At 47.6% G+C, this 57,005-nt stretch carries 44 protein-coding genes, 11 tRNA genes, 2 rRNA genes and 2 pseudogenes (2 of these 59 cut by a window edge); 8 read left to right on the forward strand and 51 right to left on the reverse strand.

The annotated features are described in order from the left end of the window. A protein-coding gene (gene alaS / locus QMK20_RS19540; protein WP_283652953.1) for an alanine--tRNA ligase crosses the window boundary here: on the reverse strand, positions 1–1,712 show its 5' portion. The gene continues 922 nt to the left of window position 1, outside the view; 1,712 of the gene's 2,634 nt are visible here — the first part of the coding sequence; the start codon lies at positions 1,710–1,712; the stop codon falls past the left edge of the window. Positions 1,713–2,055: 343 nt separating this feature from the next. Next, positions 2,056–3,123, reverse strand: a complete 1,068-nt coding sequence (locus QMK20_RS19545) for an AI-2E family transporter (RefSeq protein ID WP_044648689.1) — start codon at positions 3,121–3,123, stop codon at positions 2,056–2,058. Positions 3,124–3,332: 209 nt separating this feature from the next. Between QMK20_RS19545 and QMK20_RS19550 the strand changes: the two genes are divergently transcribed. Beyond that, the gene (locus QMK20_RS19550; RefSeq protein WP_283652954.1) at positions 3,333–5,306 is read left to right on the forward strand and encodes a methyl-accepting chemotaxis protein; all 1,974 of its coding nucleotides are present in this window, start codon (positions 3,333–3,335) and stop codon (positions 5,304–5,306) included. A gap of 215 nt (positions 5,307–5,521) precedes the next feature. Here QMK20_RS19550 and QMK20_RS19555 read toward each other — a convergent pair whose 3' ends face one another. From QMK20_RS19555 to cymR, 4 genes are all read right to left on the reverse strand, one after another. Continuing rightward, positions 5,522–5,734, reverse strand: coding sequence for a hypothetical protein (locus tag QMK20_RS19555; protein WP_013311529.1), 213 nt, complete (start codon positions 5,732–5,734; stop codon positions 5,522–5,524). A 10-nt stretch (positions 5,735–5,744) separates the two neighbouring features. Beyond that, positions 5,745–6,266, reverse strand: a complete 522-nt coding sequence (locus tag QMK20_RS19560) for a PRC-barrel domain-containing protein (protein ID WP_283652955.1) — start codon at positions 6,264–6,266, stop codon at positions 5,745–5,747. Between the two features lie 133 nt (positions 6,267–6,399). Continuing rightward, positions 6,400–7,551 (reverse strand): cysteine desulfurase family protein, encoded by a 1,152-nt coding sequence (locus QMK20_RS19565; RefSeq protein ID WP_283652956.1) that lies wholly within the window; start codon positions 7,549–7,551, stop codon positions 6,400–6,402. Positions 7,552–7,562: 11 nt separating this feature from the next. After that, positions 7,563–7,982, reverse strand: a complete 420-nt coding sequence (gene cymR, locus QMK20_RS19570; protein WP_014282941.1) for a cysteine metabolism transcriptional regulator CymR — start codon at positions 7,980–7,982, stop codon at positions 7,563–7,565. A 298-nt stretch (positions 7,983–8,280) separates the two neighbouring features. On the opposite strand from cymR, the gene mnmA reads away from it, so the two are divergent. Then, entirely contained in the window at positions 8,281–9,408 is a 1,128-nt protein-coding gene (gene mnmA / locus QMK20_RS19575) for a tRNA 2-thiouridine(34) synthase MnmA (RefSeq protein WP_283652957.1), read from the forward strand. Between the two features lie 751 nt (positions 9,409–10,159). Here mnmA and QMK20_RS19580 read toward each other — a convergent pair. Next, a pseudogene (locus QMK20_RS19580) lies at positions 10,160–10,354 on the reverse strand (recombinase family protein); the annotation flags it as partial. Positions 10,355–10,467: 113 nt separating this feature from the next. Here QMK20_RS19580 and QMK20_RS19585 point away from each other — a divergent pair. Beyond that, positions 10,468–10,914: a YhfM domain-containing protein gene (locus QMK20_RS19585; protein WP_283652958.1), complete on the forward strand. Its 447-nt coding sequence runs from the start codon at positions 10,468–10,470 to the stop codon at positions 10,912–10,914. A 61-nt stretch (positions 10,915–10,975) separates the two neighbouring features. On the opposite strand, the gene QMK20_RS19590 is transcribed toward QMK20_RS19585, so the two are convergent. Continuing rightward, the gene (locus QMK20_RS19590) at positions 10,976–11,587 is read right to left on the reverse strand and encodes a hypothetical protein (RefSeq protein ID WP_283652959.1); all 612 of its coding nucleotides are present in this window, start codon (positions 11,585–11,587) and stop codon (positions 10,976–10,978) included. A gap of 36 nt (positions 11,588–11,623) precedes the next feature. Next, on the reverse strand, positions 11,624–12,193 hold the full coding sequence (locus QMK20_RS19595) for a hypothetical protein (protein WP_044648697.1): 570 nt from the start codon (positions 12,191–12,193) through the stop codon (positions 11,624–11,626). Positions 12,194–12,637: 444 nt separating this feature from the next. Here QMK20_RS19595 and QMK20_RS19600 point away from each other — a divergent pair, with 444 nt between their 5' ends. Both QMK20_RS19600 and QMK20_RS19605 read left to right on the forward strand, forming a co-directional pair. Next, positions 12,638–12,889 (forward strand): hypothetical protein, encoded by a 252-nt coding sequence (locus QMK20_RS19600; RefSeq protein WP_283652960.1) that lies wholly within the window; start codon positions 12,638–12,640, stop codon positions 12,887–12,889. A 192-nt stretch (positions 12,890–13,081) separates the two neighbouring features. After that, positions 13,082–13,912 (forward strand): PPK2 family polyphosphate kinase, encoded by an 831-nt coding sequence (locus QMK20_RS19605; protein WP_283652961.1) that lies wholly within the window; start codon positions 13,082–13,084, stop codon positions 13,910–13,912. A gap of 147 nt (positions 13,913–14,059) precedes the next feature. Here QMK20_RS19605 and crcB (QMK20_RS19610) read toward each other — a convergent pair whose 3' ends face one another. The 13 genes and pseudogenes from crcB (QMK20_RS19610) to QMK20_RS19675 all read right to left on the reverse strand — a co-directional run bounded on the left by crcB (QMK20_RS19610) (position 14,060) and on the right by QMK20_RS19675 (position 31,251). Further along, positions 14,060–14,416, reverse strand: a complete 357-nt coding sequence (gene crcB, locus QMK20_RS19610) for a fluoride efflux transporter CrcB (protein WP_283652962.1) — start codon at positions 14,414–14,416, stop codon at positions 14,060–14,062. After that, a pseudogene (crcB, locus tag QMK20_RS19620) lies at positions 14,413–14,815 on the reverse strand (fluoride efflux transporter CrcB). Before crcB (QMK20_RS19620) ends, crcB (QMK20_RS19610) begins: the two are co-directional and overlap by 4 nt. A gap of 101 nt (positions 14,816–14,916) precedes the next feature. Next, complete coding sequence (locus QMK20_RS19625) at positions 14,917–16,227, reverse strand: replication-associated recombination protein A (RefSeq protein WP_283652965.1); 1,311 nt, start codon at positions 16,225–16,227, stop codon at positions 14,917–14,919. A 362-nt stretch (positions 16,228–16,589) separates the two neighbouring features. Further along, a complete protein-coding gene (locus QMK20_RS19630) occupies positions 16,590–18,731 on the reverse strand; it encodes a HelD family protein (RefSeq protein ID WP_283652966.1) in 2,142 nt (713 codons plus the stop codon). A 401-nt stretch (positions 18,732–19,132) separates the two neighbouring features. After that, positions 19,133–20,929: an ABC transporter ATP-binding protein gene (locus tag QMK20_RS19635; protein WP_283652967.1), complete on the reverse strand. Its 1,797-nt coding sequence runs from the start codon at positions 20,927–20,929 to the stop codon at positions 19,133–19,135. A gap of 97 nt (positions 20,930–21,026) precedes the next feature. Beyond that, complete coding sequence (locus tag QMK20_RS19640) at positions 21,027–22,325, reverse strand: NCS2 family permease (protein WP_283652968.1); 1,299 nt, start codon at positions 22,323–22,325, stop codon at positions 21,027–21,029. A 49-nt stretch (positions 22,326–22,374) separates the two neighbouring features. Next, positions 22,375–23,124 carry a tRNA threonylcarbamoyladenosine dehydratase gene (locus QMK20_RS19645; protein ID WP_014282962.1) on the reverse strand — a complete coding sequence of 250 codons (750 nt, stop codon included), beginning with the start codon at positions 23,122–23,124 and terminating at the stop codon, positions 22,375–22,377. A gap of 156 nt (positions 23,125–23,280) precedes the next feature. Beyond that, a complete protein-coding gene (gene aspS / locus QMK20_RS19650; protein WP_283652969.1) occupies positions 23,281–25,059 on the reverse strand; it encodes an aspartate--tRNA ligase in 1,779 nt (592 codons plus the stop codon). 86 nt (positions 25,060–25,145) lie between these two features. After that, positions 25,146–26,390 carry a histidine--tRNA ligase gene (hisS, locus tag QMK20_RS19655; protein WP_283652970.1) on the reverse strand — a complete coding sequence of 415 codons (1,245 nt, stop codon included), beginning with the start codon at positions 26,388–26,390 and terminating at the stop codon, positions 25,146–25,148. A gap of 666 nt (positions 26,391–27,056) precedes the next feature. Further along, the gene (locus tag QMK20_RS19660; RefSeq protein WP_283652971.1) at positions 27,057–27,509 is read right to left on the reverse strand and encodes a hypothetical protein; all 453 of its coding nucleotides are present in this window, start codon (positions 27,507–27,509) and stop codon (positions 27,057–27,059) included. A gap of 50 nt (positions 27,510–27,559) precedes the next feature. Then, positions 27,560–28,066, reverse strand: a complete 507-nt coding sequence (locus QMK20_RS19665; protein ID WP_283652972.1) for a type 1 glutamine amidotransferase domain-containing protein — start codon at positions 28,064–28,066, stop codon at positions 27,560–27,562. 423 nt (positions 28,067–28,489) lie between these two features. Continuing rightward, complete coding sequence (gene dtd / locus QMK20_RS19670; RefSeq protein ID WP_137064039.1) at positions 28,490–28,936, reverse strand: D-aminoacyl-tRNA deacylase; 447 nt, start codon at positions 28,934–28,936, stop codon at positions 28,490–28,492. Between the two features lie 137 nt (positions 28,937–29,073). Next, complete coding sequence (locus QMK20_RS19675; protein WP_283652973.1) at positions 29,074–31,251, reverse strand: RelA/SpoT family protein; 2,178 nt, start codon at positions 31,249–31,251, stop codon at positions 29,074–29,076. Between the two features lie 268 nt (positions 31,252–31,519). Here QMK20_RS19675 and uraA point away from each other — a divergent pair, with 268 nt between their 5' ends. Beyond that, positions 31,520–32,830, forward strand: a complete 1,311-nt coding sequence (gene uraA / locus QMK20_RS19680) for a uracil permease (protein ID WP_044648345.1) — start codon at positions 31,520–31,522, stop codon at positions 32,828–32,830. 140 nt (positions 32,831–32,970) lie between these two features. On the opposite strand, the gene QMK20_RS19685 is transcribed toward uraA, so the two are convergent. From QMK20_RS19685 to QMK20_RS19715, 7 genes are all read right to left on the reverse strand, one after another. Further along, complete coding sequence (locus tag QMK20_RS19685; RefSeq protein ID WP_283652974.1) at positions 32,971–35,028, reverse strand: methyl-accepting chemotaxis protein; 2,058 nt, start codon at positions 35,026–35,028, stop codon at positions 32,971–32,973. A 222-nt stretch (positions 35,029–35,250) separates the two neighbouring features. Beyond that, positions 35,251–35,763 carry an adenine phosphoribosyltransferase gene (locus tag QMK20_RS19690; RefSeq protein ID WP_283652975.1) on the reverse strand — a complete coding sequence of 171 codons (513 nt, stop codon included), beginning with the start codon at positions 35,761–35,763 and terminating at the stop codon, positions 35,251–35,253. Positions 35,764–35,832: 69 nt separating this feature from the next. Then, complete coding sequence (recJ, locus tag QMK20_RS19695; protein WP_283652976.1) at positions 35,833–38,229, reverse strand: single-stranded-DNA-specific exonuclease RecJ; 2,397 nt, start codon at positions 38,227–38,229, stop codon at positions 35,833–35,835. 34 nt (positions 38,230–38,263) lie between these two features. Next, positions 38,264–39,220 (reverse strand): cation diffusion facilitator family transporter, encoded by a 957-nt coding sequence (locus QMK20_RS19700; RefSeq protein WP_283652977.1) that lies wholly within the window; start codon positions 39,218–39,220, stop codon positions 38,264–38,266. A gap of 132 nt (positions 39,221–39,352) precedes the next feature. After that, a complete protein-coding gene (gene secF, locus QMK20_RS19705) occupies positions 39,353–40,270 on the reverse strand; it encodes a protein translocase subunit SecF (protein ID WP_283652978.1) in 918 nt (305 codons plus the stop codon). Beyond that, positions 40,260–41,516 (reverse strand): protein translocase subunit SecD, encoded by a 1,257-nt coding sequence (gene secD, locus QMK20_RS19710; RefSeq protein ID WP_283652979.1) that lies wholly within the window; start codon positions 41,514–41,516, stop codon positions 40,260–40,262. Before secD ends, secF begins: the two co-directional genes overlap by 11 nt. Before the next feature lie 90 nt (positions 41,517–41,606). Beyond that, complete coding sequence (locus tag QMK20_RS19715; RefSeq protein ID WP_013311570.1) at positions 41,607–41,864, reverse strand: post-transcriptional regulator; 258 nt, start codon at positions 41,862–41,864, stop codon at positions 41,607–41,609. Between the two features lie 306 nt (positions 41,865–42,170). Between QMK20_RS19715 and spoVB the strand changes: the two genes are divergently transcribed. Next, positions 42,171–43,745, forward strand: coding sequence for a stage V sporulation protein B (gene spoVB, locus QMK20_RS19720; protein WP_283652980.1), 1,575 nt, complete (start codon positions 42,171–42,173; stop codon positions 43,743–43,745). Positions 43,746–43,750: 5 nt separating this feature from the next. On the opposite strand, the gene QMK20_RS19725 is transcribed toward spoVB, so the two are convergent. Further along, on the reverse strand, positions 43,751–44,530 hold the full coding sequence (locus QMK20_RS19725) for a YetF domain-containing protein (RefSeq protein ID WP_283656314.1): 780 nt from the start codon (positions 44,528–44,530) through the stop codon (positions 43,751–43,753). Between the two features lie 205 nt (positions 44,531–44,735). Here QMK20_RS19725 and QMK20_RS19730 point away from each other — a divergent pair, with 205 nt between their 5' ends. Continuing rightward, positions 44,736–45,125 carry a TIGR04086 family membrane protein gene (locus tag QMK20_RS19730; RefSeq protein WP_283652981.1) on the forward strand — a complete coding sequence of 130 codons (390 nt, stop codon included), beginning with the start codon at positions 44,736–44,738 and terminating at the stop codon, positions 45,123–45,125. A gap of 79 nt (positions 45,126–45,204) precedes the next feature. On the opposite strand, the gene yajC is transcribed toward QMK20_RS19730, so the two are convergent. The 21 genes from yajC to QMK20_RS19835 form a co-directional block, all read right to left on the reverse strand. Next, the gene (gene yajC / locus QMK20_RS19735) at positions 45,205–45,540 is read right to left on the reverse strand and encodes a preprotein translocase subunit YajC (protein WP_137064049.1); all 336 of its coding nucleotides are present in this window, start codon (positions 45,538–45,540) and stop codon (positions 45,205–45,207) included. 35 nt (positions 45,541–45,575) lie between these two features. After that, complete coding sequence (gene tgt / locus QMK20_RS19740; RefSeq protein ID WP_014282980.1) at positions 45,576–46,715, reverse strand: tRNA guanosine(34) transglycosylase Tgt; 1,140 nt, start codon at positions 46,713–46,715, stop codon at positions 45,576–45,578. A 20-nt stretch (positions 46,716–46,735) separates the two neighbouring features. Further along, positions 46,736–47,764 carry a tRNA preQ1(34) S-adenosylmethionine ribosyltransferase-isomerase QueA gene (gene queA, locus QMK20_RS19745; protein WP_283652982.1) on the reverse strand — a complete coding sequence of 343 codons (1,029 nt, stop codon included), beginning with the start codon at positions 47,762–47,764 and terminating at the stop codon, positions 46,736–46,738. A gap of 7 nt (positions 47,765–47,771) precedes the next feature. Beyond that, positions 47,772–49,865, reverse strand: a complete 2,094-nt coding sequence (locus QMK20_RS19750; RefSeq protein WP_283652983.1) for a SpoIID/LytB domain-containing protein — start codon at positions 49,863–49,865, stop codon at positions 47,772–47,774. A 292-nt stretch (positions 49,866–50,157) separates the two neighbouring features. Then, positions 50,158–51,165, reverse strand: a complete 1,008-nt coding sequence (gene ruvB / locus QMK20_RS19755; RefSeq protein ID WP_283652984.1) for a Holliday junction branch migration DNA helicase RuvB — start codon at positions 51,163–51,165, stop codon at positions 50,158–50,160. A gap of 50 nt (positions 51,166–51,215) precedes the next feature. Further along, positions 51,216–51,830 carry a Holliday junction branch migration protein RuvA gene (gene ruvA, locus QMK20_RS19760; protein WP_283652985.1) on the reverse strand — a complete coding sequence of 205 codons (615 nt, stop codon included), beginning with the start codon at positions 51,828–51,830 and terminating at the stop codon, positions 51,216–51,218. Next, positions 51,827–52,330, reverse strand: a complete 504-nt coding sequence (ruvC, locus tag QMK20_RS19765; RefSeq protein ID WP_014282985.1) for a crossover junction endodeoxyribonuclease RuvC — start codon at positions 52,328–52,330, stop codon at positions 51,827–51,829. Before ruvC ends, ruvA begins: the two co-directional genes overlap by 4 nt. Before the next feature lie 234 nt (positions 52,331–52,564). Next, positions 52,565–53,269: a BofC C-terminal domain-containing protein gene (locus QMK20_RS19770; protein ID WP_283652986.1), complete on the reverse strand. Its 705-nt coding sequence runs from the start codon at positions 53,267–53,269 to the stop codon at positions 52,565–52,567. Between the two features lie 118 nt (positions 53,270–53,387). Beyond that, a tRNA-Pro gene (locus QMK20_RS19775) sits at positions 53,388–53,461 on the reverse strand. A gap of 7 nt (positions 53,462–53,468) precedes the next feature. Continuing rightward, positions 53,469–53,548: transfer RNA gene (locus QMK20_RS19780), tRNA-Leu, on the reverse strand. 13 nt (positions 53,549–53,561) lie between these two features. Next, positions 53,562–53,638 (reverse strand) — tRNA-Arg (locus QMK20_RS19785). A 5-nt stretch (positions 53,639–53,643) separates the two neighbouring features. Continuing rightward, positions 53,644–53,718, reverse strand: a tRNA-Gly gene (locus QMK20_RS19790). 35 nt (positions 53,719–53,753) lie between these two features. Continuing rightward, positions 53,754–53,829, reverse strand: a tRNA-Lys gene (locus tag QMK20_RS19795). A 28-nt stretch (positions 53,830–53,857) separates the two neighbouring features. Then, positions 53,858–53,934 (reverse strand) — tRNA-Asp (locus QMK20_RS19800). A 25-nt stretch (positions 53,935–53,959) separates the two neighbouring features. Continuing rightward, positions 53,960–54,033 (reverse strand) — tRNA-Met (locus QMK20_RS19805). Between the two features lie 30 nt (positions 54,034–54,063). Then, positions 54,064–54,139, reverse strand: a tRNA-Val gene (locus tag QMK20_RS19810). Between the two features lie 6 nt (positions 54,140–54,145). Next, a tRNA-Glu gene (locus QMK20_RS19815) sits at positions 54,146–54,217 on the reverse strand. 18 nt (positions 54,218–54,235) lie between these two features. Beyond that, positions 54,236–54,327, reverse strand: a tRNA-Ser gene (locus QMK20_RS19820). A gap of 3 nt (positions 54,328–54,330) precedes the next feature. After that, positions 54,331–54,406: transfer RNA gene (locus QMK20_RS19825), tRNA-Asn, on the reverse strand. A gap of 19 nt (positions 54,407–54,425) precedes the next feature. Continuing rightward, a 5S ribosomal RNA gene (rrf, locus tag QMK20_RS19830) occupies positions 54,426–54,542 on the reverse strand. 154 nt (positions 54,543–54,696) lie between these two features. Next, positions 54,697–57,005, reverse strand: a 23S ribosomal RNA gene (locus QMK20_RS19835); it runs 619 nt beyond the window's last position.

Raw genomic sequence — 57,005 nt, forward strand, 5'->3', positions numbered from 1 at the left:
TTGTGAAGCAAATGCGTAGCCGTATGATTTTTTTCGATTTCACCACGGGATGCTTGTTCCACTTCCGCTTTCACCGTATCGCCAACGTTCAGCTCACCGGCTTCCACGACGACCTGATGTACATGCTGGCCTTGAGGCGCCTTGAACAGTCCTTCGACCTTCGCCGTTACCGTACCTCCGCGCAGCAAGCCATGGTCACTTACCTGTCCGCCGCTTTCAGCATAAAAAGGAGTCACGTCCAGCACAACCTGACAAGTCTGTCCTTCACTAACACTATCCACTAGCACATCTTCATATACAATAGCCACAATTTTGGATTCGGTTACGAGGTCATTATATCCAACAAAATCGCTTTTAACCGCCAAGTCAGACAGGGGTCCACCCTGAATCTTCATGCTGGCATTGTCCTGATGAGCGTCACGCGCACGTTGCCGTTGCTCCTGCATCGCTTCATCAAAACCCTCACGGTCTACTTTCAAACCCTGCTCATCCGCATAATCCTCTGTGAGGTCAAATGGGAAGCCGTACGTGTCATACAGTTTGAAGGCGTCTGCTCCACTGATGACATTGCGACCTTCCGCTTTCGCCTGAGCACTGATATCAGCCAAAATAGCCAATCCGTCTGTCAGTGTCTCGTGGAAGCGTTCCTCTTCTGTTTTGATCACCTTGATGATGAAATCACGCTTGTCCACCACCTCAGGGTAGTACACGCCCATGACATCCCCCACCGTTTCCACAAGTTCAAACATAAATGGACGGTTCATGCCCAGCATTTTTCCGTAACGTACAGCACGGCGCAGCAAACGACGGATAACATAACCACGGCCTTCGTTGGAAGGCAGCACACCGTCACCAATCGCAAAAGCTACGGTGCGGACATGGTCAGCAATCACTTTGAGAGCCACATCGCTGTCCACATTTTCGTTATATTTGACTCCTGCCATAGCGGCTGTTTTCTGAATAATAGGTTGGAAAATATCCGTATCGAAGTTGGAATCCACATTTTGCAAAATGGATGCAAAACGCTCCAATCCCGCGCCTGTATCAATATTCTTGTTCGGAAGCGGCGTATAGCTACCATCCTTGTTATGGTTGAATTGTGAGAATACGAGGTTCCATACTTCCAGATAACGCTCGTTTTCCCCGCCCGGATACATTTCAGGGTCCGTCATGTCGCTGCCATAAGCTTCGCCGCGATCATAAAAAATTTCCGTACAAGGCCCGCAAGGACCTTCGCCGATATCCCAGAAGTTATCTTCCAGTTTGATAATACGTTCAGCAGGAAGCCCTACCTTTTCGTTCCACAGCTTGTACGCCTCTTCATCCTCAGGATATACGGTTACAGCCAGACGCTCCGGGTCAAAGCCGATCCACTTCGGATCAGTCAGAAATTCCCACGCCCATACAATGACTTCTTCCTTAAAATAGTCGCCAATCGAAAAATTACCGAGCATTTCGAAAAAAGTGTGGTGACGGCGCGTTTTGCCGACATTTTCAATGTCATTCGTGCGAATACATTTTTGCGAATTGGCGATACGCGGATTCTCAGGCTTCACACGTCCATCAAAATAAGGCTTAAGCGGTGCCATCCCTGCATTAATCCACAGCAGGGAAGGATCTTTATGCGGAACAAGCGGTGCGCTTGGTTCAATCACATGTCCCTTGCTTTCAAAAAACTCCAGCCATTTGGAGCGGATTTCACTAGCTTTCATATAAGTAGCCTCCTAATTATGGTGTCACTTGTACTTGGCACAGGCCATAAAAAAACAGAAAAACGCCCCTGAACGGATCAGGGACGATTGTATCGCGGTACCACCCTGGTTATCGTCGTCCCCTCTGTACGAAATGCTACATGCGCAAGCTGCGCACCCAACATCTGATTAACGGACGAGCGATCGCCTTGTTTTCACTGGTAACGGGAGCATCCCGGCGGGTTCAGCCCGCACTCCGAAATGAGCTTTCCCTACTGGATAAACACATTTAAACATACTCAATTCAGTATATCCGTGTCATTTAGCCGTGTCAACGCGATTTCAGACGGGGATATGAACGAAATCAGATCGTTTTGCGCTTCACGTAATAAGCAAAAAAATGCTGAAGCGCCACCTTCAAGACCGCCATCACCGGAACCGCTAAAATTAACCCGGTTATTCCCGCTATTTCCCCGCCCACCAGCAGTGCGAAAATGATGGCAATCGGATGCAAATGCAAGGTTCGTCCAACCACCTGGGGAGAAATGACGTTACTTTCCAACACTTGAATACAGGTGTTGACGACTACGACCAGCAGCACCATTTTAAAAGAAACCGTAGAAGCCATTACGACCGCCGGAGCAGCCCCCAAAAACGGGCCTAAATACGGCACGATATTGAATACAGCCACCACTCCTGCCAGCAGCAGCGCATAAGGCATCCCAATCAGCATATATCCGATATAGGCCATCACCCCGATAATGACGCACACCAGCAGTTGTCCGCGCACATAGTTACCGAGCGCCTGATCAATTTCCTTGAGCACCGTTACAATAGCCTTGCGGCGGGATCGCGGGAGATAAGACACAATAGCCCGTTCAAACACATCGAAATCCTTTAAAATATAAAAAATGAGAAACGGCACAATGAACACATTGAACAACATATTGATCATCCCGCCGATGTTGTCCATAAAAGCAGCAATCCCTGTAGCCATCCGATTTTCGAGTTGAAAAAACCACTGATTCATACCTGAGCGTACCCCTTGGGGTAAAATACTTCCATCCATATTCGTCATTAATCCCTGTGCATGCATGGTCAGCTCAGGCAGATGCTCATTCAGTTCATCCAGTTGATCAATAAACATCGGAATCAGGTGCATCAGAATAACGACGAGGCTGCCCAAAAATACAGCATAAATGAGCAGGACGGCTACGCTTCGAGGTACCTTGCGTCCGCCCAGCATATTGACCACAGGATTAAGCACATAGGAAATAATCATCGCCACCGCAAATGGCGCAATAATTGTTTTTAGAAAATCATACAGATGCAAAAACAAAGGCCGAAGCAGCCAGATAAAATATAGAATGACAAGTCCCAGCAGTGTCCATATTCCGTATCGGAACAGCCTGCTTTTCGTTAATTGCTCCATATCGTGCCCCCTTACCGGACTAGCCTCTTCTAAGTATATGCCTGTACCTTTACTTTAATCCTTCCCATAACTGTAGAGGCGCCTTAAATAATGATTATGAAGAAAGAATGAAAACAATTGAAAATGATTAACAAAGTCATTCTATCTGACGATATAAGTACAAAGAACTATTTGAGCTTTCACATTTCTGAATCATCGGGGGTCGTTACATGAACTTAAAAATGAAGCTTATTCTCCTTTTCACCTGTATTGTTATCGTTGCAGCTGGGCCTTTGTCCGTCATTAGCATGACAAGCATTAAAAATCAGGCCAACCGTGACATACAAGAGCTTATGAACAGTAAAGCCACCGAAACCGTCAATCAGCTCGACGGATGGACAAGCGGCAATGCCAAAATTATCGAGACATTAGCTGCAGGTCTGGAATCCGGCAATATTCCACCAGATGCCAAAATAGCTTCTCTAAAGGCGGCCTTTCAAAACTATAAGGATCAAAGTATCGCTAACATTTATGCAGGATTTGAGGATGGAACCTACTGGGATGGCTCCGGCTGGTCTGATGCGGGCTACGATCCTCGCACACGTCCGTGGTACAAGGATGCCAAAACCAAGGGGGAATTGTATTATTCCTCACCGTACATTGATGCAGGAAGCCAGGACTTCACCATTTCCATTGCAAAGCCTCTCAAGGACTCCAATGGCTCTATCACTGGGGTGATCAGTGAAGATATTATGTTAAACGACATGACAAAAATCATTAAGAACATAAACCTGAACGGATTAGGCTACGCATTTCTGATTGACCAGAATGGAGTTGTCGTCGCGCATCCGGACAGCAAGCTGGCTGGTAAAAATCTCAAGGATACGCCCGAGTTGGGTTCATCAACGGCCACTCTGCTCAGTGCCCCTTCGGGAAAATCCGACTACAACTACAATGGTAGTGATCGCCAGCTTTATTTTAAGAAAATGCCCAGCACAGGCTGGATTGTAGGTTTGTCTATCTCAAAAGATATTGCTTTTCAGGAGTACTACTCCACTCGTAACCAACTGTTGATTACTGTAGCTATTATTTTCGTTGTTGCCATGCTTTTGGCGGTCTGGGCGGCGAACAGCTTTATCAAGCCGATTCGGAGGCTTCAAGCGAACGTCAAGCGGATTGCTGAAGGGGATATGACAGCACGTGTGGATATTAAGGGCAAAGATGAAATTGCCAGCTTGGGTACGGATTTTAATATCATGTCGGATAATCTTTCTCACTTACTGCGCAAAGTGGCAGATACGGCTGGCGAGGTCAGCTCAGCTTCTCATGACATGCACCAGCACGCCAAGGATACCGGGACCATTGCATCACAAATCTCCAGTGCCGTTCAGGAGCTTGCCCAAGGAGCAAGTGATCAGGCCGAGGCTGTATATTCCGGCTCTGAAAAGCTATCGCATATGACGGGCTCCATCGACCAAATCGGCCAAAGTGTCAAGCGAACCCAAACCGCCGTGCTGGAAACAGACTCTGCCGTGCTGGCTGGGTACGAAACAGCGGAGCGTCAAGCGAAGCTTGCAGCCGAGTCCAGACAAACAACAACCGCTGTAGGTGAAGCTGTAGACTCGCTCACGTTGAAAACACAGGATATTGAACGGCTGGCTGGGGCCATTCATAATATCGCAGCCCAAACCAATCTGCTGGCGCTAAATGCTTCCATTGAAGCAGCCCGTGCCGGGGAACACGGACGCGGCTTTGCCGTCGTTGCCGGGGAAGTACGCAAGCTGGCTGAACAAGCAGGAAGCTCCAGTGACAGCATTATGCACAAGCTGGAGGAAATCAAGGTTGCGGGACTGCGGAGCGCAGAGGAAATGAAGAAGGCTCTCGCTGTAACAGTAGAACAGGAGCATGCGGCTACCGCTACGAGACAGGCGTTCGAGTCCATACGGGGAGCTTCTCAGCATATGCTTACCCAGATTGAGGACGTATCCGCTGCGGCTGACCATCTCCGTACAAACGCTGGACATATTTCCGATGTCATTTCCAGCGTGGTCGCCGTTTCTGAGCAAAGCGCAGCTTCCACCGAGGAAGTGGCTTCCTCCGTGCAGGAGCAAGGGCATTCCATGAACAATATTGCCCAGCTTTCCGCCAAACTTGACTCGCACGCAGACCTGCTGCTGGAAGAGGTTAAACGCTTTAAGCTGTAAAACACTTCTGCCCAAAAAAACAGATAAACAGCATGCTATACATCCAGACAGGAATCTACATGAAAAAGAGGGTGACCCCCAGGCTATTACAGCCATCGGGAGTCACCCTCCTCGTTATTCATCAAGCATGGTCCAAACTATGATCCGTTCATCTGCTGAACAGTATAGTCACATCTCATATAGATGGACAGCCTGTCCCCGCTTCAGTTTTAAACTTAGGAAGAAGCGTGGATCTGGGGCAGATCCTGTTGTGCCATTTCATCTCCAAAGAACAGGTCGTCCAGCGAACTGAGCGTTCCATCCTCTTCCACTTGGTAGACGGACATTTTTTCACCATTCACTTGAAGTTCGATGAAGCATCCCCAGCAATAAAATTGATGGGAGCCGATTTTGCCGATATCTTTGGAATTACAATTCGGACATCTCAATAAACTCACCCTATCCATTAACAGAATATATGGCTTTTTCCAAACGCTGCTCGCTTAACGGGGGCACCATAACGGCATTCTCCCCGATGGACATTTCTTCGGTGCAGGGCAGCCATTTCCGCCCTTCTATAATATCCGATACAAAACCATCGCTGATTTCCAAGCCTATTATGTTATTGCCCATTCCCTGGTCAAAATAAACATCCGAAATGTGTCCGAGCATAAGTCCTTCCTCTGTAAGCACGGATAAATCCTTCAATTTACCGGGTCCAAGCAAATACGTAAGTTGAATATCGTTGGCTTCCGTTTTACGGACAGCTTGCTGATTGCGAATCATAATCGCATCTTCGCCATAAGCAACGATGTCATCCCAAGCCACCATTTTCACTTGAGATGAAAAAAGGCCTTTGCCCTCCAACTCGATCCCTGTAATTTTCCAATCAGCCGTCACCATAAAATCTTGTATTTTACCGATCTGCTTCCCGTCCTCTACGTCGAAAACGGCAAGTCCGATCATATCCTGAAGCTTCATAATAGGGTACCTCCTCATTCTGCAATCCGAACGGAGGTGCGGTCCTTTCCTTCATGCGTGTCAGACCTTGGTTCCGTTCATGCCATGAAATGGAAAACCGCCCCTCCCTTCTTATTAAAGTGCGGAGAAATCCCTAGTACCTAGTACGTAGCCGCTTCCATATGGTTTCAATTTTCTTGGCCGTGTATTCCATTTCCTCCGTAGTATTACCCAAACCGAAGCTAAAGCGAATCGCTGAATTCAAAACATCTTCAGGAAGATCCATCGCCTGCAACACATGCGACAATTCCAAAGACCCGGAAGTACAAGCTGAACCGCTGGCCGCTGCAATTCCTTCCATATCCAGATTCATCAGCATGGTCTCCGTACCGATATCCGGGAAGCTTAGATTCAGAACATTCGGTAAAGAATGCTCAGGATCGCCGTTGATCACAAAAGCGTCTTTGCCCAAAGTGTCTTCCAGCGCTTTCAGCAGAGTTTGACGAAGAGTCATATCGTGCGCCCAGCGTTCCTCTATAGAGGTGTTGGCAAGAGTTGCTGCTTTAGCCAAACCTGCAATCCCGGCAACGTTTTCCGTACCAGCACGGCGTTTCTTCTCCTGAAGTCCCCCGTGCATCAAAGGTTGGATACGTGTACCCTGACGGATATACAAAGCTCCAACGCCTTGCGGGCCGTTAATCTTATGACCGGATACGCTAAACAAATCAACCGGAAGGCTCTGGCAGTCTATCTGTATATGACCGTAAGCTTGAACCGCATCTACATGGAATACAATGCCATGTTCTCCCGCAATCTGTCCCACTTCATGGATCGGCTGAATTACGCCTACCTCATTGTTGGCATACATCATGCTGATCAAAAAAGTATTCGGCCGGATCGCAGCCTCTATATCGGCTGGATTGACGCGCCCAAAGCTGTTGACTGGCACATAGGTCACTTCATATCCCGCTTTTTTGAGTTCAGCGCAAGCATGAAGCACCGCATGATGCTCAATGGTTGTCGTAATGATATGGCCGGAAGTGCGGCCATCTGCCGTAGCCGTCCCGAACAGGGCCAGATTATCGCTTTCTGTCCCTCCGCTTGTAAATATGATTTCTTCGGGCTTGCAGCCCAAAGAGGCCGCAACGGCATCCCGTGCAGCGCTGACGGTGCGCTTGGCATCCCGGCCAAAGGCATGAACGCTTGAAGCGTTACCGAATTGGCCGGTCATGATGTCCATCATAGTCTGCGCAACCTCAGGATGCATAGGAGTCGATGCGGCATGATCCAGATAAATTCTGTTCATGTCGATTCACCTCAAATGTAAAACATGTAGTTATCCAATTCATCATGTTCCTGGTATGTGATCAAGTCCTTGAGCGTAGTGGAATCCAGTACTTCTGCAATACTGTCACGAATCCGTAGCCATAGCTGACGCTTCGCCGGATCATCCTCTTCAGTGAAATCTACTGGAGAAATCGGACCCTCCAATACACGAATAATGTCTCCTGCCGTTACCCCTGCCGGTTCACCCGCCAGAATATAACCGCCGTAAGCACCACGGATACTTTTTACCAAACCTGCATTGCGCAAAGGCGCAATAAGCTGCTCCAGATAATGCTCGGAGAGCTGATTTTTCTCGGCTATACTTTTCAAAGACGTCGGGCCTTCGCCAAACCTGGCTGCAAGTTCCATCATAATCGTCAGGCCGTAGCGGCCTTTTGTTGATATTTTCAATTGTGCCACCTCACTTATAGTAACAATTCCGTTAAACACGCGGAATAACTGGTGTTATAAACCTCTCTATTCCGATCTTAACCCTCAGCTTATGTTAACATATTAGGGCAGGTAAAGGGAAATATTACGGTAACAATCTTAAAAAAAGTTGTTTTCGGGCCATTTGAAACGGCTTTGGCCCATTTTATAGAACTTTCTCCCATCGTTCTCTGTGTCGTTGGATCGTCCATCCATCGTAACTTATTATCGTTTATGTTATAATAGGAGGGTTCTACAACAATATTGAGAGAATTGGGTGATGACCATGGCTAAAGCCAATCATGAAACCCGTGTCGTCGTCGGCATGTCCGGGGGCGTCGACTCATCCGTTACCGCGCTGCTACTGAAGGAGCAGCGCTATGACGTAATCGGCATCTTCATGAAAAACTGGGATGACACGGATGAATTTGGCCGTTGTACGGCTGAGGAGGATGCGGAGGATGTACGCCGTGTCTGTGAGCAGATCGACATTCCTTACTATACCGTCAATTTTGAAAAAGAATACTTCGATAAGGTATTCTCGTATTTTCTTGATGAATATAAGGCTGGACGTACTCCAAACCCGGATGTCATGTGCAACCGTGAAATTAAATTCGGCGAATTTCTCAATAAAGCGCTGGATTTGGGCGCGGATTATGTCGCTACAGGACATTACGCTCGGGTTGTGGAAGAAGACGGCCGTTTCACCTTGCTGCGGGGCGTGGACAGCAACAAGGATCAGACCTACTTCCTAAATGCATTGAGCCAAAAACAATTGTCTCGGACTATGTTCCCCATTGGTCATTTGCCGAAACCGGAGGTCCGCAAAATTGCGGAAGCCGCAGGATTGTATACGGCCAAGAAGAAGGACAGCACTGGCGTATGCTTCATCGGCGAGCGTAATTTCAAGGAGTTTTTGAGCGGGTATCTGCCTGCTAAAGGCGGAGACATGGTGGATATCGCTACAGGTGAAGTCAAAGGACGCCATGATGGTCTGATGTACTATACACTCGGCCAACGGCAAGGCTTGGGCATAGGCGGCTCCGGTTCAGGCGAACCGTGGTTCGTAGCCGACAAGGATCTGGAGCGGAACATTTTGTATGTGGTACAGGGCGACCGTCACCACAGCTTGTATTCCACCAGTCTAATTGCAACCGACGTGAACTGGATTGAAGGCGCGGATACGCGTCCGTCCGGCGAATTCCGTTGCGCAGCCAAGTTCCGTTATCGCCAGCCTGACCAGCAAGTGACTTTACAATGGCTTGAGGATGGAACCGTACACGTCGCATTCGACGTACATCAAAAAGCCATTACCCCTGGACAAGCCGTCGTATTTTACGATGGTGAACGGTGTCTGGGCGGCGGAACCATTGACAAGGTTGAAAAGCTCCAGCCTGAAACGGTTTAAAGTAATCCCCGTTTGATGTTGGCATAAATGCTTAAACAGGAGGCGTCTCTTCTATCTATGGGGGGGACGCTTTTTTTATGAAAAGATGCTCTTTTCTCCATTTGGGTATATTATGTAGACAAGATATCAATAAGCTTCTCATCTAGTCTCATTAAACCTCAAAAAACCTTATTGTATCAATGCTTTTCGTTCACTACTTTTCATTCTAGTCATATCGAATTACCATTAGCTGAAGAGTATCCATAATAAGGTGTATGCAAATTAAATCCCCCTTTATTCAGATAGGCCAACTATGTAAAAAAGCTCGCCCCTTTTTATTGTTAAGGGGCAAGCTGAAATTGTACTTTTTTCAAATCACTATGTTATCCCACAATTCTAAAATAGTCTTGTCGGCAATCTTCCCATTAGCAAACAACTCTCTTGCTGATTCAAACGACTGCGAAAAACTGTCTCTTTCACGAGTAAGAAAGTACTCTTCTTCATTCTGGCTAATCCAATAGCTATCATTCTTATAGTAACTTGTTCATGAGGCCACTCTGGATGCTGCTTTGAATTTCCATGATTCGTATAGTCTACATCGTGTACAGCTCTTCCATTCTCATCATAATATCTTCTTGTTTTTATCTCACCTGTATTTTTATCCAGAATATCAATAGATGAGTTAGGTTCACCTTTAGCCGGATGTGGATTCGTTGTCGTACTTGTATGATTAGATGAAGGAGTACCCTAACAAATCAGGCGTGATCTCCTGCTTAGGACGACCAAATTTCACCCCTGCTGCTTTGGCTACCTCTATTCCTTCACTTTGTCGTTGTTTATTTTTCAACCTTTCCTGTGCAGCTACGTAAGCAAGCATACTTAGGAATTGATCCTCAAGAAGCCTTCCAAAATCACCCTCACGAATCATTAACCGCATTGCCTGATAGCGAGGTCGGTCAAAATTCTTCCCACACTATTATCTATTTTTATACATTACAACAAAATTATTCTTTAAACTGAAACATTTCACCAATTCGGATCGTCTATAGAGTAAAATTCAGAAAGGGGATTTGTTCTATTATGCGGAAGAATGGAATATTGTTTTTGATTATCGTGTTGTTGTTAATAACAGCTTGTAGCTCTAACGCTGAAAAAATAGTTATTTCTCAAAGCGGGAAGGGGCAGGAGAAAATAATAGTCTACAAACTACAGAAGGACGCAACACTGCAACAACAAACAAAAAAAGATGTAATTGCTACATTTAATGATACTTCGGACACTATGATATTTATCAATGCAATTAAGGAATCAGAAAAGTTATCAGGTATAGTTAATACGGATTCTCCAAATTACGAAGTTACATTCCAAAAAGATGGAACAAAAGATTCTTATTATTTATGGATTAACAATAACGATCCAACCAACAATGCTATGTATGTGAATAAGGACGATACTCATACTGCGTACAAGATATCAGTCAACTCCACAAATTCGATAAATAAATTACTTGAGAGAATTAAAGATTAGCTAAAAAGGTCTGTTCTTTTGTTTAAATAAAGAACAGACCTTTTTTTGAATTTATTTCAAATCATATTTTTCCAATACTGATTTTCGGAATTGTTCTTTTGAATCTTGTTTTTCCCCCCGAAATACTAGGGGATTGAGAAGAAGGTTCAATAGCAAACTTTCCGAGATCCATATTGATTACGCTATACTGTCCTTGTGTATTTTTCTTGAGAAAAATAATACTTTTTTCATTTTGCTTCAATTCAGTATAATCCTCATAAGCTATTTTTTTCTTGCCCCCAGCATCTTTAATATAAGAAATCGGTTCGACTATAGACAAAGGTTCTTCTGCGTTCAGTGCTACACCTTCGGGTGACTTAATTACCTTGTCAATTTTTACATTAGTAAGTGTGTAAAAGTCTTGAATAGTGCCATCATCAAAGCTCGTAACGATATGTTGACGATCGTCAAAACCCTGTAAAGGAGTCCCTATCACAATAAGTTCTGCATTGGAGTCCAACTCGTCTGCCGTTCCGTATTCAATATAAGAAGCTTCTAACGAGATTTTTGGAGTATTTAATTCTGAAAATTTTGGAGAAGCATTCGTGGATGTAAAAAAAAGACTCCCTGAAGCAATCAGTCCCCCTACCGCTAATACAGAAATACCCAACTTTATTTTTTTATTAAAAGTCATAATAGTGCCCCTTCCTTAAATTAGTTATTACGATAATTAGTTTCCCCACTTGGCAATTAAGGATTGCTTGTCATATGCTTGAACACCGATAGACTGAATACCTTGTTTCATAACAGAGCTACTAGAAGTTGATGGATGCGCTTGAGATAACGTATGGCCAATCTCATGGGTTGCGTTGGAGGTTTTTTGTGCGGAATTCATACCGAAAGCCTCCATCTGATTATGATAAATTGCCACAGTAGCAAATGCCCATCTATCGCTTACACCTGCTACACCACCAGATGTGTTATAAGGAGTCGTTACTCCCAATAAACCAGAAGTAGCTGTAGAACCAACATAATATTTGTCTGGAGTTCCACTCGTCGATGTCGTTTTACCGATGTTTACTGATCCAGACGCAGCGCTCCAATCAGAACGTGCGGTATCATAGGCACTGGTATAGCCATTCGTAGAAACAGAGGAATCATAATATGCATTAAAATTGGCTGAGCTTCTCCCTCCGGTAAAGCTAGTTGCAAAAGAAGTGGAACTAATAGAAATCACGGCAATAGATAATATTCCGACCATGGAAAATAGCTTTTTCTTGGAAGCTAATAGTTTTTTCAAGGTTAGCACCCCTTTTAGGAAATTTGGAAATCTTATTATCATTCCTGACGTAACAGAAAACCACTAAATCATTGGCAGCACTTGCTACACTACTAAGTCCAAACGCATCCACCAGTATTAAAGACACTACAACTAGAGTCATTGAGATTTTATTTTATTTTGTTTTCAACTCAATCCTCCCTTTTATTTGGACATTTCCACTATTAATATACAGTCTACCGTTACAACAATCTACCATTTAAACAAAATATTTCATAATTCGACATCAATTTGATTCTTTATTCCTACTTGAAATGTAAGTTTATAGCTCTGCTTCAGGCTCAATATACGCTTTTTGAAGCTCAAGGCTTCATAAAAATTTCGGGTTTAGATCGCTTACTTCTAATTAATGATATGGAAAAGAGTACTCAAGTCTACCTATCTCAGCAAGAGTAAGTCTTTACCATGTCAAATCGTTCATCAAAATACTTCAATCGTAAAAATCAGGCCATATTTAGAAATCTCAATGTTCGATTGATATCAGACGAAGTAATTGAAATATTGCAGAAGCAACATGAAAGAGTCTTTATGGAAAAAGAATTAGCTGGAGAAATGTATGTAGATATTGAATTAGTCTGTTGCACAAATATTTGGAAAGCAAGTTTTCCCAAACACAATTACAAGGCTGATGAAAAGAAAGATAGAATAATTTACTGAGTAAAAAGAAGTATCTGATCCACTAGAAATTGAAGAAAAACTCTGTGACCAAAAGACTGACCAGAAAGTCGAAAATGTAGCCGTTTAGACCAAGAAAAGCAAAGATACATAAGGAATTTTTGATAACACCCCCATTTGGGTATATGATGTAGACAAGATATCATACTTCAATTGAAAAGGAGCGTGCCTTTTATGTCTGATTCATTAGGAATGCTGACACCGGGTAAAAAAGTTTCTTTAAAAGAATGGAACCCCAAGGATACGAAGGATATCAAAAATAAAGAAGAAATTCAGCAGGAAACAGATCAATTGAAGGAACGCTTCGCGGAACTACAAAGCAAATTATTTACGGAGAAAAAACATGCTGTTTTGTTTGTATTTCAGGGTATGGATTGCAGCGGAAAAGATGGCGTCATCAAGCAGGTATTTTCCAACCTCAATCCGGCGGGGGTGACTGTCCACAGTTTTAAATCACCTACAGCCGAAGAATTAAGTCACGACTTCCTGTGGCGTGCCCACAGCGTAACCCCGGGACGTGGATATATCGCGGCATTCAACCGCTCTTATTATGAGGATGTACTGATTACACGTGTTCACGGCCAGGTATCCGACAAGCAGGCCAAACGAAATATTAAACACATCAAACATTTTGAACAACTGCTGCTGGATAACGGTGTAAAGGTCGTCAAAATCTTTTTACATATTTCAAAGCAATTCCAGTTGGAAAAGCTGATCGACCGAATTGAAAAGCCGCATAAAAACTGGAAACTTGATCCAAGTGATTTGCAGGAACGTAAATTTTGGAAGCAATATACCCAATATTATGAGGACGTGCTGGAGCTAAGCGCAACCAAGCAGGCTCCGTGGTATGTCGTTCCTTCGGATAACCGTTGGTACAGGGATTATACTGTGCTGCGCATTGCCGTCCAAACGCTGGAGGAGATGAAGCTGTCCGATCCTGAACCAAGACCGGAACTGGAATCCCTTTTGCCTGAGCTGTATAAAGAACGGGATAAAAAATAGCTTCGCAGGCGCAAGTACTCTATCATGTGTTTGTTAACATACCAAATAAAAAAAGCTTTCAAAGCCTTACTCATGGCTGAAAATGCCGCGTGAGGGATTTGGAGGCTTTTTTTGCGTTTTACAGACTATTTTGGAGACTTATAAAGTTCAACTAATCATATATCCAGCCGCCGCCGCCGTTACTCCTACCACCACGGAAGACAGCACATAGACAGCCGTACGCCGATATTCTCTACGTTCGATCAGTTGGAGAGATTCATACCCGAATGTTGAAAAGGTGGTATAGCCACCACAAAAGCCTGTCCCCAGCAGCATCCAGAGTGCAGGAGACAGATTATGCTGCGTAAATTCGCCGTACAGCCAGCCGAGCAGCAATGAACCACTGATGTTAATGATCCACGTTCCCCACGGAAATGCGGTGCCAAACCTTTTTCCAACCCACATGCCAAGCCCGTATCTCGCCAATGTACCGACCATTCCACCTGCCGCCGCCCACCAGATCATAAGTTGTCCTCCTTGGGGGCAGCTTGCGTCATTTTCGTGCCCAGACGAATACCTGTCCATGTCAAAAACAGACCTCCACATACACTGAGCAACAGATACAACACAGCCGTAAGCGCACGATCATGAACCGTCAGACGCACGGCATCCACTGCAAAGGTGGAAAAGGTTGTAAAGCCCCCCAGTAAAGCCTGTTCCGATGGCAAGTCGCCAGCGAGGCTTGATCCGCCACGATCGCAAAGTTACCGTAAAGAACCAGCCGAGAAACAGACAGCCGATCCAATTAATGAACAGTACGCCAAGTGGAAAATCGGCCCCTGCCGCAGGCAGCAATGTTTGTACGCCGTAACGGGCAGAGGTTCCGAGTGCTCCACCTGCCCCGACGAATAGCACGTCTTTCATCTTTATATCCCCTTCTTCACTCTTGCAGTATTCATGGTGTAACCATAACAGCGGCTGAACCTGATCTTACACACTACGTATATCCGTCTGCTACATATATTTTACGACTGTGAATCCCGCCACTGCTGGTTTTGTCTGATTTTCGACTCATTCCCCTGCTCTGTAGCCTGGTAAAAGGTCCGGTCTGCTATCAAATCAGGCAAATATTGCTGTTTCACATAATGGTTCGGATAATTGTGCGGATATTGATAACCGACATGACCGAGCTTCTCCGAGCCTTTGTAATGTGCATCTCGCAAATGCAGCGGCACCTCAGCAGATTTGATGTCGTCCATAGCCGACATGGCCCGTGAAATCGCCGTATATACAGCATTCGATTTCGGACTCTCCACGGCGAATAAAATAGCCTGCGCGATGTTCAGCTTGGCCTCCGGCCAGCCGTTATTGCGATAGGCTTCAAGCGCACTCACTGCCTGCACCATCGCCTGCGGATTTGCCAGGCCAATATCCTCGCTGCTCGCTGCGATAAGACGGCGGAGAAAGGTCATCGGGTTCATGCCGAGCTTCTCCACAGCGTACAGAAACCAGAACAGCGCCGCGTCGCTGGAGCCGCGAATGCTTTTGTGAAAGGCGGACAGCACGTCATACTGCGTGGACTCGTCTGCCTTGACAATCGGGCGGCGAATGGATTCCTCCGCGACTTCCAGCGTCACGTGAATCGTGCCGTCTGCCAGCGGAGGCGTCGTGAGCGCCGCCAGTTCCAGCGCGTTCAAGGCGCGACGGATATCGCCGTTCGCCATGGACGCGATGTGATCCAGCGCAGCTTCGTCCACCTGAAGCTGCATATAGCCGAGCCCCTTGTCCGCATCACCCAAGGCACGGCGCATGGCTGCCAGCGAATGCTCCTGCGTCAGCGATTCGAGCTGAAATAACGTAGAACGGCTTAGCAAGGCGCCGTTTACATAGTGAAAGGGGTTTTCGGTTGTGGCGCCGATAAACACGATCGTACCCTTTTCCACCGCAGGCAGCAGTGCATCCTGGCGCGAGCTGTTGAAACGATGTACCTCATCGAGAAACAGGATCGTCTTTTTGCCGTACATCGATTTATTCGTTTGTGCACGGTCAATGACTTCCCTCACGTCCTTCACTGACGCTTCCACTGCATTCAGGCGGACAAATTCGCCTTGCGTGTGTTGTGAAATAATATGCGCCAGCGTCGTCTTGCCACATCCCGGCGGCCCGTACAGGAGGATGGAAGAAACCTGGTCTGCCTCTATAGCTCTTCGCAGTAGCTTGCCCGGACCGACGACATGCTCCTGTCCAATATATTCGTCCAGCGAAGTCGGACGCAGTCGGTCAGCAAGCAACCGATTGCTTGGCGTCGACTCTTGGGAATATGAAAATAAGTCCATTTCATTCACTTCCTTATGGTGATATGAGGGAACACTCTACCCCTGTGGGGTCCATATACATCGCGTTCGCTCATGCGGTTGAAACCTTGAAATTTCAAGCGATCTATTATCCTAAAAACGGTATGAACCGCCTTTTATTCTACCATACCCGCAGACAAGTTGCAGATAGCACAGTCACGGCATGGCTATATATTTACATACCTGCAACCTGGCAAGCAAAAGAAAGAACAGCCGAACGAAAGATGAATTTCGTGGCTGTTCTTATTACTGATATGACATATGACTCCCATGATGTTCACCATTATGGTAGCTTAAGCAGTTACTACGCATCCACTTAGACGCTAATTTAAAATACCCTTTCCTTACTTCACCTGTTCCTGTACATAACTTGGAAGAGTACCCTCATGTAACAGCCACAGCTCATGCAGCGCACGGGTACAGCCCACATACAGCAGCTTGGCATCCCATGCCAGCTCTCCATAATGTTCTCGGTCGGCATCCGCTACAATGACTGCGTCGAACTCCAGCCCTTTGGACAGGTACACAGGTAGAACGGACAATCCGCCTTCGTATTGCTTTTTACCGCCGTCAATCAGATTCACATCTAATCCTGCATTCGTAAAAGCCTCATGCAGCTCCACTGCCTCCTTCAAGGTACGCGTCAGCACAGATACAGTGCGATATTCCTTGGAAGAAAGCTCTTGCAGAGCGGTCAGCAAACTCTGTTCACGCCCCGATGTACCGTATGGCAGTGTGCGCACCGGATCGCCGCTACGGAATACCGGAACGGCCGCAATGCCGCCGCGAACCCCCTGCTCCAAAATCGTATTTGCAAACTCTATAATCTCCAGCGTAGATCTGTAGCTTCGGGTAAGTGCAAAATACCCCGTATGTTCCGGCGCAAAAAGAGAACTCATTTCTTCCCAGGCATGTACGCCACGGTATTCGTGAATACCCTGCGACAGATCACCCAATATCGTGAATGAATGCCCTTTAACGAACAAATCCAATAGTGCGATATGAAAAGGTGAAAAATCCTGCGCTTCATCAATGACTACATGGTCAAAACGTTGAGACGATTCTACCTCATGAATCAGCACGTGAAGATATACCAACGCAGTAAGATCCTCTTCGCGGATAACCTGTTTACGCAGATCCGACTGTGTGGTCTTAAAAATAGCAGCAGGCAAAGAAGCCTTCAGCTCCGCAGCCGTGTCTGCGGGTAATCCTTTTGCTGCCTGAAAAAGCTGCTTGTAAAGCGTCAGCGCGTCGTATTGGGGCCATTTTTTAGCATATGCCTTTTCCCGGGGTCCCGTTTTTTTCTTGCGTTCCTTGAGCGCAACCGCCGAGGGCGACTTTTTCAGCTCCATTTCAATCCAGCGATGGACTCTTGCAAGCACGCGTTCTTTTCGCTTTGCAAGCGGATAGGGCTTGTATTCCTCATTGAACCAGTTCAAAATCTCGGCTCGCGGGAGCACCGCCCCATCCCATGGTGAAAAATCTCCCTCCGGCACCGAGACAGGCTCCAGCCGTTCCACAAAAGCTTGAAGCAGCTTCATGAAGTGAATCGAACCTTTGAATCGCCCCGGCGCCTCATCCATAGATTCCGTTCTGAGGCTGCCGCTTTCAAACCAATAAGCTAACGTTTCAGCAGGATCTGCTATAGGTAAATCCAGACCCAACAGGTTAAGTGCCCAGTCCGCAAATGTACTTTGCTGAATATTTCCGACCCCCAGCTCTGGAAGTACATCTGAAATATAATCGAGAAACATATGGTTCGGTGCAAAAATAACCATCTTGTCCGCCGATACTTGCTCCTTGTATTGATACAGCAAAAATGCGAGACGATGCAGCGCTACCGTCGTCTTGCCACTACCCGCTACCCCTTGAATGACGAGGGCTGTATTTTTAGCGGCACGAATGATTTGATCCTGCTCTGCCTGAATCGTAGATACGATATCCCGCAATCGATTATCCTTGTTCTCTCCCAGACGATAGACGAGAAATTCATCAGAAACCGCAGGCTCGTTGCTTTCACGGTTGTACGTATCGGCTACCCGTTCCAGTATTCTTTTACGAATGACAACGTTGCGCTTTAAATACACCAAGCCCTCAATCGTTCCCTCAGGAGCTTCGTAGGACGCGGTTTCTTCACCGCCTGTAAAAGAATAAAACAAGCTGGCAATCGGAGCGCGCCAATCAATCACAAGCGGATACGCAGACGCTTCCTCGCGCTCCACTCCGATTTTGCCGATGTAGAGCGGCTTACGCTGTCCCCTGCCACGTTCGTCAAAATCCATGCGTCCAAAATAAGGCTCCTGCGCACTTTTTGCCAAAGCCTGGCGTTTTTCCTCCCGCCCGGATTCCAGCACCTGCTCCGTAAAATCATGTCCCGTGTACACTGGCGTATTGCGAAGCCGTTCCAATCTGCGATCAATTTCCTCCATAGCAAGCGACAGCCTGTGCTGTTCTTCTTGATAGGCACTTTGAAACCCGTTCTCCATTTCAGTTACCTCCTAAGAATATCAAGTCTCGATTTCTGTATCCCATTCATTTGCTCCGACACAAAAAAAGGAAAGTAAGCGTAACACATTAAACCCAAAAAATCCAACCTTATTTCCTAATACGCCCATTTCTATATGAAAAATCCTTGCCCTTGGCTCTTATGCTCTTGTTCTTGGATCTTGATCTTAGCCCTTGAACTTCCCCTGCCCTTCACATAAAGTATGGACCCTTGCGGCACCAGCGAAGCGGGTGATTTGAATCCGAAGAAGCGGAGCGTTCGCCTTTGCCTCTGAATTCCAACCTTCTGTCTTATTACAATCAGAGGAATTCAGAGGCAACAGCGATCGGAGGATCAAATCACACGCGAAGCGGCCTCAAACGCGCTCCATACTCCTCTCCCTCACACTTCCACAAACTGCTTCTGAGCCAGCTCTCGGTACACTTCATGGGACTCAATCAGCTCCGCATGGGTTCCTGCACCGGTCACCTTCCCCTTGTCTAACACGATAATCTGATCGGAATGAACCACAGTAGACAAACGGTGAGCGATAACAATGGTCGTACGGCCTTCCATCAGATTTGCCAGCGCTTTCTGCACCTCATGTTCGGAAGAGCTGTCCAGACTGGATGTAGCCTCGTCCAGCATAAGAATATCCGGGCTACGCAGAAGCGCACGAGCAATGGCAATCCGTTGACGTTGCCCACCGGAGAGCTTCATCCCCCGCTCACCCACCTCAGTCTCATATCCTTGCGGTAAATCCATAATAAATGCATCCGCATACGCCATCGTGGCTGCTTGTCTCACTTCCTCCAGATCAGCTTCCCGTCCCAAGCCATACGTGATGTTATCTCTGACCGTTCCGGTCATCATCGAGCTTTCCTGGGACACATAGCCGATTTTGGAGCGCCAGGAGGATAATGTATACAATGATATCGGTTCGTCTCCATAACGAATCTCTCCTGTATCTGGTATATAAAAACGCTCTAGCAACGAAAACAGAGTGGACTTGCCGCTCCCGCTCGGTCCGACAAATGCAGTTGTCCGGTTAGCCGGAATGACCAAGCTGGCATGATGAAGAACCTCTTCACCTTCGGTATAGGAAAAGGCAATATCACGCAGCACGATATCCCTGCTCTCTTTTGTCGCTTCCTGCTTCAATTCCAGCGGTTCCTCTTCATGATCCAAAATCGTCTGAATTCGTTCCGTGGCTCCCACCACCTTTTGCAGACGTGAATACAAGGTCGTGAACTGGGCCATCGGTGTAATCACCTGAAACAGTAGCAAAATAAAAGCTACCAAATCCCCTGCGGTCAGCACACCCGATGCGACGCGAACACCACCTACACCCAAAATAATAACCAGTACAGCGGTCAGCAAGAAGGTAGAAATTGGACCTACAAGGGCCAAAATACGGGACTCTTGCAAACCAAAGCGGAACATCCGGTAAATCCGATCCTCCCCAGCCTGTGCCTCTCTGCTTTCGGTTCCGTACGCCTTTACCAGCCTGATTTCTCCGATAACCTGACTCAGCACCGAGGTCAGATCAGCCATCTCATCCTGCTGCTTTTTGGAGATACGGTACATTTTCCTGCCCACGGGAAATAAAATCAGCGCTGTTAATGGAACGATAGCCATAATAATGAGTGTCATGACCCAATCCAGATAAAAAAGCAAGGCAATACCGCCAATAATGGCAATTACGTTAGAAATCAGATTCACAAGATACTCCGTAATCAGGTTCATAATCAGACTTGTATCATTGGTGACACGACTCATCGTATCCCCGGAACGATTCCGGTCAAAATACGGAATGGGAAGAGACAAAATTTTATGCCATAAGCGTTTACGTAAATTAGCTACAATTTTATGTCCGGCATAGTTCAACATATAAATGGAAACCGCTGAAGCCACAGCCTGAAGCACAAAGGCCCCTAGCAGGCCAAAAATGACCATTCTGTTCAATGAAGAAAAGGTCAAACCATCGATCAGTCCCTTGGTCATCAGCGGTACAATTAAACCGGCAGTCGTCTGAATCAGAGTCAGAATCAGGGCGATCATGAGAATGGCCTTGGGAGGATGTGCGCTTGCAATCAATTTGACAAATCGGCCCATGCCAGCCTTATCGGGTTTTTTATCCGGCTTTTCCTTCATTCGGTTCTGCTGTTCATCTTGCTGTAGATTGTGCTCCTTTTCCATAAACCATCAACCTCACTTCCTGTCTGACCATTCTTGTCCAAACAACAACACCCGCGCTCTGCGCGGGTATGAACAGTACAGCCTAAATTTGAGTTTACTACACCAGAGAATGAAGCACAAAGTTAGCCACAAATAGCACGGAAATGATATACAATGCGACAGGCACTTCCTTGCCGCGCCCTGCTGCAAGTTTGGCTACGGGATATGCAATAAAACCAAATGCCATCCCGTCTACAATGCTATAAGTAAAAGGCATCATCACCATGATCAGAAATGCAGGAAACGCCTCGGTAAAATCACTAAAATCCATTTCACGCACATTTTGCACCATCAGACCGCCAATGATGATGAGCACGGGTGCAATGGCACTATCCGGAATGTAAGCTAGCAACGGAATAAAAAAGAAGGTTGCCCCGAATAAAATGGCAGTTACCAGCGGCGTCGCCCCTGAGCGACCTCCTGCTGCAATACCAGCCGTCGATTCCGCAGCCGCTACTGCCGGACTGCTCCCTAAAATACCGGCAAAAATATTGGTTACCGCTAACACTCGCAGGCTGTTCTTGAACGTGTCCGGTCTTCCGATCATGTTGGTCTGCGCTGCAATCATCCCAATGTTTTCGAACAGAACAATCAGCAGTAGCAGAAAAACAGCGATCCAGAAGGCTACCGAAACGATGCCTGAAAAGGATAGCTCACCAAACAATTGCCCATACTGCCGCACTGTTTCAGAGGTTCGCACCCCGCTTGTCGGTTCTACAGCTCCCAGCACGTAAGCAAGCCCTGTTCCTGCCAAAATACTAATCAGCAGTCCTCCCTGCACGTTGCGCACAAACAGCACAATAGCGAGCAGCAATGTTACACAAGCCGTGATTACCTTTGGATCATTAAAATGGCCGATAGCGACAAAAGTCGTTTGGTGAGCAATCACGATGCCACTTTTTTGCAATCCGATAAAGGTCAAAAACAAACCAATTCCTACCGTAATTCCGTGCTGCAAATTATGGGGAATCGCCTGGCTAATCAGCTTGTACAAGGACGTAAATGCAACAACGGCGAATAAAATGCCTGTAATGGTGACCACCATCAATGCTTCCTGCCAGCTCAGCTTCATAGAGTGTACGAGCGTATAAGTGAAAAAGGCATTAATCCCCATCCCTGGTACCACAACCATTGGGGACTTTCCGCCAAAGGCCATAAGCAGGCAGCCGATAATCGACGTGAGCAGTGTACCCAGCATTGCCCCTTGTAATGGAATCCCGGCATCTGCCAAAATGGTCGCATTGACCATTACAATATATACAACGGAAAAATAGGAAATGGCACCAGCAGCCACTTCCTTTTTCCAATGATGCTCGGGTTTGAAACCGAGACTTCTGGACAATAGTCCACCCTTCATACCAAAACCCTCCAGCAAGTTGTTCGATCTGTACCTACTAATTTCAGACTTACACGCCAGCGTTGTTTAACAAATCCTTGACAGCCACACTGACCATGATCAATCCTGCCACGGGAGGTACAAAAGCATTACTCGCAGGCGGCTGCTTCGCCTTCCGGATTTCGGGTGCGTTCGCAGGTACGATTTTTTTCGTAATCTCTTCACGCGGCTTCATCGGTTCCTCATCCGAAAATACGACCTTGACACCTTTTGTAATGCCTTCCTTACGCAGCTTGGTGCGGATTACACGGGCAATTGGGTCCATTTTCGTTTGGGAGATATCCGCCACCTGAAAACGGCTTGGGTCCATTTTATTGGCCGCGCCCATACTGGAGATCATCGGAATGCCCCGCTTCAGACATTCCTTGATCAAATGAATTTTGTAAATAATCGTATCCGAGGCATCCAGCACATAATCCAGATCGTACTTGAACAGCTCCTCATACGTTTCTTCCGTATAAAACATGTTCAGTGCAATCGCTTCACATTCAGGATTAATCAGCTTCACGCGCTCTACCATCAGATCAGCCTTTTTTTGGCCTACCGTTGTCGTCAGGGCATGAATTTGGCGGTTAATATTAGTAATATCCACGACATCCTTATCAATCAAAATGATGCGTCCAACACCCGTACGCGCCAGCGCTTCCACTGCAATGGAGCCGACACCACCGATACCTAGCACGGCTACCGTGCTATTTTTCATAACCTCTAGCCCCTCAGTCCCGATGGCCAGCTCTGTTCTTGAAAATTGATGCAGCATATGGTATATATCCTCCCTCACTGATTTAGACACTATGCTTGAACTCCATGCATACAAACCACGAACCCATTATCCATAAGAGGGTAACGGGTTCATGGCATTTTTCTTCGCTATTCACAGGCCCAAGTAAGGCACTTATAGAATCAAATGTTCGTCTTAAGCTTTAGGAGCAACTGGCTTCGGAGCAAGACGGATATGAAGCTGCTCCAATTGAGCTTGATCCACTTCGGATGGTGCATCCATAAGCAGGTCTGTCGCACTGGCTGTTTTCGGGAATGCAATCGTTTCACGCAGGTTTGTACGGCCTGCAAGCAGCATTACAAGACGGTCAAAACCGAAGGCTATACCTCCATGTGGAGGAGCACCATATTCGAACGCATTCAACAGGTAGCCGAATTTATCTTTAACTTCTTCCGGCGACAGGCGGAGAGCATTGAACATTTTTTCCTGAACATCACGTTTATGGATCCGCATCGAGCCGCCGCCCACTTCGTAGCCGTTCAGCACGATGTCATAAGCCTGGGCACGAACTTGACCCGGGTCTGTATCCAAGAGGGCAAGGTCTTCGTCCTTCGGACGTGTGAACGGATGGTGTTCCGCCACATAACGTTTTTGTTCTTCGTCATAGCCGAGCAGCGGGAAGTCTACAACCCATGCAAATTTGTATACGTTGTCGTCGATCAGACCCAGTTGACGGCCAATTTTCAGACGAAGCGCGCCCAATACATCAGCGACTACTTTTTTGTTATCCGCAGAGAAGAGCAGCAAGTCGCCTTCTTCGGCTCCTGTACGCTCTCGCAGAGCTTCGATTTCTTCCGGTGTAAAGAATTTAACGATAGGCCCCTTGAATTCGCCTTCTTTCACTTGAATCCAAGCCAGACCTTTGGCACCATAACGTGCAGCATAAGGACCCAGATCATCAATGTCCTTACGGCTCCATGTGCCACAGCCCTTAGCATTGAGGACTTTAACCTCGCCGCCCTTTTCGATTACAGAAGCAAATACCTTCACGCCGCTGCTTGCCACGATATCATTGACATTAATTAACTCAAGGCCAAAACGCAGATCCGGCTTGTCAGAGCCGTACTTGTCTATCGCATCTGCATGTGTAATCCGTTGGAACGGTGTTTCGAGTTCGACACCAATCGTCTCTTTGAACAGTTTGACCATAAGCTTCTCCATCATAGGCAACAAGTCATCCTGTTGCATGAAGGAGGTCTCAATGTCGACCTGGGTAAATTCAGGCTGACGGTCAGCACGCAAGTCTTCATCACGGAAACAACGTGCAATTTGGTAGTAGCGCTCTACGCCACCCACCATTAGCAATTGCTTGTAAATTTGCGGCGATTGCGGCAATGCAAAGAACTCGCCCTCATGCACACGGCTTGGCACCAAATAGTCACGAGCACCCTCCGGCGAGCTTTTCGTCAAAATCGGTGTTTCCACTTCGATGAAATCTTCTCCGTCCAGGAAGTCACGGAATACTTTTGCTGCTTTGGAACGCAGTCTCAGCGTCTGGTGCATCTCAGGACGACGCAGGTCCAGATAACGGTATTTCAAACGCAGCGACTCGTCTACTTCCACGCCATCCTCAATGAAGAATGGAGGTGTTTTGGCTGCATTCAATACTTCAATTTCCGTAATACGTACTTCAATTTCACCAGTAGGCAGGTTCGCGTTAATGGTTTCTGCATCCCGCTTGACGACGGTACCGGTAACCTCCAGCACGTATTCACTACGAACACGGTCCGCGATTTGCAGCGCGTCACCGGAATATGCCGGGTTAAACACGATTTGTACAATCCCGCTGCGGTCACGCAGGTCGATAAAAAGTACGCCTCCCAGGTCACGACGGGTTTGTACCCAGCCGTTCAATGTAACTGTTTCTCCGATGTGCGCATGGGTTAATGCGCCGCATTGATGACTCCTTTTCATAATACACACTCCTGTTTATGTTTTAGTAGTTGATGCTATCTGACCAGCCGAAGGAAGTTCCACCCGACTGAATGTTACTCTGGATTTTAACCTAGCTCTTCCACCAGTTGATCCAGCTTGACGGTACGCTGCTCGCCAGTTTCCATGTTTTTCAGTGCAATTTCACCGCGTACCAGCTCATCCTCGCCCAAAATCGCAGTATATCGTGCTTTAAAACGATCTGCCGATTTCATCTGTGCCTTCATTTTGCGACCCAGATAATCTCGCTCTGCGGCAAATCCGGCTTGGCGCAGCTTGAACAGCTGTCTGGTCACTTCCGTTTCTGCCGCTTCACCCAACGCCACCATATAGACATCCAGCGGCTTGGCTTCGTTCAGTTCGACACCCTGATGCTCCAAGATTAGCTGAATCCGCTCCAGTCCGATGCCGAAGCCTATACCCGGCTGATCCGGTCCGCCCAGATCGCCAACCAATCCGTTGTAGCGTCCGCCTCCACCGATGGTGTCAATGGCTCCAATTCCTTCGGCTTTAAATTCGAACGCGGTCAACGTATAGTAATCCAGCCCCCGTACCAATCGCGGGTTGACTGTATATTCCACGCCCATGGCGTCCAAATTTTGCTTTACCTTCTCAAAATGCGTGCTTGATTCCTCGTCCAAGCTATCCAAAATGGAAGGCGCACCGCCAAATTTGTCCTGGTCATCCTTGCTATCCAGCACTCGCAACGGGTTACGCTCAATACGCGCTTGGCTCTCCTTGGTCAATGTATCCTTGATCGGCAACAGGAAATCTACCAGATGCTGACGGTAAGCTGCACGACTTGCTGCATTGCCGACTGAGTTAATCTCTACCTTTACCCCCTTCAAGCCCAACTCACGGCAGAACTGATACCCGAAAGCGATAACCTCTGCGTCCAGTGCAGGATCTACCGCACCTAAAGCTTCAATACCGAATTGGTGGAACTGGCGCTGACGTCCAGCCTGTGGACGCTCATAGCGGAACATTGGACCGATATAATACAGCTTCGTTACATCCGGCTCCCCATACAGCTTGTTCTCCACATAGGAGCGAACCACGCCTGCTGTCCCTTCCGGACGTAAAGTCATACTACGTTTTCCTTTATCCTCAAAGGTGTACATTTCCTTTTCCACCACATCCGTTGTTTCACCCACACCCCGAACGAACAAATTCGTTTGCTCGAACATCGGTGTACGGATTTCACGATAATTAAAGCGGCGGCTAATTTCGCGGGCTTTTTCCTCGACAACTTGCCATCTTTCTACATTGCCCGGCAGCAAATCCTGCGTTCCCGTCGGTTTTTGAAAGGCCATTAACATATCCCCCCGTCTGTGTATTTCTTGTTTCAATATAAAACAAAAAATCCCTCGCCCTGTTAAATTAACAGGGACGAGAGATTGTCGTTTACGAATCACCCGTGGTACCACCCACATTCCGGAGTTTGCCTGGACAACCAGCGTAAAAAACGCTCAGTGCCCGTCAGCATTGCGCTGACTCCGCTCATACGTATAACGCCCGTAACGCGCAGTACGGCTATTATGCAGGATCATCGCCTGTTTGGTACAATTACCATGTACTCTAAGCGTGTATGCCTCAATTGTTCGCCGTCTGTTCTCGGGGAAGTCATTCGTCCGCTCATCAAGGGAATTTTTACAGCCTGGAAATTCCTCTCTGCGCTTGTGGGTTCGGAGTACTTGGTCCCGTCATCAAATCATTTTTCATTATTTTATGATTTTAAAGAACCGCTTCGACAAAGTCAAGACATTCCCTTCACAATAAGACAAATAAGTCCTATAAAAAGAAAATAACCTGCGGAAACGGTCCGCAGGTTCAAAAGATATATCAAAAGGGGGTCATGCTGTTATTATAAACAACGAATATTAAGGAATGATGTTTCGAATATTACAATTGTATTACAGCCGTTCTATAACATCTGAATTCCTCAATTTTTCGACAAACCCGTGACAGTTTTTTCAGCTTTAATCCAATTGTGCTACATAACCGCGATTGGAACGAAGCTTATGAACAACCTCATCGTAGTCAGCATCGTTCACCTTCGCAGATAACACATACCGTAATTCATCCTGATCACCGTTAATGTAGACGTCTGTCGCATGAAGTAGGCCTGTGTCGTGATCCGTCGTTCCGCTGCGGTCTTCGTTCAAATCCCTGCGTGCAGTGCCACGGTCAGCCTCGCCATTCTCCGCCTCTGGAATAATGTTCTCACTATAAGCCCCAGCGACAGGTATCGCCGCGCCAGCAGTGCCAGTGTTGTTATAGGGTAACATTGGGATTAATACCCGCGTGTCCCTGCCGAGCGCATCATCCAGCGCACCTACTTCCAAATGCTCCGTTCTATAGGCTTGCAGCGAAGATCTGGCGCCCTCAGCTTCATCTTCAGTGCGAAAATAAGCCTGAATTTGCTTTTCCATATCAAATCCTCCTCAAAATGGGATTGTACAGGCATGAATTCCAGTGGAATTTACAGTACCTTCAACAGCTCACGCACAAAAGCAGGCTCATCTTTAGGTGTACGAGACGTAATAAAGTTTCTGTCCACAACCGCCTCGCGATCCTCAAAATGCGCACCCGCATTAATTAAGTCATCCTTCAAAGGAGGATAAGCTGTAATCGTCCGTCCCTGTAACAAATCAGCGCTCGCCAAAATTTGCGGACCGTGGCAAATCGCGCCGATCGTTTTCTTTGCTTCATTAATTTCAGTCACAAATTTTAGAACATACGCATCCAGACGCAGATTTTCCGGGGATGATCCGCCGGGAATAACGACAGCATCATAGTCACTTGACTCCACATCCGCAATGGATTTTTCGATGGTGTAGCTTACTTTTCCCTGCTTGCCGTTCACCTTTTCGCCTTGTTTTAGCCCGATAATATCCGCCTCATGTCCGGCTTTCTTTAATTCATCGTAGGGCACTTGCATTTCGGAATCCTCAAATTGGTCGGCCAACAAAAACGCAATTTTACTCATATCGTTCAGATCTCCTTTCCGGTTATCCTCAAAGATGAGTTGTAAGTTAAGTTTGTGACAAATTTTGATTTGTCTACCACGCTTTGTTATTACCCGCTTGATCTATTTTTATAACAATTCGAAGCAGTGAAAAAGAAAAAGGAGCCTCTCGGCTCCTTCCCTATCTGCGTGGCAAAGCGCCACGTCCCGGCTTGTCCATAGCTGCTGCAACATGCTGCAATAACGTATCACTCTCACGAGTGAGGCTGGTTGCCTCCTGAATGCTACCGGGAAAAAAAGTGCAGCAGTTCGATAACCGTCCATTTTCGGGGTTTGACGCATGGCTTCGTCTCTCCTGTCACCCTTAAAGCTATCCATCTGGCTAAACACCAGCGGAGATGACATTATCCTCCCCCTTGAACGGTCATTTTATACTGCTCCACGTTACGAACGTTCGCTATCCAGAATCAGCGTTACCGGACCCCAGTTGGTCAATGACACATCCATCATGGCCCCGAAAATTCCCGTCTCGACCTCCAAGCCTTTTGCTCTTAGCTGACTGTTGAAAAAATCATACAGCTTCTCTGCTTCCTCAGGCTTGGCCGCCCCCATGAAGTTTGGTCTTCTGCCCTTACGGCAGTCACCATACAGCGTAAACTGAGAAACGGACAAAATAGCTCCGCCAACATCCAGCACACTGTCGTTCATTTTGCCTTCAGTATCCTCAAATATACGTAATCCCGCTGTTTTGTCCGCCAAATAAACGGCATCGGCCGCCGTATCTCCCTGACCAATACCAACCAGCAGCATCAATCCGGTTCCGATCTTGCCGACCACCTTTTGATTAACCGCTACCTGAGCGTCTTTACAGCGTTGAATAATAATCTTCATCGCCTGTCCGCTGTCTCCTTTATCCTTGCCCTTTAAAAGCCTCCTACAGGCACGCCACGTCTCTTTTAGCAACATAACGTGTCTCTATACCAAAATGCGTTACAAAGGCTGTAAACCTATTTGCACACCCACAAGGGCTATTGCATAATCCGGTGAACAGTGTACACATCTTTCACCCGTTTGATTCGTTCAACAACAGAGTGCAAATGATCCGTATTGCGGATGAGAATCGTAATGTGAATCATCGCCATTTTATTTTTGTCCGTACGGCCTGTAACGGCTGAGAAGCTGGTTTTATTTTCTGAAATAGCCTGAAGCACCTCGTTCAACAAGCCGTTACGATCATGTCCCGTAATCTCAATATCGACGCTGTAATTCACTTCTGCGGCTTCTTCCCACTCAACCTCGATCACACGCGCCTGATCTTCGCCCGTACCCGAAGGGATATTAGGACAATCCGTGCGGTGAACAGATACCCCGCGTCCACGTGTTACATAACCGATAATGTCGTCTCCCGGCACAGGGTTACAACATCGTGCAAAACGAACGAGCAAATTGTCTACGCCTCTGACGCTGACACCATTGGTCGGTGTTTTTTTCCGTTCGCCCTGCGGCTTATATTCCTTGACCTCGGTCGTCAGCTCAATCAGCCGCGCCTCTTCTTGCTCTCGTCGCAGCTTCTCTGTCAAACGTGTACAGACCTGCGCTGCTGTAATTCCACCGAAGCCGATGGCAGACAGCATATCCTCGATATCGTTAAAAGAAAACTTTTGCGCAACTTCCTGAAGCTTGTCGTCGCTCATCCACACCGAAGGCTCTATATCGCGTTTTCTCAGCTCGCGTTCCAGATTCTCACGGCCTTTTTCGACATTCTCCTCACGCTTTTCCTTCTTGAACCACTGCTTGATTTTACTGCGCGCGTGAGAGGACTGGGCAATTTTGAGCCAGTCCTGACTAGGTCCATAAGAATGCTTGGACGTCATAATTTCGACGATATCGCCGGTTTTAAGCCGATAGTCCAGCGGCACAATTCTTCCGTTTACCTTGGAGCCAATTGTGCGGTTCCCGACTTCGGTATGGATCCGGAAAGCAAAGTCCAGCGGAACCGATCCGGCTGGCAGCTCAATAACCTCTCCTTTTGGCGTAAATACAAAAACAAGATCGGAGAAAAAGTCCATTTTGAGCGATTCCACAAATTCCGACGCGTCCTTCGCCTCATTTTGCAACTCCAGAATTTCGCGAAAAAAGGTGATTTTATCCTCAAAATTGGTGTTATTCGATCCATTTCCTTCTTTGTAGGCCCAGTGAGCCGCGATCCCGAACTCAGCAGTACGGTGCATATCCACCGTGCGAATCTGTACCTCGGTTGGTTCGCCATTCGGACCTACTACTGTCGTATGAAGGGACTGATACATGTTGGCCTTAGGCATGGCTATATAATCTTTAAACCGCCCCGGCATCGGCTTCCACAATGTATGGATAATGCCCAGTGTGGCATAGCAGTCCTTAATGTTATCCACAATGATCCGAATCGCCAGCAAATCATATATTTCATTGAATTGCTTGTTTTTCGTCGTCATTTTTTTAAACACACTGTAAATATGCTTGGGACGCCCGGATAGATCGGCCTGAATGCCCATCTCTTCCAGCTTCTCAGCGATGCGTTCTATAACGTTATCAATAAACTGCTCCCGCTCTGCCCGCTTCTTATGCATCAAATTGGCGATGCGATAATATTGCTGAGGATTCAGATAGCGCAAAGCAATATCTTCCATTTCCCATTTAATCGCTGAAATACCCAGTCGGTTCGCAACCGGACAGAAAATTTCCAACGTTTCATAAGCGATCCGGCGCTGGCTTTCCTCGGACTGGTATTTCAAGGTGCGCATGTTATGCAGACGATCCGCCAACTTGATGACAATGACGCGAATGTCCTGTGCCATGGCAATAAACATTTTTCGATAATTTTCGTTCTGTTGTTCTTCCTTGGAACGGAACTGGATACGCTCCAGCTTCGTCAGACCATCGACAAGCATCGCACATGTATCGCCAAAATGCTCGCGAATCTGCGCCAAAGACACTGTCGTATCCTCCACAACGTCATGTAAAAGAGCGGCGATAATGGAGATGGTATCCATCTGCATATTAACGACGATATCAGCAACCGCAAGCGGATGCAGAATATAAGGTTCACCGGACTTGCGAGTCTGGCCTGAATGGGCCTGCTCGGCAAAATCGTAGGCTTCCCTGATGCGGATAAGATCTGCTTCTCTGGTATAGGCCCCGGCCTTTTTAAGTAATTGCTCTATCCCCATTCTGCTCTATTCCGTGTCCTTTCTATGCAAAATGGAACCCGCCGATCATGTCGCGCAAAGGTTCCCTTTTAAAAGTGATTTCCTATAATTATGACGGTTACCACGTCACACGTCAACTATTACAGGTTTGGCATTGTCGTGTCATTCCGACACATATAGGTCAATGAAATCAGGATTGTTGGCGAAATGAAACGAATTATATTGAAAAAAATACGAAAAGTAATTAATGTATATAAGAATAATTGAAAGAACTAAGGAGTGAACTGCGTTGCAACGCGAAATTCAAGTTAATGAAAAGCTTCCGGCAGGACCCGGGTTCCTGCTCAGCGTACAGCATTTGTTTGCCATGTTTGGCAGTACCGTGCTGGTACCGAATATCTTCGGTGTCGATCCCGGCATGATTTTGCTAATGAACGGAATTGGCACATTGCTGTACATCTGGATCTGCCGTGGCAAAATTCCCGCCTATCTCGGCTCCAGCTTCGCTTTTATCGCTCCAGTTAGTCTCGTGCTTAAAAACAACCCTGGTGGCAATGGTTATGCCATGGCCCTCGGCGCTTTCATTGTTACAGGTATTATTTTCTGCCTTGTTGCGCTGGTGATCAAATATGCCGGAACCCGGTGGCTGGACGTTGTATTCCCACCGGCTGTCATGGGCTCCATCGTAGCCCTGATTGGTCTGGAACTGGTTCCGGTTGCAGCAGGCATGGCAGGCATTATCAATGCCGATCCCACCAAAGCCTGGACCCCGGATCCCAAAACCATTACCCTTTCCCTTGTTACACTAGGTGTCACTGTTCTGGGAGCCGTGCTGTTTCGCGGGTTTGCCAAAATCATTCATATTCTGATTGGTATCGTGGTGGGGTATGTGCTCGCTTATTTTATGGGTATGGTAAACACGCAAGCAATTGCGGATGCTCCTTTTTTCGGACATCCTGCAATTACCACTCCAGTATTTAACACCTCGGCTATGCTGACGATTCTTCCGGTCGCTCTGGTCGTTATCGTGGAGCATATCGGGCATTTGCTTGTGACTAGCAATATTGTCGGACGCGAGCTGTCCAAAGATCCCGGCCTGCATCGTTCGCTGCTGGGTAACGGTATCTCCACTATCTTTTCTGGTTTTGTTGGCTCGACGCCCAATACAACCTATGGTGAAAATATCGGTGTCATGGCATTAACGAAAGTGTACTCTGTATGGGTCATTGGCGGGGCCGCTGTCATTGCCATCCTGTTGTCCTTCTCAGGCACCTTCTCGGCGATTGTTTCCAATATCCCGGCTCCGGTCATGGGCGGCGTATCCTTGCTGTTGTTCGGTGTCATCGCTGCTTCCGGTCTAAGAATCTTCGTGGAGCAAAAAGTTGATTTCGCCAAGCCGACTAACATGCTGCTTGCTACGGTCGTACTGGTCGTCGGAATCAGTGGTGCTACACTCACTTGGGGCGCTGTTACCCTCAAAGGTATGGCGTTGGCTACAATCATCGGGATCATCCTTAGCTTGTTCTTCAAGCTAATTGACGTACTCGGCTGGTCCAATGATAAAACTCAGGAACCCTTGACAGAAAAAACACCGGATTGATGCCTGTCCCATCACATTAAAAATCGCCGACTCCATGTGCTGCGAATGAACACCACCTGCCAAAACGGCAAAGCGTGTTGAGCCACAGTCCATGGAGAACGGCGATTTTTTTATTGCAGCGCCTGTATTTTCAAACAACATCACACACGAAAATGGGATACCACCTGATTGAGCGTGTCAGAAACGCTTGTAAGCGACTTCGCTGAGCTACCCAGACTTTCCAACGCTTTCAGTTGCCGTTCAGATCGTTCAGAGGCTTGCCCAGCACGTTCAGCAGAAGCTTTTGCAATATCGGCAAGGTAACTAATAGATGCCGCAACTTCCTCTGAGCCTGCTGACATTTGCTCCGAAGCCGATGAAACCTCCTGCACTTCAATCGCCACCTGCTGGATATCCTGATTCATCGCAGCAAAACGCTGTTCCACCTCCTGCAAAATTGCCACCCCTTCATCCATCTCCAGAGTGCCTTGTTGCATCCCTTCCATTGCTAATTTCGTTTCTTCCTGCATAGATCGGATTCGGCTCGTAATTTGCTCCGCTGACTGGCTGACATTTACGGCAAGCTTGCCGATCTCTGAAGCCACAACAGCGAACCCTCGGCCATGCTCACCCGCACGTGCGGCCTCAATAGAGGCATTCAGCGACAGTAGCTTGGTCTGCCCGCTAATTTCCTGAATGATCCCGATAATGCTGCCGATCTGGGCCGACCGTTCATTCAACGAACCTACTACCTTGCCTGCTTCATCCATAGATACCTTCGCTTTGTGCATTCCTCGGGTGACCTCGGTCAAACGTTCATTTCCTTGATGAGCCTTATGTTCAATGCCTGTGGTAGCTTCAGATACCTGCTGTATGGATTCGGCAATACGTTGAACGCCAACAGCCATTTCCTCCATCGCAGTCGCACTCTCTGCCGCAGCAGCCAACTGTAGTTCTGCGCCTTCTTTTACCTGAGCCAGCTCGTCAGCATTGTGCTTCGCATCCTCAGCTGCGCCAGAAATATCCCCGGAAATAGTTGAGGATACCGTCGTAATCACGCCGGATTCTTCGCTCAAGCGACTTGCCATCCCCCTTGTAGCAGCAATCACCTCATTGATTCCCTCTGCCATTTGACCAAACTCATCTTTACGATGATGAGATACTTCAACTGTATAATCTCCAACGGCCATGCGATTCGTTATCTGCATTATTTTTTTAATTTCTTTGACCATTCCTGAATTGCTAACCAGCAAAGCCCCCATGATCAACAGGATTCCGATAGCACTAACGATAAGGAGCAGTTTAAGCATTTCGTTCGCAGGACGATTCAGCTCCGAATCCGGTAGCAGCACCCCAATTTTCCAACCGGTTTGCGGTATTGTATCATACAATATCCGATAATCCTCATTCCCGATGGACGCGGACAACTGCCCGGAAGCACCATTTTGGATAGCTTCTGCCTCCTCCATACCCAACACTTTCGCCAGCGGTTCACCTGCTTTTATGGATTGGAGTCCCGATGACAGGATCGCTCCATTCTTGTCCATCAAAACCGCGCTTCCTTGGGCACCGAATTTCATCCGTTCGATATAGGCTTGAATACTCGCCATACTTAAGTCACCCGTAATGACACCCATCAGCTTACCTGTTCGGTCATAAAATGCTTTTCCGGCAGTAATCATATTTACTTTCATTTTGGAATCGTAAAAAGGCTCCGTAAAGTTTATATCTTTACCTCGCTCAACAGCCCCTGTATACCACAACTTTGTTAAATAGTTATATTGGGGATCATCATATTCAGTCGTTTGCTTCATTTGTTTACCATCTCTATACACATAATTGGATCGATATGTCGTATCAGGCTCATACGCATCCTTGGCGAAAAAAACACCCAGACCATAGGTCATATCATTCAATGCCAACTCTTGTTCATACAAATGACCATAATCTTCAATTTTCGTTCCTGTCCCCAGCTGTTCTGCACTCTTGGCCAGCATGGAGACAAGTAAAGCATGCCGATCCACATTAGCTGCAATATCTGCTTTAACTCCCGACAGAGAGTGGGTAGCATTCTGGCTAATTTCCGCGTCCAACTTTTGCTTGGCGAAAAAGTAAGACAAAAAACTGATTAAAATCAAAGTCAGGAGCACAAGGGGAACCAAGGTAGAGAATGTTCGTGCTTGTAAGCTTTTAAATTGAAATGTACGCAATATGACCACCCCTGCCCCTTTTTATTGTTTATCGACAATTCGTTCAATTTTTTTATAACGATTTTCGTAAATGAATTGAAAGTTTATGTTAATTACATTTCTAACCAAAAACACATACCTATACAAAAATAGCCCGATGGAGCAACTCTTTTAGAAAAGAGAGGTTCCATCGAGCTATTTTTGTTATTCATGCTCAAATATTTCCCGGGAAACCCCCAGGCTTTAGAGCGCTTAGTACGTAATCAGCGTAAATACATCTACGTCAGGCAATTTCGCCCGTCCATTCAGATCAGACAGCTCTATAAGAAAAGCAGTCCCTACCACATTTCCACCAAGCTGACGTACCAAATTCACTGATGTAGCGATGGTTCCGCCTGTAGCAAGCAGATCATCCGCAATCAAAACATTTTGTCCCGGCTCAATTGCATCCTTATGCATAGCCAGCATGTCCTTGCCGTATTCCAAGCCGTATGCTTCCTCGATAGTATCACCAGGCAGCTTGCCACTTTTACGGATGGGAATAAAACCAACACCAAGCGCATAAGCCAGAGGCGCACCTACAACGAATCCACGTGCTTCAGGACCTGCAATCAGATCAATTTTCAAATCCGATACCAGTTCCTTCATATCATTGATTGCCTTGCGGTACAGTTCTCCATTTTTCATCAGGGTCGTAATATCCTTAAAACTAATCCCTGGTTGTGGAAAATCGGGAATCACCCGAATATATTCTTTGTAGTCCAACTTAGTTCCTCCTACTGTAAACTTCTAATTAGTATGTCCATCCTACATCATTGACTTTGAGGGTACGCCTCAAGACGCGCCCTTCATAAGCGACATAATCCAGCTTGTCATCTGGGTTGTATCCGCATCCAGCAAATAACGCTCCATTTCAGCCATATCATGCAATTCCTGATAACGTGGAGAAGCCGTTAAATCTCGCTTGGGTGGATTGGAAACAAAACAGAATCGCCCTTTTGTACGCGTTATAAACTCAAGCTCCTCGAAAATGTCCAGCACTTTTGATAGCATTCGTACTGAACAGGAGCATTGGCGGCTAAGGGCAGGCAGCATTGCTTTTTCGTCCACAGGCTGCGTCCCTACTCGGGAAAGCACAACGTAAATACGCTTGAACAGCTCTCTGTCCGGGCTGACGAGCCGACCGCCTCGTTCACTGACCGAATGAAGAAGAAACACATTCTCCACATCTTCAAACGTAGACCACAATGCCTGCAACTGCTCTGGCGTATCCGGTGGCTCCAACACGAACAGTGACTTTACAGAGTGCTGCGTATCCCTTCGATCATCACCGGGAGTAACGCCGCCCTCCTTATCATATACCCATATGGATTCGGCGTTCACTGGACGAGACGGACGAAGCCTGGACGATGGATGCATCACAACAGCAACGTCATTTTTTCGTTCTTCTATACGAGGATGAAAAATCTTAAGCCCCCGCTCCAGCTCAGCAAAAGGGTCCGATACTCCCCGATAATCAAAAATTTGCGGAGCCTGTACACGGATATCCTGCATCATCAGCTGGAGGGAGCGTTTGCCGTTCCACTCGTTAATAGAAAGCTCGCCCATCAGATCAAGCTCGGTTTGCTGCTGCAAAAAATCAGCCAGATCACCACGCCGGAAGGCAATCGCATCCAGCGATAATCCGTTCTGCTCCAGCAACAGCTTTACATGATTTTTCTCACGCCCCATTTTACGGGCCTCACGCAATTGAAGACCCTGTAACACGAAACGTGGAGAAGGGTTCCCCATACCAAAGGGCTGGAGTAACTCCAGTTCTTCAACCACCTGTAAAGATACCTCGTCCAGACGACAGACCATATCTGCCTCGGCTACAGGAACGAGATTGTCTGGCGTCAAAATGGAAGCGGCATAGCGATTTAACCGTTCCTCAAATAATGCCAGATTGTCGCGAGACAGCGTCATACCCGCAGCCGAAGGATGACCGCCAAAGTGCTCCATCAGGTCATGACTGTCTGTCAGAGCACTATAAATATCCAGGGCCGGAATAGAACGGGCAGACCCTTTGCACATTCCTGTCTCTGCATCTATGCCCAGAATAATGGTTGGACGATAATAGCGATCCAGCAACTTGGATGCCACAATCCCCACGACACCCACGTTCCAGCCTTCACCAGCCAATACGATGACAGACGGCAGCGTGCCTCCATTCAGCTTGGCTGCCAGCTGCTGCTCGGCTTGCTCCACAATACGTTCAACTACTTGCTGACGCTCCCGATTGAGCAGATCCAGCGCATGCGCGAGCTGATCAGCTTCTTCCTCCTGCTCTGTCGTCAAAAGGGAGACCGCCCGTCCTGCATGATCCAGACGTCCGCTGGCATTAATCCGGGGAGCCAAGGCAAATGCAATGTTGACAGAGGTCACTGTAGACATATCCACACCCGCTACACCAAGCAACGCCCGAATACCCGGAAACGCAGAGCTTCTCATAGACTGAATCCCTCTGCGTACCATCGTCCGGTTCTCACCATGTAACGGCATCAGATCAGCTACCGTACCGATAGCAGCAATTTCAAACCATTCCTCGGGTACTTCACCCAGCAGCGCCTGCGCCAGCTTTAGAGCGACACCTACACCAGCAAGACCCTTGAATGGATAGGGACAGCCAGGTAGCTTAGGATTGATCAGAGCATACGCTTCAGGAAGCACAGCAGGAGGCTCGTGATGGTCTGTAACAATAACATCTATACCCAAGGTTGCCGCATAAGCGATTTGCTCTACTGCACTAATTCCCGTATCCACTGTAATGACGAGCGTAACCCCCTGCTGGTTAGCCCAATCAAGGGCATGATTGTGCAGTCCATATCCCTCATTGGAGCGGTGCGGAATATAAATATCATACGAAGCTTTCAGGAAGCGCATAAGCTGAATCATCAATGACGTACTGGATACCCCGTCCGCATCATAATCACCATAAATTAATATGTGTTCGCCACGTTCTAGCGCCTGACGGATCCTCGGCACTGCCTCTTTCATGCCCAGGAGCAGAAAAGGGTCGTGTATGTCGTCTGCACTCCCGTACAAAAAACGGTTTGCTTCCCCGGCCGTAGTGACACCCCGATTCACTAAAAGCCGGGACAACAATGGTGAAATCCCCAGCTCTTCCGTCAACGGCTGAGCCGCTTCCAGGCTAACCTCCGGGGTCTTCCATCGGTACTGCGAATGAAGCAATCCTATTCACCTTTCTTTCATAGTCGCCCTGTTATTATTGCAGCAAGGACGACACATCATTATCCGGTAGTTCATGATTAGACTTGTAAGGATACCCGGCTTGATAAGAAACGAACTGCATCTGTACATGGGTCACCTGCGGAAAACGCGCCAGTAGCAGATTTTTTGCCCGATCAGCAATTTCCTGCGCTTCTTGCACGGTAATCCGGGGATTCACGCTAATGATTACATCCACAGTTATAAAATGACCTGCTTCCTGTGCATGCAGATGCTCAACTGTTACGATACCATGCACCCGCTGTATCGTCTCCATAAAGCGTTGTGAGTCTTCCTCACGCAGAGGTTGTGCAGGAGCCGAATAGGCGGTATTCAGTACCATCAGATATCCTTTACGCAACACCAGACAGGCTACCAGCAACGCAGCGGTCGGGTCAAGATATAATAATGCAGGCCACTCCATCGCTTCGCCTGTCATTGCCCCAATCATGCCGATCAAAGCAATCAGCGACGCATAAAGCGAATACCGTTCATGATTAGCGTACAAATCTGCTTCAGCCTTATGACCATGTTTAATGGAGTAGCGGTATTGAAACTGAAACAGCGACTCTCTCAGTACCAAAGCAGTGAAAGCGGTAATTAGTGCATACAGACCTGGAGCCTGCGGATCTGGACTGCTTAAAGAACGAACAGCCGATATGCCCAACTGAAGACCACTCATTAGAACCAATATAGCCAGTACTACCGATATGACAGTCCGGACTTTTTCACCGTTTCGCAACCGTGCCAGTATACCATGCTCTGCTGCACCTTTGGAAAACAAAAGCTCCTGCAAACGGGAAGCACTATCCGCAGCCGTGTGCAGCGCATCACCCATCAGCGCCTTGCTGTTTGCCGCATAACCGACGGTTCCCTTTAGAACAGCCAGTGCAAGATTACCCACAATCCCGCTCCACGCCGCAGTTTCCAATGATCGGCTGCGTTCGCTATTCACAACGTCTCCCCCTCAATCCTGAACTGACAATTTCCCGGTAATGCTCCATTTCAAATTCTCCAAACCTTAGAAAACCGCGCCCATGCAGACGCGGCTTTCTCTTTAATTCATACTGCTGATGTTAAGCATAATTTAAGACTTTGCAGTCTTGGCTGCACCACCGCCTGCTGCCGGAGACTTTTGTTTTCCTTTCAAAGCTACCCACAACGGGCTGGCAATGAAGATGGAAGAATAAGCACCGAACAACAAACCAATAACCATCGCAAGCGAGAACATCCGAATCGACTCGCCGCCAAAAACGAACAAGCACAAGGAGGCAATAAACACAGTAAACACCGTTGCAAGTGAACGAGTCATCGTCTGTGCAATACTGTGATCGACCACCTGTTCCAAGTCATCCCTGGACTTCTTCTTCGCAAATCGTAAATTTTCCCGAATACGGTCAAAAATTACGACGGTGTCATTGATGGAGAAGCCGACAATCGTCAGAATTGCCGTAATAAAGGTCAAATCCACCTCAAGTCGGAAGATGGAAAAAATACTGATAACGAGAAATGCATCATGCAACAGCGAAACAATTGCTGCAATGGCAAACCGCCATTCAAACCGGATCGAGATATAGGCAGCGATGGCTACACAGGCCAGCAAAATTGCCCATATTGCATTTCGCTCCAGCTCTTGCGCCATTTCCGTATCCACCGTATTAACCTCAAAGGATGCCTTTGGATCAAGCTCTTTATTGAAAGATGTTTTAAAATCATTCACTTGCTGATCCGTCAATACCTGCGAAAAGCGAATACCAAAACGTTCTTTGCCCGGCGTATAATCCACCTCTTTGCCGATACCCTTCTTGTCCAGCAAAGTTTGAATCTGTTCCTGTGTAACTGCTTTGGTCAAATTGACATCCACATTGGAACCGGAACGGAAATCAACACCGTAATTCAAACCGAAAATCGACAAGCTCAAAATACCAAGCAGCGTGATAATAATCGAAAACGTGTAAAACCACTTGCTCATCTTGATATATTTAAAGTCCCAATTAAAGCGCACTGATATCACTCTCCTTCACACCAAAATACTTGGGCTTCTTCACAGCATCCGCTTTAACCAGCAGATTGAGCAAGAAACGAGAGAAGAAGATATTTGTCAAAATACTGGTGACAATATCAACGATGAGCACCAGAGCGAAACCTCTAACCGAGCCTGTTCCCAGACCAAACATAACAGCAGCCGCTATAATGGTTGTAATATTGGCATCCATAACGGTACGGAACGAGGCTTTACTACCTGCGATGACAGAAGAACGAATCGTTTTACCTGTCTTGATTTCTTCTTTAATCCGCTCATACGTAATGATATTGGCATCGACCGCCATCCCGATCCCCAGCACGAACGCTGCGATACCCGGAAGCGTGAGTACAAACCCGCCTAAGTAGAAGATGGCAAGCACCAGCCAGGTATGAACGATGAGACAGAAGCTGGCAACCAGTCCCGGTACACGGAACATCAAAATCATGAATACCAAAATAATGATCGAACCAATCAAACCGGCACGGATCGTCTGATCCAGTGACAATTGGCCCAGTGTAGCGCCTACACTCTGAGAATATTTTTCCGTCAGTTTGAGCGGAAGCGCACCCAGGTTAATCGTATCGGCCAGCTTGTTCGCTTCATCACGAGTATAGTTACCTGTGATCGATGCGCTGCCATCCGTCAGTTCTCCACGTACCGTAGGGGCGGAGAGTAATTCCTGATCCAGGAAAATAGCCAACTCTTTGTTCAGAAGTCGCTTTGTAATTTCAGCAAACTTGGCTTTGTCTTTCACTTTGATACTAATTTCAGGTTGGTTCAGCTGGTCAAAGCCGACAACAGCGCCGTTCTCCACAAAATCATTACCGCGAAGCTCAACTTTGCTGAATTGGCCCGGCTTTTTAGCATCCGCTGCCGTTGCACTGCGGAACGTCAGCTCGGCAGGCTTTTTCAGCATGGAGCGGACTTCTGCCTCATTGGAGACACCAGCAAGCCGCACACGAATACGGTTGGTGCCCTCCGTTGTTACTTCCGGCTCAGTCGTACCGAGCGCATTAATCCGTCTCTCCAGACTTTGAGCTGTTTGTATGAGAGACTGTCTGGTTACACTCTGCCCGGCTTCCAAAGGCTGGGCTTCATATAAAATTTCAAAGCCTCCCTTTAAATCGAGGCCTAGTTTTAAACTGTTCAGCAGGCCCGGGCTTGTCCCGACCATAACACCAGTGGTTATGAGCACGACCACGATGAAACTTAGAATTCTCTTCATTCCGTCCCATGTTCCCCTTTCATTCTCAATATTCCTATTATAGCTACCCCTCAAAAAGCAGTCAATTTGAACGCAAAAAAAGACCCCCTTCTATTCGAAAGTGGAGCCCCGTAATGCGGACATTGTCAAATAGTTCATAAAGCTCGTCGCTTTAAGGGAAAGTATATCGTTAACGAGCTTGTGCAGCGGAGGAATACCCTCCTTTTCATATTTATGGCTGACACAATTCCAGACGTCCTTGCTTGTGACATGCTCATAGCCTACGAGAATCAACTCGTCCGCCTTGCTTTGACACAGCATCTCAATTGCGTCATCCCAATCCTGCTCATCCAGCTCTTCCATACCCACGATGGCCGTTCCTCCTCCCAGCGACTCCGGTTCCGCAGATCAGAAATTAGCGGGTTATTGACTGCTTTATAGAACATTTCTGCCCTGATCCTGGAAAACCCTTCTTTTTCGTCGAAAATAGCCGTAAATCAACAATATATGCATTCATTTCGATCGTCAATAGCAGAATTCACCACTCCCCCTCTGGTTGTTCTGATCCCTCTGCTTTCATTCGGAAAAGCTTGTCATGAACATGGACAGGTCTGGCATATCTTTTAAAGTAACACATAGACGCGGAATTCATTTTTGGGGAAGAGGGAGTTGCGATTGAAAAAGCAGACATTCATCCATGGAGCAATTATTTTATTAGCGGCTGGAATTATCAATCGGCTGCTGGGTTTTATTCCGCGAATCGCGCTCCCGCGTATTATCGGTCCCGAAGGAGTCGGCTTGTACCAACAGGGGTATCCCTTTTTTATCGTGCTGGTAACCCTTATTACCGGGGGGATACCGCTTGCCGTAGCCAAGCTTGTAGCCGAATCTGAAACGGCAGGTCAGCCCGAAATGTCACGGCGTATTTTGCACACAAGCCTGCGTTTCACCGTTACACTCAGCCTGCTTGCCATGGTGCTCTGTCTTCTCTTTGCCCCCTGGATTACAAGCCACCTGCTGACAGACAGCCGTGTTTATTATACATTTGTCAGCATGAGTCCGATGATTGTTATTGTTGCTGTTTCCTCTGCCTACAGAGGCTATTTTCAGGGAAAACAAAATATGATTCCGTCCGCAAGCTCCTCCATTGCCGAGACTGTCATGCGCATTTTTTGCGTCATCTGGTTTGCTTATCTGCTCCTTCCGCATGGCGTAGCCTATGCTGCTGCGGGGGCGATGCTCGGTGCGCTGGCGGGTGAACTCATTGGCATGATTGTTCTTCTATGGCAATACAAGTGGAACCAGCAAAAAGGTCATATCCCCCTACAACCGGAAGTTTCTCCATCTTCAAGTGCTCATTCCGAACAACCGTCTGTGTTGTCACGACTTCTGTCTATATCGGTTCCCGTAACAGCCGGAAGACTTGTGGGATCGTTGTCCTATTTGCTCGAATCTATTCTATGTATGCGCAGCCTGGCCGTAGCAGGTATTGCCACCGGAGTGGCAACCGCCCAATACGGGGCCATGCAGGGTATGGTCATTCCTGTGTTATTACTACCCGGTGTCCTCACCAGTTCACTGGCTGTTTCCCTTGTACCTTCTTTATCCGAAGCTGCTGCCAAGGGACAAATGACAGCCATTCATAAGCGATTGCATCAATCCCTTCGGCTTGCTTTAGTTGCAGGAGCCCCATTTGCTGTCATTATGTACGTATTGGCTGAGCCTCTGTGCCTGCTCCTCTACAACAATGGCGACATTGCAGGCATGCTTAAGCTCATGGCTCCTTTTGCTCTTTTCATGTACATTCAGGCCCCGCTTCAGGCAACACTTCAGGCTCTGGATCGTCCCGGAAGCGCCTTATTCAATACCTTTGTCGGAGCCGTTATCAAAATCGTGCTTATCGTCTGGCTTGCTTCCCAGCCTCAATACGGTATTTATGGAGCTGTTATTGCCATTTGTATCAACAGTTCCATAGTCACTCTTTTGCATGGCTTCAGTGTAAGCAGACTACTTCGGTTTAGAGTGCGGCTGCTTGATTTCTGGAAAACCGGAGTCGGCATGATTATCATGGCGGCTGCCGTCTTATATGCTTACAGACATCTAACGGTTTTCAGTCAAATGTGGCTGCAATTTCTTTTCGCCGCAGGCTTAGGCATTATTCTGTACCTTTTTCTAATGACTCTGATCAAAATGATTGACTGGGACAATCTCAACCGTATCCCCATCCTGAGAAGATGGTTTAAGGCATAGCAGGCTTAATCCGAGGATTCCCCAAAGGCAGGCGGCGTAATATATACATCGCCTTTATGGTTAACCGAGCACAAGAAAACATCCTTAAAATCTTTATGTCCTTGAGCTTGAATCTGATTTTTAAGCCAAAAACGGTTCATATCCATACGCTCCAAATTTCGATCCAGCACTTTGCCATCCATAATCAACGGAATGGGAAGGCCTTCATATCTAAACTTCCCGCCGATTTGAGGCGAAGGATGGACTTTATTCTCTTGTTGATCGTTGTTTATCAAATTCGTTTGTTCTAAATTTGGTTTCTGCTTTTCAGATTCACTATCTCCAACGTCATCATCTTTACTTATGACCGTGAGCTTGCCTGTCGTTTCCAAAATAACGTATTCTACATCGTCCAAGCCTTCGATATTTTGTTCCCGAAGTTGTAACAGCAGATCATCTAAATTGTAGCGTTGCTTCAGCATTTCTTCCCTGTTTATTTGTCCATTGGAGAACAATACACTGGGCTTACCATCGAACAGCAGCCGCAGACGCCGACTTTTAAGACTGAAATACGAAATGCCGATCTGCAAAATCAGAAGCACGCCCAAAGGAATCAATCCTTCATACAACGGACGTTTTATATCTTCCAAACTGAATACAGCGATTTCCGCAATCATAATGGATATCACGAGGTCAAAAACAGATAATTTTCCGATCTCCCGTTTACCCATTAAGCGCATAACCAGAAATACAATAAAATACATGAGCAACGTTCGAAATATATGTGCAAAAATATCGTGACCCAACATGTCGCCTCCTCTCCTGTACTTGCGACAAGACATTCGCCGTTCATTGTACACGTATTCTGACCGTTTCTCATATCAACCATACAAAAAACAAAAGGTTAAATTATTCAAATAAAGACAAAGACTGCTTACGACTTGGTACTAAGCCGGGAGGCTTGGCCATAGAATTATAATAGTTCAAACCTTGGTACAGGAGGAATTATCAATGGAGCTCATTCGCCGCTGGTGTTCGTTTCGTCTGGCCCATCCCATTTTATCCGGCTTGTTTTATGCTTTTGCATGGATGCTGCTGGGCGCATTTATCCTTTCGCTACTCTTGTGGCTGACACAGATGCAGGAACAGGATTTATCGTTGTATACGTACATCGTTCATGCATTCGCCATGGTATCCGGCGGCTTCGTCGCCGGTAAAAGATCTACGAACAAAGGCTGGTATCAAGGCGGTATTACAAGCATCCTGTATGGGCTAATCGTGCTGCTGGTCGGTTTTCTGGCACTGGATGCAGGCATGAACGCCAAGGATCTTTTGCATCTGGGAATTGCCTTTATCATTGGAGCCGGGGGCGGGATGTTTGGGATTAACCTGAGCAGATAATCAAAATGTATGTGGCGAAACAACACAAAAAACCGAGCCCTTCTCAAAGGCTCGGTTTTTGCATGGTTATGCTAATATTCTATGATTTGGAAACAACTTCCTCGGAAGCAGCATCTTTTGCAATCGCATTGCTGATCGCGCTGCGATCAAAGGTTAGCTTCGTAACATCATTCACACGCAAAACGACCACATCATCCGTAATCTCCATAATTGTACCATGAAGACCTCCGATTGTAATCACTTTATCACCCTTTTTCAAGGCTTGAAGCATCGTTTGACGCTGCTTCTGTTTTTTCTGATTCGGACGAATCAGCAAGAAATAGAAGATTACAAACATCAGAGCCAGTGGCCAAATCATTTGAAAAAGCCCCCCAGCTCCACCGGGTGCAGCTGCAGCTGTAGCAAATTGAAACATATTAAATCCCCCTTTCGTATACTCTCCCCTAAAACTTAAAAACCTTTATCATTATCATGAAGACCGTACTGCTCAAAAAATTCATCGCGGAAATCAAGCAGTCTGTCATCCATAATCGCTTGTCTGACATTGCGCATCAATTGAATTAAGAAATGCAAATTATGATACGTTGTCAGTCGGAGCCCGAAGGTTTCATCCGCTTTAATCAAGTGTCGTAAGTAAGCACGTGAATAATTACGACAGGTATAGCAATCACAAGCCGGATCAAGCGGGCCGAAATCTCTTGCATATTGGGCATTGCGAACGACAAGACGGCCTTGGCTGGTCATCGTTGTCCCGTTGCGAGCAATTCGTGTTGGAAGTACGCAATCAAACATATCCACACCACGGATAGCGCCTTCAATTAAGGCATCCGGAGAACCTACGCCCATCAAATAGCGTGGCTTGTTAGTGGGAAGCAGAGGAAGCGTATAATCCAGCACTTCATACATCAAATGCTTCGGTTCACCTACGCTCAGTCCACCAATAGCATACCCCGGGAAATCCATGGAAGTCAAATCCGCCGCGCTCTGCTTGCGCAGATCTTCATGCATCCCTCCCTGAACAATAGCAAACAACCCTTGATCATGAGGACGCGCATGCGCCTCCAGACAGCGCTCAGCCCAACGGCTGGTGCGTTCCAACGACTTTTTCACATACTCATATTCAGCCGGAAAAGGAGGACATTCATCAAAGGCCATCATAATATCCGAGCCGAGCGAGTTTTGAATTTCCATTGCCACTTCTGGCGAAAGAAACTTCTTATCTCCATTCAAATGAGAGCGAAAATGAACGCCCTCCTCCGTAATTTTACGCATTTCACTCAATGAAAACACTTGAAACCCGCCACTGTCCGTTAAAATAGGACGATCCCAGTTCATAAACTTGTGCAGCCCACCCGCTTCACGAATAATATCGTGACCAGGACGAAGAAACAGATGGTACGTATTACTCAAAATAATTTGAGCATCCATCTCTTTCAGTTCCTCAGGACTCATCGTTTTAACTGTAGCTTGTGTCCCTACAGGCATAAAGGTTGGTGTCTCAATAACCCCGTGAGGTGTATGCACACGCCCGAGACGGGCTCCCGATTGCTTGCAGGTTTTAATATGTTCGTATCTTATTGCTGGTGCCATATTTTCTCTACCATCCTTAATTAATAAATGAACATTGCGTCCCCAAAGCTGAAAAACCGATATTCCTGGTCAATCGCCTCCTGGTAAGCATGCATAATATTCTCCCTGCCCGCCAGTGCGCTGACCAGCATAACCAATGTGGATTTAGGCAAATGAAAATTCGTAATCATCGCATCTACCACACGGAATTCATAACCTGGATAAATGAAAATCTGCGTCCAGCCGCTGCTGGCCTGTAATAGTCCGTCACCGAATGTATTGCCCACCGTCTCCAGCGTCCGACAACTGGTTGTCCCCACCGCCACGACTCTTCCGCCACGCGCTTTGGTTTCATTCAGCACATCTGCCGTTTCCTGTGACAATGAGTAATATTCTTCATGCATCACATGCTCCTCAATCGTATCCACAGACATGGGTCTGAACGTTCCTAAACCGACGTGAAGGGTGACAAAAGCAATGGAAACACCCTTTTCTCTAATTCGGTCCAGCAATTCCTCTGTAAAATGCAATCCTGCGGTTGGAGCCGCAGCTGAGCCTTCATGCCGGGCATAAACCGTCTGATAACGCTCACGGTCATCCAGTTGCTCCTTGATATACGGTGGAAGCGGCATTTGCCCAAGACGATCCAATATCTCCTGAAAAATACCTTCATATGAGAATGAAAGCACTCTTCCGCCCATATCGCCTTCTTCCTCAATGACCGCCTTCAGCTCATCACCGAAAACGATGACCGCGCCCTTTTTAAGCTTCTTGCCGGGTTTTACCAATGCTTCCCATCGGTCACCCTCCAGTTGCTTGAGCAGTAACACCTCGGCCTTAGCTCCCGTGTCTTCCTTGATACCAAACAAGCGTGCAGGAATCACTCGCGTATCATTTAGCACCAGCGTATCGCCCGGTTGAAGATACTGCACAATATCTGAAAATGTATGATGATCCACTTCACCGCTACCCTTGTTCAACGTCAGCAGTCTGGAAGCACTTCGATCAAGCAAAGGCGTCTGTGCAATTAATGTTTCAGGTAATTCAAAATCGTAATCGTTTACGTTCATATATTGGTCAGTCCTTAACTATATCCACATTTTTGTAATAGTGTTGCAAAATTTTCTTGTAATCATACCCCTGATCAGCCAAACCGTTGGCTCCCCATTGTGACAAGCCCAAACCGTGACCATTCCCTTTGCCTGTAAAAATAAAGCTCTGCGTTTTGTCGATGACTCGCGCATGACGATCTTCATTCATGACGATCACCCCGTTACCACCGGAAGTGCTGCTCCCTGATGCCGACAGGATTGTAGTTCCCTGTGCACCATTTACATGAGTAGTAGCCCCATCAGCGCCTAATACAGTATAACTGCCGGTACTCGCAATATCAAACAGCGTGCTCGGCAATCCGCCCATCGCTGAACGATACATATCAGGATACTTCACCTTTAAAGGCGATCCGTTCGCTTCAACCTCCAGCACTCGTCCAGACGGACCGCGTTTGGTGACATCGAGATGGTCAATAGAGGACGGTACTGTGCCCGTTACTTTCCCTTGCAAGGATTTTACAAGCTGAGCAGCCGTAAAGGGTCCCCGCACCCATGCGTAGTCTCCAGATTGAGGTACCTTTTCCAATACAATCATTTCTTCACCCGGTTGTACCTTGGCTACTGCTGTCACGTTTGATTGAATTTGAGGAATGGGACGCACATTGGTATTTTCAGCAGTCACGGTGACCTTGTCTAGCCCCGCCTCTGTGACTCCCTCCAGCTCCTTAACGTTATCTTCTCGGATATAGCCTGTCTTTCCGCTCGAGAGAAGCACGTGATACCACTCCTGTGCTCCTTTTTGCGCCGAAGTATCTCCAGAGCTATCTACGCTGGCAAACGCTTCGCCGCCACTGTTCCACACCTCGGAAGCATCCGCTGTAACGCCGCCCGCATTGGACGAAAATACAGCTTCAACCACCTTGCCACCACTTTTAATCACTTCACCAGCGGTTGCATCTACAGCCTCGCTAACATTTGCATGCTCCGAGCCTTTGCCGTTATAAGCCTGGCTTAACGTTCCATCCACCACGTTCCCGATCTGAAAACGATTGCCTTGGGCAAGCGCATAGCTGCGAGCCGCTACCGCTTGTGCCTTGAGCGCTTCACCCGGCCATGAGGAATAGACTTCAGCTCCTACCACGGAATACAAATACTGCTCCAACGGCACTTCGTTTACTAGCGCTAGCTGTCCTGACGTCATGCCAATCTCCATGTCTCCACGATATGTACGCTGTGATCTCTCAACCACTTGAATTCCATCGTTGCCTCCGTTGACAATAACCTTGCTATTATCAGAACCACTCAGCACGTAATGAGTCATCACCTGAGAGCCTGTCGTTACTCCTGCTTCCTGTCTCACAATCAGTCCAGTTTGAGTAGCGTTGACTTTAGAGAGGGTGAGTCGCGGTTGCTTGCTTTCCAGTTCTGTTTTCAAAGCGGACAACTTGCTGTCATTACTCTCTTCACCGATCCAGACAGCATATTGACCTCTCGATTGAACTACGGTAAAAGCATCAAAACCTGCGGCAGCAATCGTCGTTCGGACGAGATTGGCCTCTTGCTCACTGCCATAGTTCCCTGTAGACCAATGCTTGTTCCCCGTAACTTCGGCCTGTGCTCCAGCTGCAGTAGAAATGCGCTGTACAGCGGCCTGCGCCGCCTGCTCACTCGCATATATTCCCGCATACACCTGATAGACGGAGCTACCGTTTTTCGAGCCAATAAAAACCGTCGGTTTATCATTGGTCTTCTGCAACACTTGAGCCGCTTTTATCGCAGCCGCTTCATTACCTTCAAGTACCTTCACCCGATAGCTGTCTACACTAAAGCGTGCTGTGCTGTCCGGAAGTCTCGTCCAGGCCTGAAAGCTGCCCCCACTGTTTTGTCCGACACTCAAACCCCCTGATGATTTCAAGGTAACAGCGGGTGTAGTCGCTTTATATTTGCTGCCCAGATCCGCAAAGATCACTACACGAATATCCTCTTGGGTGGCAGCGGCGTGAACAGTCGGATACCAAGGCAGGCAAACTACAGCTAATACTATAGCCGCTATTGCCCGTTTGGCCCGACCCGCCCATGTGCCGAAAATTGTGTTTTGATTCAACGCCTTTTCACTCATTTCTGGCTCCCCCATTTCTGGCTGTCATAGCACGCATACTGCATGATTTGGCGGGAACTTGACTCATACCTGTCCCTTTTAATACATCGGCGAAATACGGCTAAACTTGAACCCGCTCAAATCATAATTCACGCACTCTCTTTTTCCATACCATTCGTCTCACAATATCATACGAGTACATAGCCCTGTAATCACGTTAAGAACTAATTTCAGCTACATTTTTCTGTGTATGTTTTTCTGTGTATGAGGCGATACTGCCTGTTCTCATGTGATAAAAGTACACACTCCCTGCTCACCGTGAATCCATTGGCATGGGAATTCCGAGGTGAGCATAGGCCGCCGGAGTCACCATCCGTCCCCGCGGCGTTCTTTGCAGAAGGCCGATTTGCAACAAATATGGCTCATACACATCCTCGATCGTCTGACTTTCTTCGCCAATGGTCGCTGCAATTGTATCCAATCCCACAGGTCCGCCACGGAATGAATGAATCATCGCCTTAAGCATTTTATGGTCAATTTCATCCAGTCCGCGCGGATCAATTTGCAATCTCTTCAACGCCTCTGCGGCCAGCTCCGAATGAATAATACCGTCTCCTGCAACTTGGGCAAAATCACGTACCCTTTTTAACAGCCGATTCGCAATCCGTGGTGTCCCCCGTGAACGCAATGCAATTTCCTCGGCCGCATCCCCGACAATCTCAATCTCCATAATATCTGCGTTCCTTGATACGATGTAGGCCAGCTCGTCTGTCGTATAGAACTCCAACCGACTAATGACACCAAATCGGTCACGCAACGGCGCAGAAAGCAGCCCAGCGCGCGTAGTAGCCCCTATAAGCGTAAAGGGCGGCAAATCCAGACGAACCGAACGCGCACTCGGGCCTTTACCAATCATAATGTCCAGAGCAAAATCCTCCATTGCCGGATACATGACTTCTTCCACCGTACGGTGCAGGCGATGTATCTCGTCAATGAACAAAACATCGCCCTCTTGAAGATTAGTCAGCAACGCCGCCAGGTCCCCAGGTCTTTCAATTGCCGGGCCTGAGGTCGTGCGTAAATTAACACCAAGCTCATTGGCGATAATATTGGCGAGCGTCGTTTTGCCCAATCCAGGCGGGCCGTACAGCAGCACATGATCCAGCGCCTCTTTACGCATTTTGGCCGCTTCAATATATATTTTCAAATTTTCTTTTACCTGATTTTGCCCGATATATTCATTCAGATAACGGGGGCGAAGGCTTAGCTCCGCCGTCTGGTCTTCCATCATCAAATTGGCGGAAATAATCCGGTCATCCATATTCCATCGCTCCTCCTTTTCATCAGACTTCTTTAACGGACATCATCGTCCTATCCGGCAAACAACAGTTGCAAAGCCCGTTTCATTAAAATATCGGCAGATTCATCAGGTTTCGCATCTTTCTTCATTTTGCTCCATACCTTATCAAGCTCTGCATCTGTGTAGCCCAACGCCTTGAGCGCTTCTCGTGCCTCGCTCCAATAGGAACCCTCGCCCTCTTCCACGACAGGCTCCGCAAACAATCCCGTAGCAATGCCGATTGAACCGATGCCATCCAGCTTATCCTTCAAATCCAGAATCATGCGCTGTGCTGTCTTTTTACCGATACCAGGCAGTTTGGTGAGAAATGCGATGTTCTCCTGATAGATTGCCGTTACCACATGAGTAGGTGTACCGCCTCCCAAGATGCCTAGCGCCACACGCGGCCCAATGCCGGATACATCAATCAGCTTACGGAACAACTGCTGTTCCTCACGAGTCGCAAACCCGAACAGTAAAGTGGCATCGTCCCTTACATGATGATGAATATAGATGACAATCGGCCCTTCCGTTTTGGCAAAGGCATAAGGATTCGGACAAAATACCCGGTACCCGACACCCTGCACATCCAAAACGACATATTCATTTTCCAAGTGAGCCACAGAACCACGCAAGAAATCTATCATTTTCGCAATACCTCATTTAACTTTGAATTTAGTCCATATGAATGCGCATGACAAATAGCCACTGCCAAAGCATCCGCCACATCATCCGGTTTGGGCACAACTTGAAGCTTCAGAAACATTCTAACCATTTCCTGTACCTGCTTCTTCTCAGCCTTTCCATAACCTACAATAGCCTGTTTCACCTGCATAGGCGTATATTCCCCTATAGGCAGACCACGTTGTTTCGCAGCCAGCACCAGCACACCACGCGCCTGACTCACAGACATTGCGGTTGTTACGTTACGATTAAAAAAAAGCTTCTCCAGCGCTACCGCATCAGGCTTATATTTATCAATCAATTGCAGCATGCCTTCATACACATGAAGCAACCGCTCTTCTTCCGGTGTATGGGCCTCCGTCTGGATGCAGCCATATTGAACAGGAACCACCTTACTGCCAATCTTGTCCACAAATCCAAAGCCCACAATTGCAATACCCGGATCAATTCCTAGAAAACGCAAAAAAATCTCTCCCCTATCGCCAAAATACGGAGTTAACTAGCCATCAACGATCAATATCAAAGCCATAATCATTGCCAAATAGTAAACAAAGCGAACATATGTGTCGTTCATTTCATTATAACAAAACTTTGCATCTAATAGAGTAAAAAGTTTAACTTTAAGTTCAGCACAAAAAAAGAGACGTTGTACGCCTCACCCCCCGGGCAAAGCCACACGCCTCCCACTTGCATGTAATCAATATTGCTGCTTCAATACCCGCTGTGTTCGTTCCACCGCAAAATCACCAAAAGTGGAGATCACGCTGTTGTATTCGTTCATATCCTGCACACGGATTCCCTGCTGGAGCTGCTCATACACTCCCTCGGGCAGAGCCGTTTCCATTGATCCCACATCCAGCTGAAAGAAAGTCCGAATTACTTTTTCTTTTTTAGGCGGTCCTTCAAACAAAGTAAGCTGTCCATCCATACTAATACCCATGTAGGCGTGCTGTTTACATAACTCCGACAAATCCTCCACTTTACGCTCCAGCCACACCTCGCCCCTGGAATTGAACCGTCCCTTCCAATCGGGATGCTGCTTCAGCAAACTCTCTAACTGCTGCGAACTTAACGTTCCCAAGGAAAGTGTCTCTGTGCCACACACATAGGTAGTTAACAAATGAGTCTTTCTGCTGATGCCAGAAGCACGGATACTTTGCAATACCTGCACCTGCGAGGAATGCACTTCAGCCTGACTCGTGTGTGAAGGCTCCTCCGTATCAACGTCCGCCATAACGGTAGTAGCAAGGGACTGTGACAGCATAGTCTGCATATAACGTGAAAACAGGATACCTAAACCTGCCAGCAAACAAGCCGATCCAAAAATAGTACAGGCCCACACCGTTCTTCTCCAGTGCTTCCAGCGTCGTTTAATTTGTTTTTTCCAGCTTAATCGCTTCACAGTAATCCCTTCCGTCCCACTTTTTGTGTTAGTGTGACCTGACGATTACTGATTTATACAAAAAAAGACAAAAAATATAACAAAAAAAGCCGCTTCTTCAAGCGACTTTCCTTTTGAATCGGGATGACACGATTTGAACATGCGACCCCCTGGTCCCAAACCAGGTGCTCTACCAAGCTGAGCTACATCCCGAAATACATGCCGGTGAGAGGACTCGAACCTCCACGGTTTCCCTCACGATTTTGAGTCGCGCGCGTCTGCCAATTCCGCCACACCGGCTTATGAAGTTAAATGGCGCGCCCTGAGAGATTCGAACTCCCGGCCTTTTGATTCGTAGTCAAACGCTCTATCCAGCTGAGCTAAGGGCGCAAATATGGAGCGGACGACGGGAATCGAACCCGCGACCCTCGCCTTGGCAAGGCGATGCTCTACCGCTGAGCCACGTCCGCAATACAATGATATCCATGACATATAAATTCATGAATGGTGAGCCATGAAGGGCTCGAACCTTCGACACCCTGATTAAAAGTCAGGTGCTCTACCAACTGAGCTAATGGCTCCCAACAGGGTAATATAACTTTGTAAAAATGGCGGAACTGACGGGATTCGAACCCGCGATCTCCTGCGTGACAGGCAGGCATGTTAGGCCTCTACACCACAGTTCCAAAAGGATTTCCTTAGGGAAATTAATTGCGGGGACAGGATTTGAACCTGTGACCTTCGGGTTATGAGCCCGACGAGCTACCGAACTGCTCCACCCCGCGATAATATTAGGGAATTCTATATAATGAAAATGGTGGAGGCTGAGGGGCTCGAACCCCCGACCCTCTGCTTGTAAGGCAGATGCTCTCCCAGCTGAGCTAAGCCTCCATATTATGACCCGTAGGGGAATCGAACCCCTGTTACCTCCGTGAAAGGGAGGTGTCTTAACCGCTTGACCAACGGGCCTTAACAATAAATAATATCTGGCGGAGAGAGAGGGATTCGAACCCTCGAGACGCTTTTGGCGCCTACACGATTTCCAATCGTGCTCCTTCGGCCAACTCGGACACCTCTCCATATGGCTCCCCGAACAGGACTCGAACCTGTGACAACTCGATTAACAGTCGAGTGCTCTACCAACTGAGCTATCAGGGAATAATAATCATAAAGATTTGCTTGGCGACGTCCTACTCTCCCAGGACCCTGCGGTCCAAGTACCATCGGCGCTGGAGGGCTTAACGGTCGTGTTCGGGATGGGTACGTGTGGAACCCCTCCGCTATCGCCACCAAACATGAATTTGTAAAACAAATTCTTCCGTATGGATATTCAGTTCATCACTAATCGTGTAAATGAATAGCCATGCGCTTATCGTATGTATCTTCTACATACCTTCAAGGTGTTACACCCTGAAAACTGGATCCGAAACTCCATTGCGTCCTATACTTAGGATAAGCCCTCGACCGATTAGTATTGGTCAGCTCCATGCATTACTGCACTTCCACCCCCAACCTATCTACCTCGTCGTCTTCAAGGGGTCTTACTAATTGGGAAATCTCATCTTGAGGGGGGCTTCACGCTTAGATGCTTTCAGCGCTTATCCCTTCCGTACATAGCTACCCAGCGGTGCTCCTGGCGGAACAACTGGTACACCAGCGGTACGTCCATCCCGGTCCTCTCGTACTAAGGACAGCTCCTCTCAAATTTCCTACGCCCACGACAGATAGGGACCGAACTGTCTCACGACGTTCTGAACCCAGCTCGCGTACCGCTTTAATGGGCGAACAGCCCAACCCTTGGGACCTACTTCAGCCCCAGGATGCGATGAGCCGACATCGAGGTGCCAAACCTCCCCGTCGATGTGGACTCTTGGGGGAGATAAGCCTGTTATCCCCAGGGTAGCTTTTATCCGTTGAGCGATGGCCCTTCCATGCGGTACCACCGGATCACTAAGCCCGACTTTCGTCCCTGCTCGACTTGTAGGTCTCGCAGTCAAGCTCCCTTCTGCCTTTGCACTCTTCGAATGATTTCCAACCATTCTGAGGGAACCTTGGGGCGCCTCCGTTACTCTTTAGGAGGCGACCGCCCCAGTCAAACTGCCCACCTGACACTGTCCTCGTACCGGATCACGGTACCAAGTTAGAACCTAGATACGATCAGGGTGGTATCCCAAGGATGCCTCCTCTCAAGCTGGCGCTCAAGTCTCTTAGGCTCCCACCTATCCTGTACAGATCGTACCCAAATTCAATATCAAGCTGCAGTAAAGCTCCATGGGGTCTTTCCGTCTTGTCGCGGGTAACCTGCATCTTCACAGGTATTAAAATTTCACCGGATCTCTCGTTGAGACAGCGCCCAAGTCGTTACGCCATTCGTGCGGGTCAGAATTTACCTGACAAGGAATTTCGCTACCTTAGGACCGTTATAGTTACGGCCGCCGTTTACTGGGGCTTCGGTTCATAGCTTCGCCCTAAAAGGACTTACCACTCCCCTTAACCTTCCAGCACCGGGCAGGCGTCAGCCCGTATACTTCGCCTTGCGGCTTCGCACAGACCTGTGTTTTTGCTAAACAGTCGCTTGGGCCTTTTCACTGCGGCCCCCTCGGGCTATTCACCCTACCGAGGCACCCCTTCTCCCGAAGTTACGGGGTCATTTTGCCGAGTTCCTTAACGAGAGTTCTTCCGCGCGCCTTAGAATTCTCTTCTCGCCTACCTGTGTCGGTTTGCGGTACGGGCACCTTCTCCTGGCTAGAGGCTTTTCTTGGCAGTCTGAGATCATGACCTTCGCTACTGTAATTTTCGCTCCCCATCACAGCCCAGCCTTACGATGTGCGGATTTGCCTACACACCAGCCTCACTGCTTAGACGGACATCCATCAGTCCGCGTCACTACCCTACTGCGTCACCCCATCGCTCATAACGGATTACGGTGGTACAGGAATTTCGACCTGTTGTCCTTCGACTACGCCTATCGGCCTCGCCTTAGGTCCCGACTTACCCTGAGCGGACGAACCTTCCTCAGGAACCCTTAGGCTTTCGGCGGATCTGATTCTCACAGATCTTTTCGTTACTCATACCGGCATTCTCACTTGAATGCAGTCCAGCGCTCCTTACGGTACACCTTCAACCCGCATTCAACGCTCCCCTACCCCTGATGCAAAGCATCAAGCCATAGCTTCGGTGGCGTGTTTAGCCCCGTTACATTTTCGGCGCAGAGTCACTCGACCAGTGAGCTATTACGCACTCTTTCAATGGTGGCTGCTTCTAAGCCAACATCCTGGTTGTCTGTGCAACTCCACATCCTTTCCCACTTAACACACACTTGGGGACCTTAGCTGATGGTCTGGGCTGTTTCCCTTTCGACAATGGATCTTAGCACTCACTGTCTGACTCCCGGAACCAAGTCTATGGCATTCGGAGTTTGACTGAGCTTGGTAACCCTTGCGGGCCCCGCACCCAATCAGTGCTCTACCTCCACGACTCTTATTCCGAGGCTAGCCCTAAAGCTATTTCGGGGAGAACCAGCTATCTCCGGGTTCGATTGGAATTTCTCCGCTACCCCCACCTCATCCCCGCATTTTTCAACATGCGTGGGTTCGGGCCTCCAGTGCGTGTTACCGCACCTTCACCCTGGACAGGGGTAGATCACCCGGTTTCGGGTCTACGTCCACGTACTAACTCGCCCTATTCAGACTCGCTTTCGCTGCGGCTTCAGCTCTTCACCTTAACCTTGCACGGGAACGTAACTCGCCGGTTCATT

The sequence above is a fragment of the Paenibacillus sp. RC334 genome (assembly GCF_030034735.1).
GTDB classification, from domain to species: Bacteria; Bacillota; Bacilli; order Paenibacillales; family Paenibacillaceae; genus Paenibacillus; species Paenibacillus terrae_A.

What these genes read in the sequence shown, in the direction of transcription:
- QMK20_RS19545 (WP_044648689.1), bottom strand. Translation starts at nt 3,123, where the DNA reads ATGGAGCAATTAACGAAAAGCAGGCTGTTCCGATACGGAATATGGACA.
- QMK20_RS19550 (WP_283652954.1), top strand. Translation starts at nt 3,333, where the DNA reads ATGAACTTAAAAATGAAGCTTATTCTCCTTTTCACCTGTATTGTTATC.
- QMK20_RS19560 (WP_283652955.1), bottom strand. Translation starts at nt 6,266, where the DNA reads ATGAAGCTTCAGGATATGATCGGACTTGCCGTTTTCGACGTAGAGGAC.
- QMK20_RS19565 (WP_283652956.1), bottom strand. Translation starts at nt 7,551, where the DNA reads ATGAACAGAATTTATCTGGATCATGCCGCATCGACTCCTATGCATCCT.
- mnmA (WP_283652957.1), top strand. Translation starts at nt 8,281, where the DNA reads ATGACCATGGCTAAAGCCAATCATGAAACCCGTGTCGTCGTCGGCATG.
- QMK20_RS19585 (WP_283652958.1), top strand. Translation starts at nt 10,468, where the DNA reads ATGCGGAAGAATGGAATATTGTTTTTGATTATCGTGTTGTTGTTAATA.
- QMK20_RS19590 (WP_283652959.1), bottom strand. Translation starts at nt 11,587, where the DNA reads ATGACTTTTAATAAAAAAATAAAGTTGGGTATTTCTGTATTAGCGGTA.
- QMK20_RS19600 (WP_283652960.1), top strand. Translation starts at nt 12,638, where the DNA reads ATGTCAAATCGTTCATCAAAATACTTCAATCGTAAAAATCAGGCCATA.
- QMK20_RS19605 (WP_283652961.1), top strand. Translation starts at nt 13,082, where the DNA reads ATGTCTGATTCATTAGGAATGCTGACACCGGGTAAAAAAGTTTCTTTA.
- crcB (WP_283652962.1), bottom strand. Translation starts at nt 14,416, where the DNA reads ATGATCTGGTGGGCGGCGGCAGGTGGAATGGTCGGTACATTGGCGAGA.
- QMK20_RS19625 (WP_283652965.1), bottom strand. Translation starts at nt 16,227, where the DNA reads ATGGACTTATTTTCATATTCCCAAGAGTCGACGCCAAGCAATCGGTTG.
- QMK20_RS19630 (WP_283652966.1), bottom strand. Translation starts at nt 18,731, where the DNA reads ATGGAGAACGGGTTTCAAAGTGCCTATCAAGAAGAACAGCACAGGCTG.
- QMK20_RS19635 (WP_283652967.1), bottom strand. Translation starts at nt 20,929, where the DNA reads ATGGAAAAGGAGCACAATCTACAGCAAGATGAACAGCAGAACCGAATG.
- QMK20_RS19640 (WP_283652968.1), bottom strand. Translation starts at nt 22,325, where the DNA reads ATGAAGGGTGGACTATTGTCCAGAAGTCTCGGTTTCAAACCCGAGCAT.
- QMK20_RS19645 (WP_014282962.1), bottom strand. Translation starts at nt 23,124, where the DNA reads ATGCTGCATCAATTTTCAAGAACAGAGCTGGCCATCGGGACTGAGGGG.
- aspS (WP_283652969.1), bottom strand. Translation starts at nt 25,059, where the DNA reads ATGAAAAGGAGTCATCAATGCGGCGCATTAACCCATGCGCACATCGGA.
- hisS (WP_283652970.1), bottom strand. Translation starts at nt 26,390, where the DNA reads ATGGCCTTTCAAAAACCGACGGGAACGCAGGATTTGCTGCCGGGCAAT.
- QMK20_RS19660 (WP_283652971.1), bottom strand. Translation starts at nt 27,509, where the DNA reads ATGGAAAAGCAAATTCAGGCTTATTTTCGCACTGAAGATGAAGCTGAG.
- QMK20_RS19665 (WP_283652972.1), bottom strand. Translation starts at nt 28,066, where the DNA reads ATGAGTAAAATTGCGTTTTTGTTGGCCGACCAATTTGAGGATTCCGAA.
- dtd (WP_137064039.1), bottom strand. Translation starts at nt 28,936, where the DNA reads ATGAAGATTATTATTCAACGCTGTAAAGACGCTCAGGTAGCGGTTAAT.
- QMK20_RS19675 (WP_283652973.1), bottom strand. Translation starts at nt 31,251, where the DNA reads ATGGGGATAGAGCAATTACTTAAAAAGGCCGGGGCCTATACCAGAGAA.
- secD (WP_283652979.1), bottom strand. Translation starts at nt 41,516, where the DNA reads ATGAAGAGAATTCTAAGTTTCATCGTGGTCGTGCTCATAACCACTGGT.
- QMK20_RS19730 (WP_283652981.1), top strand. Translation starts at nt 44,736, where the DNA reads ATGGAGCTCATTCGCCGCTGGTGTTCGTTTCGTCTGGCCCATCCCATT.
- yajC (WP_137064049.1), bottom strand. Translation starts at nt 45,540, where the DNA reads ATGTTTCAATTTGCTACAGCTGCAGCTGCACCCGGTGGAGCTGGGGGG.
- tgt (WP_014282980.1), bottom strand. Translation starts at nt 46,715, where the DNA reads ATGGCACCAGCAATAAGATACGAACATATTAAAACCTGCAAGCAATCG.
- queA (WP_283652982.1), bottom strand. Translation starts at nt 47,764, where the DNA reads ATGAACGTAAACGATTACGATTTTGAATTACCTGAAACATTAATTGCA.
- QMK20_RS19750 (WP_283652983.1), bottom strand. Translation starts at nt 49,865, where the DNA reads ATGAGTGAAAAGGCGTTGAATCAAAACACAATTTTCGGCACATGGGCG.
- ruvB (WP_283652984.1), bottom strand. Translation starts at nt 51,165, where the DNA reads ATGGATGACCGGATTATTTCCGCCAATTTGATGATGGAAGACCAGACG.
- ruvA (WP_283652985.1), bottom strand. Translation starts at nt 51,830, where the DNA reads ATGATAGATTTCTTGCGTGGTTCTGTGGCTCACTTGGAAAATGAATAT.